This window comes from Peribacillus sp. NPDC097224, from assembly GCF_044761985.1.
In the GTDB taxonomy this organism is placed as follows: domain Bacteria; phylum Bacillota; class Bacilli; order Bacillales; family DSM-1321; genus Peribacillus.
The window spans coordinates 173,015-229,332 of sequence record NZ_JBIWDK010000001.1 but is presented as its reverse complement, the minus strand read 5'-3'; the positions used below and the strand labels follow the sequence as shown (position 1 = coordinate 229,332).

At 40.7% G+C, this 56,318-nt stretch carries 65 protein-coding genes and 2 riboswitches (1 of these 67 cut by a window edge); of the genes, 14 read left to right on the top strand and 51 right to left on the bottom strand.

The features are described from left to right. Positions 1–66: 66 nt before the first annotated feature. The 17 genes from folD to ACIQXR_RS01120 form a co-directional block, all read right to left on the bottom strand. Positions 67–942 (bottom strand): bifunctional methylenetetrahydrofolate dehydrogenase/methenyltetrahydrofolate cyclohydrolase FolD, encoded by an 876-nt coding sequence (folD, locus tag ACIQXR_RS01200; RefSeq protein WP_402869409.1) that lies wholly within the window; start codon positions 940–942, stop codon positions 67–69. Between the two features lie 67 nt (positions 943–1,009). Next, complete coding sequence (gene nusB / locus ACIQXR_RS01195) at positions 1,010–1,402, bottom strand: transcription antitermination factor NusB (protein ID WP_402869411.1); 393 nt, start codon at positions 1,400–1,402, stop codon at positions 1,010–1,012. A 465-nt stretch (positions 1,403–1,867) separates the two neighbouring features. Beyond that, entirely contained in the window at positions 1,868–2,281 is a 414-nt protein-coding gene (locus tag ACIQXR_RS01190; RefSeq protein ID WP_402869413.1) for an Asp23/Gls24 family envelope stress response protein, read from the bottom strand. Between the two features lie 29 nt (positions 2,282–2,310). Then, complete coding sequence (accC, locus tag ACIQXR_RS01185) at positions 2,311–3,663, bottom strand: acetyl-CoA carboxylase biotin carboxylase subunit (RefSeq protein ID WP_402869415.1); 1,353 nt, start codon at positions 3,661–3,663, stop codon at positions 2,311–2,313. A 14-nt stretch (positions 3,664–3,677) separates the two neighbouring features. Next, positions 3,678–4,172, bottom strand: coding sequence for an acetyl-CoA carboxylase biotin carboxyl carrier protein (accB, locus tag ACIQXR_RS01180; protein WP_402869417.1), 495 nt, complete (start codon positions 4,170–4,172; stop codon positions 3,678–3,680). Positions 4,173–4,764: 592 nt separating this feature from the next. Then, on the bottom strand, positions 4,765–5,349 hold the full coding sequence (locus ACIQXR_RS01175; RefSeq protein WP_402869419.1) for a SpoIIIAH-like family protein: 585 nt from the start codon (positions 5,347–5,349) through the stop codon (positions 4,765–4,767). A gap of 14 nt (positions 5,350–5,363) precedes the next feature. After that, positions 5,364–6,035 carry a stage III sporulation protein AG gene (gene spoIIIAG / locus ACIQXR_RS01170; protein WP_402869421.1) on the bottom strand — a complete coding sequence of 224 codons (672 nt, stop codon included), beginning with the start codon at positions 6,033–6,035 and terminating at the stop codon, positions 5,364–5,366. Between the two features lie 3 nt (positions 6,036–6,038). Then, on the bottom strand, positions 6,039–6,653 hold the full coding sequence (gene spoIIIAF / locus ACIQXR_RS01165) for a stage III sporulation protein AF (protein WP_402869423.1): 615 nt from the start codon (positions 6,651–6,653) through the stop codon (positions 6,039–6,041). Positions 6,654–6,669: 16 nt separating this feature from the next. Further along, complete coding sequence (gene spoIIIAE, locus ACIQXR_RS01160) at positions 6,670–7,917, bottom strand: stage III sporulation protein AE (RefSeq protein ID WP_402869427.1); 1,248 nt, start codon at positions 7,915–7,917, stop codon at positions 6,670–6,672. Between the two features lie 34 nt (positions 7,918–7,951). Beyond that, positions 7,952–8,332: a stage III sporulation protein AD gene (spoIIIAD, locus tag ACIQXR_RS01155; protein WP_402869884.1), complete on the bottom strand. Its 381-nt coding sequence runs from the start codon at positions 8,330–8,332 to the stop codon at positions 7,952–7,954. 23 nt (positions 8,333–8,355) lie between these two features. Next, positions 8,356–8,559: a stage III sporulation protein AC gene (spoIIIAC, locus tag ACIQXR_RS01150; RefSeq protein WP_034308319.1), complete on the bottom strand. Its 204-nt coding sequence runs from the start codon at positions 8,557–8,559 to the stop codon at positions 8,356–8,358. 22 nt (positions 8,560–8,581) lie between these two features. Further along, positions 8,582–9,097 (bottom strand): stage III sporulation protein SpoIIIAB, encoded by a 516-nt coding sequence (gene spoIIIAB, locus ACIQXR_RS01145; RefSeq protein ID WP_403079326.1) that lies wholly within the window; start codon positions 9,095–9,097, stop codon positions 8,582–8,584. Beyond that, on the bottom strand, positions 9,090–10,022 hold the full coding sequence (gene spoIIIAA / locus ACIQXR_RS01140; protein ID WP_402869432.1) for a stage III sporulation protein AA: 933 nt from the start codon (positions 10,020–10,022) through the stop codon (positions 9,090–9,092). The genes spoIIIAB and spoIIIAA overlap by 8 nt, the downstream gene beginning before the upstream one ends. A 168-nt stretch (positions 10,023–10,190) precedes the next feature. Then, positions 10,191–10,748, bottom strand: coding sequence for an elongation factor P (gene efp / locus ACIQXR_RS01135; RefSeq protein WP_402869434.1), 558 nt, complete (start codon positions 10,746–10,748; stop codon positions 10,191–10,193). Between the two features lie 26 nt (positions 10,749–10,774). Further along, complete coding sequence (locus tag ACIQXR_RS01130; protein ID WP_402869436.1) at positions 10,775–11,836, bottom strand: M24 family metallopeptidase; 1,062 nt, start codon at positions 11,834–11,836, stop codon at positions 10,775–10,777. Continuing rightward, a complete protein-coding gene (aroQ, locus tag ACIQXR_RS01125) occupies positions 11,833–12,282 on the bottom strand; it encodes a type II 3-dehydroquinate dehydratase (RefSeq protein WP_402869438.1) in 450 nt (149 codons plus the stop codon). The genes ACIQXR_RS01130 and aroQ overlap by 4 nt, the downstream gene beginning before the upstream one ends. Positions 12,283–12,375: 93 nt before the next feature. Beyond that, positions 12,376–12,888: a YqhR family membrane protein gene (locus tag ACIQXR_RS01120; protein WP_403079324.1), complete on the bottom strand. Its 513-nt coding sequence runs from the start codon at positions 12,886–12,888 to the stop codon at positions 12,376–12,378. Positions 12,889–13,235: 347 nt separating this feature from the next. Between ACIQXR_RS01120 and ACIQXR_RS01115 the strand changes: the two genes are divergently transcribed. Next, positions 13,236–14,189 carry a DUF1385 domain-containing protein gene (locus tag ACIQXR_RS01115; RefSeq protein WP_402986208.1) on the top strand — a complete coding sequence of 318 codons (954 nt, stop codon included), beginning with the start codon at positions 13,236–13,238 and terminating at the stop codon, positions 14,187–14,189. Positions 14,190–14,319: 130 nt separating this feature from the next. After that, entirely contained in the window at positions 14,320–14,694 is a 375-nt protein-coding gene (locus ACIQXR_RS01110; protein ID WP_402869444.1) for an SA1362 family protein, read from the top strand. Positions 14,695–14,713: 19 nt separating this feature from the next. Here the strand turns inward: ACIQXR_RS01110 and ACIQXR_RS01105 are convergent, their stop codons facing one another. Both ACIQXR_RS01105 and splB read right to left on the bottom strand, forming a co-directional pair. Next, positions 14,714–15,595, bottom strand: a complete 882-nt coding sequence (locus ACIQXR_RS01105; RefSeq protein WP_402869446.1) for a patatin-like phospholipase family protein — start codon at positions 15,593–15,595, stop codon at positions 14,714–14,716. A gap of 79 nt (positions 15,596–15,674) precedes the next feature. Continuing rightward, positions 15,675–16,700, bottom strand: a complete 1,026-nt coding sequence (gene splB / locus ACIQXR_RS01100; protein WP_403079322.1) for a spore photoproduct lyase — start codon at positions 16,698–16,700, stop codon at positions 15,675–15,677. Positions 16,701–16,840: 140 nt separating this feature from the next. Here splB and ACIQXR_RS01095 point away from each other — a divergent pair, with 140 nt between their 5' ends. Then, positions 16,841–17,023 (top strand): hypothetical protein, encoded by a 183-nt coding sequence (locus ACIQXR_RS01095; RefSeq protein ID WP_403079320.1) that lies wholly within the window; start codon positions 16,841–16,843, stop codon positions 17,021–17,023. A gap of 29 nt (positions 17,024–17,052) precedes the next feature. Here the strand turns inward: ACIQXR_RS01095 and ACIQXR_RS01090 are convergent, their stop codons facing one another. Further along, a complete protein-coding gene (locus ACIQXR_RS01090) occupies positions 17,053–18,297 on the bottom strand; it encodes an MFS transporter (protein WP_403079318.1) in 1,245 nt (414 codons plus the stop codon). 327 nt (positions 18,298–18,624) lie between these two features. Between ACIQXR_RS01090 and ACIQXR_RS01085 the strand changes: the two genes are divergently transcribed. Continuing rightward, on the top strand, positions 18,625–19,467 hold the full coding sequence (locus ACIQXR_RS01085; protein ID WP_403079316.1) for a sialate O-acetylesterase: 843 nt from the start codon (positions 18,625–18,627) through the stop codon (positions 19,465–19,467). Then, on the top strand, positions 19,464–20,003 hold the full coding sequence (locus ACIQXR_RS01080) for a PadR family transcriptional regulator (RefSeq protein ID WP_403079467.1): 540 nt from the start codon (positions 19,464–19,466) through the stop codon (positions 20,001–20,003). Before ACIQXR_RS01085 ends, ACIQXR_RS01080 begins: the two co-directional genes overlap by 4 nt. A gap of 202 nt (positions 20,004–20,205) precedes the next feature. Here the strand turns inward: ACIQXR_RS01080 and ACIQXR_RS01075 are convergent, their stop codons facing one another. Both ACIQXR_RS01075 and ACIQXR_RS01070 read right to left on the bottom strand, forming a co-directional pair. After that, positions 20,206–22,776: a vitamin B12-dependent ribonucleotide reductase gene (locus tag ACIQXR_RS01075; protein ID WP_402869454.1), complete on the bottom strand. Its 2,571-nt coding sequence runs from the start codon at positions 22,774–22,776 to the stop codon at positions 20,206–20,208. 387 nt (positions 22,777–23,163) lie between these two features. Further along, positions 23,164–24,000: a lipoate--protein ligase family protein gene (locus ACIQXR_RS01070; RefSeq protein ID WP_403079315.1), complete on the bottom strand. Its 837-nt coding sequence runs from the start codon at positions 23,998–24,000 to the stop codon at positions 23,164–23,166. A 196-nt stretch (positions 24,001–24,196) separates the two neighbouring features. Here ACIQXR_RS01070 and ACIQXR_RS01065 point away from each other — a divergent pair, with 196 nt between their 5' ends. Continuing rightward, positions 24,197–24,580 carry a rhodanese-like domain-containing protein gene (locus ACIQXR_RS01065; RefSeq protein WP_402869458.1) on the top strand — a complete coding sequence of 128 codons (384 nt, stop codon included), beginning with the start codon at positions 24,197–24,199 and terminating at the stop codon, positions 24,578–24,580. Positions 24,581–24,739: 159 nt separating this feature from the next. Here the strand turns inward: ACIQXR_RS01065 and gcvPB are convergent, their stop codons facing one another. The 3 genes from gcvPB to gcvT are packed head-to-tail and all read right to left on the bottom strand — an operon-like array spanning position 24,740 to position 28,662. Beyond that, positions 24,740–26,197: an aminomethyl-transferring glycine dehydrogenase subunit GcvPB gene (gene gcvPB, locus ACIQXR_RS01060; RefSeq protein ID WP_403079314.1), complete on the bottom strand. Its 1,458-nt coding sequence runs from the start codon at positions 26,195–26,197 to the stop codon at positions 24,740–24,742. Beyond that, positions 26,194–27,537 carry an aminomethyl-transferring glycine dehydrogenase subunit GcvPA gene (gene gcvPA / locus ACIQXR_RS01055; RefSeq protein WP_403079312.1) on the bottom strand — a complete coding sequence of 448 codons (1,344 nt, stop codon included), beginning with the start codon at positions 27,535–27,537 and terminating at the stop codon, positions 26,194–26,196. Before gcvPA ends, gcvPB begins: the two co-directional genes overlap by 4 nt. 18 nt (positions 27,538–27,555) lie before the next feature. Next, positions 27,556–28,662: a glycine cleavage system aminomethyltransferase GcvT gene (gene gcvT, locus ACIQXR_RS01050; protein WP_403079310.1), complete on the bottom strand. Its 1,107-nt coding sequence runs from the start codon at positions 28,660–28,662 to the stop codon at positions 27,556–27,558. 97 nt (positions 28,663–28,759) lie between these two features. Continuing rightward, positions 28,760–28,844, bottom strand: a riboswitch (glycine riboswitch). Positions 28,845–28,847: 3 nt separating this feature from the next. Next, positions 28,848–28,942: riboswitch (glycine riboswitch) on the bottom strand. Positions 28,943–29,262: 320 nt separating this feature from the next. On the opposite strand from gcvT, the gene ACIQXR_RS01045 reads away from it, so the two are divergent. Beyond that, positions 29,263–30,951, top strand: coding sequence for a DEAD/DEAH box helicase (locus ACIQXR_RS01045; protein WP_403079309.1), 1,689 nt, complete (start codon positions 29,263–29,265; stop codon positions 30,949–30,951). Then, positions 30,929–31,726 carry a YqhG family protein gene (locus tag ACIQXR_RS01040; RefSeq protein WP_403079308.1) on the top strand — a complete coding sequence of 266 codons (798 nt, stop codon included), beginning with the start codon at positions 30,929–30,931 and terminating at the stop codon, positions 31,724–31,726. Before ACIQXR_RS01045 ends, ACIQXR_RS01040 begins: the two co-directional genes overlap by 23 nt. Positions 31,727–31,770: 44 nt before the next feature. Here the strand turns inward: ACIQXR_RS01040 and ACIQXR_RS01035 are convergent, their stop codons facing one another. The 9 genes from ACIQXR_RS01035 to ACIQXR_RS00995 all read right to left on the bottom strand — a co-directional run bounded on the left by ACIQXR_RS01035 (position 31,771) and on the right by ACIQXR_RS00995 (position 36,578). Continuing rightward, positions 31,771–31,968 carry a YqzE family protein gene (locus tag ACIQXR_RS01035; RefSeq protein WP_402869469.1) on the bottom strand — a complete coding sequence of 66 codons (198 nt, stop codon included), beginning with the start codon at positions 31,966–31,968 and terminating at the stop codon, positions 31,771–31,773. Between the two features lie 68 nt (positions 31,969–32,036). After that, positions 32,037–32,393, bottom strand: coding sequence for a competence type IV pilus minor pilin ComGG (comGG, locus tag ACIQXR_RS01030; protein WP_403079307.1), 357 nt, complete (start codon positions 32,391–32,393; stop codon positions 32,037–32,039). Between the two features lie 22 nt (positions 32,394–32,415). After that, positions 32,416–32,895, bottom strand: a complete 480-nt coding sequence (gene comGF, locus ACIQXR_RS01025) for a competence type IV pilus minor pilin ComGF (RefSeq protein WP_403079306.1) — start codon at positions 32,893–32,895, stop codon at positions 32,416–32,418. After that, positions 32,843–33,181 carry a hypothetical protein gene (locus ACIQXR_RS01020; RefSeq protein WP_402869475.1) on the bottom strand — a complete coding sequence of 113 codons (339 nt, stop codon included), beginning with the start codon at positions 33,179–33,181 and terminating at the stop codon, positions 32,843–32,845. Before ACIQXR_RS01020 ends, comGF begins: the two co-directional genes overlap by 53 nt. Further along, positions 33,168–33,572 (bottom strand): competence type IV pilus minor pilin ComGD, encoded by a 405-nt coding sequence (gene comGD, locus ACIQXR_RS01015; protein ID WP_402869477.1) that lies wholly within the window; start codon positions 33,570–33,572, stop codon positions 33,168–33,170. The genes ACIQXR_RS01020 and comGD overlap by 14 nt, the downstream gene beginning before the upstream one ends. Positions 33,573–33,612: 40 nt before the next feature. Next, positions 33,613–33,921 carry a competence type IV pilus major pilin ComGC gene (gene comGC, locus ACIQXR_RS01010; protein WP_402869479.1) on the bottom strand — a complete coding sequence of 103 codons (309 nt, stop codon included), beginning with the start codon at positions 33,919–33,921 and terminating at the stop codon, positions 33,613–33,615. An 80-nt stretch (positions 33,922–34,001) separates the two neighbouring features. Beyond that, positions 34,002–35,060 (bottom strand): competence type IV pilus assembly protein ComGB, encoded by a 1,059-nt coding sequence (gene comGB / locus ACIQXR_RS01005; RefSeq protein WP_403079304.1) that lies wholly within the window; start codon positions 35,058–35,060, stop codon positions 34,002–34,004. Continuing rightward, positions 35,020–36,096 (bottom strand): competence type IV pilus ATPase ComGA, encoded by a 1,077-nt coding sequence (comGA, locus tag ACIQXR_RS01000; protein WP_403079302.1) that lies wholly within the window; start codon positions 36,094–36,096, stop codon positions 35,020–35,022. Before comGA ends, comGB begins: the two co-directional genes overlap by 41 nt. A gap of 101 nt (positions 36,097–36,197) precedes the next feature. Beyond that, positions 36,198–36,578, bottom strand: a complete 381-nt coding sequence (locus ACIQXR_RS00995) for a Spx/MgsR family RNA polymerase-binding regulatory protein (RefSeq protein WP_402869485.1) — start codon at positions 36,576–36,578, stop codon at positions 36,198–36,200. Between the two features lie 214 nt (positions 36,579–36,792). On the opposite strand from ACIQXR_RS00995, the gene ACIQXR_RS00990 reads away from it, so the two are divergent. Both ACIQXR_RS00990 and ACIQXR_RS00985 read left to right on the top strand, forming a co-directional pair. Further along, positions 36,793–37,494: a helix-turn-helix transcriptional regulator gene (locus ACIQXR_RS00990; protein WP_402956539.1), complete on the top strand. Its 702-nt coding sequence runs from the start codon at positions 36,793–36,795 to the stop codon at positions 37,492–37,494. A gap of 85 nt (positions 37,495–37,579) precedes the next feature. Beyond that, the gene (locus tag ACIQXR_RS00985) at positions 37,580–37,822 is read left to right on the top strand and encodes a DUF2626 domain-containing protein (RefSeq protein ID WP_402869489.1); all 243 of its coding nucleotides are present in this window, start codon (positions 37,580–37,582) and stop codon (positions 37,820–37,822) included. Positions 37,823–37,872: 50 nt separating this feature from the next. On the opposite strand, the gene ACIQXR_RS00980 is transcribed toward ACIQXR_RS00985, so the two are convergent. Next, positions 37,873–38,970: a class I SAM-dependent methyltransferase gene (locus ACIQXR_RS00980; RefSeq protein WP_402869491.1), complete on the bottom strand. Its 1,098-nt coding sequence runs from the start codon at positions 38,968–38,970 to the stop codon at positions 37,873–37,875. Positions 38,971–39,081: 111 nt separating this feature from the next. Continuing rightward, on the bottom strand, positions 39,082–39,708 hold the full coding sequence (locus tag ACIQXR_RS00975) for an MBL fold metallo-hydrolase (protein WP_402869493.1): 627 nt from the start codon (positions 39,706–39,708) through the stop codon (positions 39,082–39,084). Between the two features lie 233 nt (positions 39,709–39,941). Between ACIQXR_RS00975 and ACIQXR_RS00970 the strand changes: the two genes are divergently transcribed. After that, positions 39,942–40,115 (top strand): DUF2759 domain-containing protein, encoded by a 174-nt coding sequence (locus ACIQXR_RS00970; RefSeq protein ID WP_402869495.1) that lies wholly within the window; start codon positions 39,942–39,944, stop codon positions 40,113–40,115. 49 nt (positions 40,116–40,164) lie between these two features. Here the strand turns inward: ACIQXR_RS00970 and ACIQXR_RS00965 are convergent, their stop codons facing one another. The 4 genes from ACIQXR_RS00965 to ACIQXR_RS00950 all read right to left on the bottom strand — a co-directional run bounded on the left by ACIQXR_RS00965 (position 40,165) and on the right by ACIQXR_RS00950 (position 44,060). Next, a complete protein-coding gene (locus tag ACIQXR_RS00965; RefSeq protein WP_402869497.1) occupies positions 40,165–41,328 on the bottom strand; it encodes a YqgU-like beta propeller domain-containing protein in 1,164 nt (387 codons plus the stop codon). Positions 41,329–41,497: 169 nt separating this feature from the next. After that, positions 41,498–42,661, bottom strand: coding sequence for a M14 family metallopeptidase (locus ACIQXR_RS00960; protein WP_402869499.1), 1,164 nt, complete (start codon positions 42,659–42,661; stop codon positions 41,498–41,500). A 210-nt stretch (positions 42,662–42,871) separates the two neighbouring features. Next, entirely contained in the window at positions 42,872–43,843 is a 972-nt protein-coding gene (locus tag ACIQXR_RS00955; RefSeq protein ID WP_402869886.1) for an ROK family glucokinase, read from the bottom strand. A 4-nt stretch (positions 43,844–43,847) separates the two neighbouring features. Next, the gene (locus tag ACIQXR_RS00950; RefSeq protein ID WP_402869501.1) at positions 43,848–44,060 is read right to left on the bottom strand and encodes a YqgQ family protein; all 213 of its coding nucleotides are present in this window, start codon (positions 44,058–44,060) and stop codon (positions 43,848–43,850) included. A gap of 196 nt (positions 44,061–44,256) precedes the next feature. Between ACIQXR_RS00950 and ACIQXR_RS00945 the strand changes: the two genes are divergently transcribed. Continuing rightward, positions 44,257–45,114, top strand: coding sequence for a hypothetical protein (locus ACIQXR_RS00945; protein ID WP_402869503.1), 858 nt, complete (start codon positions 44,257–44,259; stop codon positions 45,112–45,114). Positions 45,115–45,119: 5 nt separating this feature from the next. Here the strand turns inward: ACIQXR_RS00945 and ACIQXR_RS00940 are convergent, their stop codons facing one another. The 5 genes from ACIQXR_RS00940 to ACIQXR_RS00920 form a co-directional block, all read right to left on the bottom strand. Next, positions 45,120–46,661, bottom strand: a complete 1,542-nt coding sequence (locus ACIQXR_RS00940) for a rhomboid family intramembrane serine protease (protein ID WP_402869505.1) — start codon at positions 46,659–46,661, stop codon at positions 45,120–45,122. Between the two features lie 124 nt (positions 46,662–46,785). After that, positions 46,786–46,974: a hypothetical protein gene (locus ACIQXR_RS00935; RefSeq protein WP_402869507.1), complete on the bottom strand. Its 189-nt coding sequence runs from the start codon at positions 46,972–46,974 to the stop codon at positions 46,786–46,788. A 78-nt stretch (positions 46,975–47,052) separates the two neighbouring features. Next, positions 47,053–47,625, bottom strand: a complete 573-nt coding sequence (locus ACIQXR_RS00930; protein WP_402869509.1) for a 5-formyltetrahydrofolate cyclo-ligase — start codon at positions 47,623–47,625, stop codon at positions 47,053–47,055. 147 nt (positions 47,626–47,772) lie between these two features. Continuing rightward, positions 47,773–47,922 carry a 50S ribosomal protein L33 gene (gene rpmG, locus ACIQXR_RS00925; protein WP_028391797.1) on the bottom strand — a complete coding sequence of 50 codons (150 nt, stop codon included), beginning with the start codon at positions 47,920–47,922 and terminating at the stop codon, positions 47,773–47,775. A 115-nt stretch (positions 47,923–48,037) separates the two neighbouring features. After that, positions 48,038–48,646 carry a hypothetical protein gene (locus tag ACIQXR_RS00920; protein ID WP_402869511.1) on the bottom strand — a complete coding sequence of 203 codons (609 nt, stop codon included), beginning with the start codon at positions 48,644–48,646 and terminating at the stop codon, positions 48,038–48,040. Positions 48,647–49,077: 431 nt separating this feature from the next. On the opposite strand from ACIQXR_RS00920, the gene ACIQXR_RS00915 reads away from it, so the two are divergent. After that, on the top strand, positions 49,078–49,473 hold the full coding sequence (locus ACIQXR_RS00915) for a hypothetical protein (RefSeq protein ID WP_402869513.1): 396 nt from the start codon (positions 49,078–49,080) through the stop codon (positions 49,471–49,473). Next, complete coding sequence (locus tag ACIQXR_RS00910; protein ID WP_402869515.1) at positions 49,466–49,927, top strand: hypothetical protein; 462 nt, start codon at positions 49,466–49,468, stop codon at positions 49,925–49,927. Before ACIQXR_RS00915 ends, ACIQXR_RS00910 begins: the two co-directional genes overlap by 8 nt. A 65-nt stretch (positions 49,928–49,992) precedes the next feature. Here the strand turns inward: ACIQXR_RS00910 and phoU are convergent, their stop codons facing one another. The 6 genes from phoU to ACIQXR_RS00880 all read right to left on the bottom strand — a co-directional run. After that, the gene (gene phoU / locus ACIQXR_RS00905) at positions 49,993–50,646 is read right to left on the bottom strand and encodes a phosphate signaling complex protein PhoU (protein WP_402869517.1); all 654 of its coding nucleotides are present in this window, start codon (positions 50,644–50,646) and stop codon (positions 49,993–49,995) included. A gap of 19 nt (positions 50,647–50,665) precedes the next feature. Next, complete coding sequence (pstB, locus tag ACIQXR_RS00900) at positions 50,666–51,505, bottom strand: phosphate ABC transporter ATP-binding protein PstB (protein WP_402869518.1); 840 nt, start codon at positions 51,503–51,505, stop codon at positions 50,666–50,668. Beyond that, entirely contained in the window at positions 51,505–52,383 is an 879-nt protein-coding gene (pstA, locus tag ACIQXR_RS00895; RefSeq protein WP_402869520.1) for a phosphate ABC transporter permease PstA, read from the bottom strand. The genes pstB and pstA overlap by 1 nt, the downstream gene beginning before the upstream one ends. Position 52,384: 1 nt before the next feature. Next, positions 52,385–53,284 carry a phosphate ABC transporter permease subunit PstC gene (gene pstC, locus ACIQXR_RS00890; RefSeq protein ID WP_402869889.1) on the bottom strand — a complete coding sequence of 300 codons (900 nt, stop codon included), beginning with the start codon at positions 53,282–53,284 and terminating at the stop codon, positions 52,385–52,387. Between the two features lie 139 nt (positions 53,285–53,423). After that, complete coding sequence (locus ACIQXR_RS00885) at positions 53,424–54,395, bottom strand: PstS family phosphate ABC transporter substrate-binding protein (protein WP_402869521.1); 972 nt, start codon at positions 54,393–54,395, stop codon at positions 53,424–53,426. A 216-nt stretch (positions 54,396–54,611) separates the two neighbouring features. Beyond that, a protein-coding gene (locus ACIQXR_RS00880) for a peptidoglycan D,D-transpeptidase FtsI family protein (protein WP_402869523.1) crosses the window boundary here: on the bottom strand, positions 54,612–56,318 show its 3' portion. Its footprint extends 462 nt past the window's final position; the window shows 1,707 of its 2,169 coding nt (coding positions 463–2,169); its start codon lies beyond the right edge, outside the window; the stop codon is at positions 54,612–54,614.

Sequence of the window (56,318 nt, the reverse complement as noted above, 5' to 3'; positions counted from 1 at the left end):
AAAAAAGCGGTCTCTTGTTATTATAAAACAAGAGGTCCGCTTCTTTAAAATAATTTGGCATTTTTTTTAACTTTTCATTGTTTGTTTATCCAAGTTAAGTGTTTTCTGAGCAGATTTAACAGTATTCTTCATGAGCATCGTAATCGTCATCGGACCTACGCCTCTAGGTACAGGGGTAATGTAAGAAGCTTTTTCCTTCACTTCTTCAAACGAAACGTCTCCACAAAGCTTACCTTCATCATTTCTGTTCATGCCAACATCAATCACGACGGCACCCTCTTTAATGTGGGCACTGGTGATTGTATCTCTTTTACCGACGGCAACCACGACCACATCAGCTTGTTTAGTAAAGTAAGCAAGGTCACTCGTCTTAGAGTGGCAATATGTAACCGTTGCATCCGCATTCAAAAACAACTGTCCTGATGGTTTCCCTACGATATTGCTTCTTCCGACAATAACGACGTGCTTGCCTTCAAGGTTATAATCGATATGTTCAAGCATGACCATAATTCCATACGGCGTGCACGGCAAGAAAGCATCCTGTCCCGTCATCATCCTGCCAATGTTGATTGGATGGAACCCGTCAACATCCTTCTCAGGTGAAATCGCTTCAATAATCGCTTTTTCCTGAATATGTCCAGGTAACGGCAGCTGCACCAAAATCCCATGAATGCTGTCATCCTGGTTTAATTCATCGATGTTCTGTATTAATTCCTGCTGTGTTAAATCCGCAGGTTTTTGGATTAACACGGAATGCATGCCTAAATCTTCACAAGCTTTTTGCTTATTTCGCACATAGGTTTGTGAAGCCTGATTGTCACCGACTAATATAACGGCCAATCCGGGCACAACATTTTTTTCACGTAATTGTTGGACTTCCTTGCTAATATCCTGCCTTACCGACTCTGCAATTTCTTTACCATTAATGATTTGAGCTGACATGTGTAGTTCCTCCCAAGTTAACTTTCGCTAAAGAAATTGCGGAGACCCATCAGTACCTAAAATAGCTTTAGTTGCCGACTTTTTCTTTGACTTTGGATAAAACGGCATTCACAAAGCTGCTTGATTGGTCATCACCGAATTTCTTAGCAATTTCAATAGCTTCATTCATCGCAACACTTACCGGGACATCATCACAATGGATCATTTCATAAACTGCGATACGCAGTAGATTCCGATCGATATTTGCGAGTCTTTCCAATGTCCAGTTTTCCAAATTATCTCTGATCATTCCATCAATCTGTTCACGCTTTTCCGCTATCCCTGTAACTAATGTTTCGAAATACTCGTCAGTGGGTGCACCGTTCAGCACACTTTCCATAGCTTCTTCCGGTTCTGACTTGGCGATATCTATTTGGTATAGTGCTTGAAGGGATTTTTCACGGGCTACTCTTCTTTTCATAATCTTACTCCTTTGACATCTACTATTATATATGAAAATGCTAGTACAGACGAACAATAATCAACAATTTATCGAAAATATTAAGTTCTTTATCGTAATTTCTATAGATTCATCTATTTTCCGCTAACAAAAACGTCAAAATACTCTCCATGACATGAACCTCTATGCAATTTCTCATGAGGATTCACGTTAAATGGATGTTTCGCCATTTAACTTTTGTACAACGGATCATGTTATATTTTTTCGAAACTGCCAAAAGTCCCTGCTTAGCTTTCATGATCATATTTCATCTTTTACACTCTAACAGAAAACCCACGTAAATTAAAGGGAAACTTCCATACACCGCCTTATTATGTTCGTATAACAGAATATTATGAGAGCGGGATGGATTCATTGAATAAAGACTCAAAACAAAAACCCGACATATAGTCGGGTTTTTGCAGGTTTTAGTTAGAATGATGCCGATTACACTTCTTGCTCGTAATCCGTTTCATTTTTTGCATTTTCGAAAGCTATTCCAACAACATGAATGTTTACTTCTCCCGCGTCGATAGCAGTCATATTTAGTAACGCTTCACGAATATTGTCTTGAACTTCCTGTGCAATTTTCGGAATAGACACACCAAATTTCATCACACAATATAGATCGACTTTGATCGTTTCACCTGTTAAGTCTACTTTAACACCTTTGCCGTGGTTCTTCTTGCCAAGCTTTTCTACTACGCCTGTCGCAAAATTCCCCCGCATATGTGCTACACCTTCCACTTCCGATGCAGCAATACCCGCGATAACTTCTATAACCTCAGGTGCAATCTCAACTTTACCAAGTCCACTATTGTATTCATCCATTTCGAGTAACTTGCCTTCCAATTCACTCATTCTAAAAGCACCTCCTGTCTTCCTTTACATTATGAGTTCATTACATCATAAATTTCAAGGAATTTGGTATTAAATTCTCCAGAAACAAATTGTTCATGCTGAAGTAACTTAATATGGAAAGGAATTGTAGTCTTAATTCCCTCAATGACAAACTCGCCTAAAGCTCGTTTCATTTTCTCGATTGCTTCTTCTCTTGTCGGTGCATGGACAATTAATTTAGCAATCATGGAATCGTAATATGGCGGTATTGTATATCCTGGGTATGCTGCAGAATCCACACGGACGCCATATCCACCTGGTGGTAAATACATCTGGATTTTCCCTGCGGAAGGCATGAAATTCTTTTCAGGATTTTCCGCATTGATCCTGCATTCGATTGACCAACCGTTAAAGGTCACTTCCTCCTGTGAAAGAGAAAGCTTATCGCCAGAAGCGACTTTGATTTGTTCTTTAATCAAGTCTACACCTGTGACCATTTCCGTAACAGGATGTTCCACTTGGATACGTGTATTCATTTCCATGAAATAGTACTTCCTATTCACATAATCATAAATGAATTCCACCGTACCTGCACCGGAATAATTAACGGCAAGAGCAGCTGTAACGGCAGCTTGTCCCATTTCCGCACGTGTCTCCCCATCAAGGGCCGGAGATGGTGTTTCTTCAACAAGCTTTTGTAAACGTCGTTGAACCGAGCAGTCACGCTCTCCTAAATGAATGGCATTCCCGTGGTTATCAGCCATCACCTGAATTTCAACATGACGGAAGTCCTCTATATACTTTTCAATATATACGCCCGGGTTGCCGAAGGCCGTTGCTGCCTCTTGTTGCGTTATATTAATGCCTTTGACGAGCTCTTCTTCCGTTCTCGCAACACGGATCCCTTTACCGCCGCCACCAGCTGTAGCTTTAATGATGACTGGGTAACCCATTTCCTTGGCAAGTGCCACACCTTCATCCGTGTCCTTAATGATTCCTTTTGAACCTGGTACGATAGGAACACCGGCTTTACGCATGGTCTCCCTTGCCACGTCCTTAGTTCCCATTTTATTGATGGCTTCAGGACTTGGTCCTATGAATATAATATTACATTCACGGCATAGCTCCGCAAAGTTAGCATTTTCTGCAAGGAAACCATATCCAGGATGGATGGCATCCGCACCTGTTTTCTTGGCTGTGCTGATAATGTTCGTTGTATTTAAATAACTATCTTTTGATAGTTTAGGACCAATGCAGTAAGCTTCGTCAGCAATTTGTACATGTAGTGCCTCTTTGTCGGCTTCTGAATAAACCGCTACAGTTTCAATACCAAGCTCCTTGCAAGCCCTAATAATCCGGACTGCAATTTCACCGCGATTTGCAATCAATACCTTCTTAATCATTTAGAAACAGCTCCTCATTCAGGCTTTACTAAAAATAATGGTTGACCATATTCTACAAGTTGGCCTTCTTTTACAAGTACTTCTACAATTTCCCCGTTTACTTCCGCTTCAATTTCATTGAAAAGTTTCATAGCTTCCACGATGCAGACAATTTTGTCCGCCGTTACTTTGGAGCCTACTTTCACGTATGCATCAGCATCAGGAGAAGGAGATTGATAGAACGTTCCCACCATTGGGGATGTGATTTTATGTAAGTTTTCTTGCTCATTTATAGGAGTTGCTGGTGTTGCTGCTTCTGGCGCTTTAGCTACTGGCTGGGCTGCTGGTGTAGGTGTGACTTCAACAGCCGCTTTAGCTTGTACGACTTCTTGAGCAGGTGCTGGATAAGCTACTGTACCCGCTTCCGTTTTCTTCAGCAAAATTTTGGTTCCTTCATTTTCATAAACAAATTCACCGATGTTAGATTGATCGACTAACTTAATAATTTCACGAATTTCTTGGACCTTCATTTTAGGCACCCCTTGTCTGATTTAATGGAAATTTGAGACAATTCAATATGTATATGTAATTTGCCCATCGTCTTTGGCCTCTGCCGTCTCTAGCACCGGAGCCGTTTCTTTTAAAACACCGAAAGACATTTCACATATCCCTTCTGTAATATAACAGAAGTAAATCCCTCAAAAAATATGTCTAGCAGGAAGTTTTGAATTTTTTAATACCTGCTTCTAATATCATACAATATTAGCTTGTATATATTCAATGATAGATTAGTTGGGACTTGCTATTTACAGTTCTATATTACACTTTTATCTTAAGATTGTGAATTTTTTAAATCTATTTTTAAAATATAATTCGGAATTTCCCCCTATTAAAACGGTAAAAACCATGTAAAACCGCCTTTTTTATTACTTTAAAGGGATTACATTGGATAATGCCGAGGGGAGGTATTTTTATTTTTTTGTCTCCTTTTTTTGGAACCACCAAATCGCGACCATCCATTTTTTTCCGAAAAAAAAGGCCTTTTCTACTAAAGAAAAGAACCAGCATGCATATTTCCTTTTTCGAAAAACTGTTGTGTATCAGTTTCCACTCACTTTAAAATTATTTTTCCGGTTGGAAATTCACGACTACATTTTGTGCATTCTCCACTTCTTTACGTACAAGGCGTATGATGTTATTAGCTTCCGTCTTCGTTTGTTTATCAGCTTTTACACTCACTTTTACATCCGTTCCATCAACCCGGACAAGCGCAGCATTATAATCCATCGCTACAATTAAGTTTTCAATGATATTTTCCTTCACTTTCGTTTCACTTAATTGTTCGATTTTAGCATAAGCTTCATCTCTTTCTTCAGCGGATAGATCGGTATCCCCCATTTTAACCGTTAACTCTTCATTCAATTTCGCACGTTCGTCCTCAATTTGCATTCTTAATGCCTCAAATTCGTCACCGGAAGCAATGGTTACAGAAGAACCATTATCCCCTGTGGAAGTCTCCGTTTCCTTTTTGCTTTCTTCTTTACTGTCTCCTTTGCTTTCCGTTTGACTTTCTGTCTGATTTTTTTGTTCTTCCGTTGCCGGCAAATCTGCTGCATTTTCTTCAGGAGCCGTTAAATAGTAGACCGAGAGCACCACTACTAGACTTAACATCGTCAATAACCAAACCGTTTGTTTTTTCAATAACATGTTCGTTTTCCCCCTTATTTTTTAGGCATGACAGAAACCCGGTGACTTGACACATCAAGCGAGCGTGTTACAGCTTCGACAATCCATTTCTTAATTTGTATATTATCTGCCCCTTTAGCGACAACGAGGACCCCTCGTACGCTTGGCTTTTGGGTTTCGGAAATGATTGGTCCCTCTTTTTCCCCGTTTTTAATCAGGACAAGCTGTTCATCTACCGAGGTGTCTTCGACGGTTCTTTTTCCGCCTTCCTGGTCGGTTTCTTGAGTCACTTGTTTTTGAGTGGTTTTATTTCTTTCATAGACTTTTTTCTCGGATGCATCCACATAGATTACGACTTTTACATCCTCCACACCTACAATGGATTCCAGGGCTTCCTTCATTTCGTTCGCCAGGTATACTTCATAATCTTTTGTCGACTTGAAGTCGGTCTGGTTTTTCTGACCGAATGTTTCCACATCCTCTTCTTCCTGCTTATTATTACTGAATACCGCTTTATCGCCCGTTATCTTCCCGGCTTGGTTCGTGGTGGTCAATAGATTCCCGGCCATCATGATTCCCACACCCAAAAGGACAACAATTAAGGCATAGATATACATCGAAGGTTTTTTATCTTGCGGATCTTTTTGGTCCGGATCTTTGTTCAATAGTTTGTTTAGCCAGGATAATGGACCCTTATCTTTATTCATATCTCAGTCACTCCTCTCCCCGGCGATTTCAATGATTTCTTCATCGACAGACCAACTTGCTGCCAGAAACTTCTTGACGGCTTCGAGGTTCAACATAGTAGGTGTGGTCTTTTCCCGGGTGCTGATGTCCACCTTAGCCACCGTCTCTATCGCGGAGGATGAGTCTCTTTTTTCCGCCTCCTCCAATGAAATATTGATATGCTGTAGTTCTTCTAAGCTCGGACTTTCTTCATTCGTGACTCCGACTTCAATCGAACTGATCTTCACTTGGTACTCCTCCACCAACTCCTCTTCCACTTCTGTCTGTAGGTCAACAGCCATTTGTTCTAAAATATATGCACCTTGGGTAGCTTGTATTTCTTTTTTCTTCATTTCTGTTAAATTTCCTAAATCTTTTTTATTTGGGTTTTCAAATTCACTTGTCACAGTGGAAAGAATTTTATCAAAATCCGTATGAAATAGTCCCAAAATTGGAGTAAGAATTATCGCGATCAATAATAGTCCGATGACCATTTTTGCATATTTTTGCAGTGCTGAACTGGGAAGCAGCATATCGATCACGGTTGCCAGCAATACAAATACGATAATATTTGTTATCCAACCAGCTAAAAAGCTCACTCACACTTCATCCTTCCTAGCGGACCATCAGCGTTATATTCCCGGCTGCGATAATTACGGTGATGCATAAAAAGAACATGAGAGATACGATGGCCAGCGCTGCAAAAATATAAATCATACTCTTACTGATAATGTCGAGACAATTGATGACGGGTCCTCCTCCAAGTGGTTGCAAAAGACTGGCAGCCAACTTATAGACAAAAGCGATCATTAAGATCTTTATGGCCGGGAAAGCAATGATGAGCAGAAGGATGACGACACCTGCCAAGCCCACCGTATTTTTAAGAAGGACTGATGCACTAATGACTGTATCCGTCGCATCAGTGAACATACGCCCTATCACCGGAATGAAATTACCGGTAATGAATTTTGCCGTCCTGATCGTCACTCCATCGGCAACGGCGGATGAGGCACCCTGGACGGAAATCACACCGAGAAATATCGTCATGAAGGCACCCAGAATCCCGATAGCAAAATTACGAAGCAATTGCGCGAGTTGGGTCACTTTGTAATGTTCAGACAATGTGCTGACAATACTTAAAATGGCAGCGAAGAATAAGAGAGGCAGGACGACATATTGGATCAAGATCCCACTGGTATTCATCAGGAACATTAAGATTGGATGAAAGAATGCAGCGGATACAAGACCACCTGAAGCCGCTATTAAAGCTAATAACAAAGGTAGGAGCGCCATTAGAAAGGAAATCATTAGATCAATCGTATCTTTTGTATATTCAATGGCCACATGGAAACTATTCAGTGCCAATATGATCAATACCATATAAACGATCGCATAGGCCACCTTACTCACTGAGCTCTGTTCAAAAGCATTCTGTAGTGCTTGCAGAAACATGCTGAACACGGTCAAAAGAATAAGCGATCCCAGTAATTTACCGTTTACAAGGAGTTCATGAAAGACGAATTTCATTATGCCTTTAAACCATTGTTCGAATGAAAATTTCTTCTCACCGCTCACAAAATCCATAAAACTACCCTTTTGGCTTTCCGGTAAGAAACCGCCATATTCCGTTACGATGTCATCCCAATATTGCTTGAGCTCGTCAACGCCTAATCTTTCAATTTGGGCTTGTACCAGTTCTGATTGCATGATTGGTTCCTGGTTATCCCTCCATGTCTGTTCTTCCTCAGATTGCTTAATGGGCTCATTCTTGATTTCACCATTTTCGGCAGCATGTCCAACAGATGTATGCAGGAAAAAGAATAAAACGAATAGGAAGAATAAGAAAGGCATCTGCCGCTTCATACATTCACCTCAATTGACTAGTTGGAATAGTCCATTAACTAGGGAGCATCTGTATTACCGTTTCGATAATGACCGTCAAAATGGGAATGGCCATGGCCAAGATCAAAATCTTCCCGCTCAGTTCTATTTTGGAAGCTAATGACCCTTGACCTGCATCTTTTGTGATTTGAGAAGCAAATTCAGCGATATAAGCAATTCCGATAATTTTCAAGATTGTCTCTAAATAAACTGTATTGACATTCGCATTCACAGCTATCTTTTCAAGCATCAAAATGATTTCGTATATTTTATCCGCCAGAAAGAGAAAGATTGTACAACCTACAAAAACGACTAACAAAAAAGCAAAATTTGGCTTCTGCTCCTTGACTATCAAGGCTAAAAAGGTGGCTACTAGGGCAATTCCGACGATTTTTATGATTTCAATCGCGATTACCCCCTTTACTGGAATAGGAATACGGACTTAATTTTTTGAAATAGATCCTCTACCACGGAAGCTACCATAAACAAAATATAGATAAAGCCAAAAAGTGTCACCCACTGAGCATATTCCTTTTTCCCTACCTGATCGAGAATCGTATGAAGAAACGCCACGACAAGCCCCACACCCGCTATCTTGAATATGATGTCCACATCAATGCCCATGTTTATCCCTCCCGCATATGCCCTACATCAGCAAAATGATTAATAATAATCCTGATAAAAAGCCTAGGCTCTTCATCATCTTTTCATACTTTCCCTGTCGTTCCAGTGCATCGTTCTCTTCCCGTTCCAAGTGTGCCATCGTTAGCATGATTTGTTTTTGCTGATGATATTTATCACTTCTCCCGAGGGTTTCACCGAACTGAGATAGGATTTCAAACTCCCCTTGCTTTAAAGCAAGGGACTGCCATATCTTTTTCAAGCTAGCGTCCCAAGCCTCTTTTACAGTGGTTTCGCCTGATTCAAGTCGATTGGCAAACGTATGGAAAAAGTGGGAAAGTGGTTTTGGCATTTGCTTGGAGAGCTTCTGGGCTGCTTCTTTCAAAGGGGTCTGCCCATACATGATTTCAGCTTCAAGCGATTGCATGGCGACTTTCAGTTGACGTAACTGGCGGGGGCGCATACTCAATTTCTTGGCGGCTTCAAAGCCCGCCCATGTTGTGGCTAAAATAATGATGGCCGCTCCAATCATCTTAAACATGAGGACTCACGGCTCCACCTAAGAATAATTGGCCACCCGCCGCATCGAACACCCTATAACTCCGGTCTCCTGTCTTACTTCTTTGTAATTCAATAAAGCGTTCAAAAATATTCTGTCTTAAGATTTCCGATACAAAAGGACGTTTTTTCACTTCCTCCAGTGTATGGCCATGCGTAGTGATGATCAGTTTAATTCCTGCATTTACGGCTTCGAGTACCGCTTGTGTATCCTCTGCCCGTCCAATTTCATCCACAACCAATACATCCGGGGACATAGAACGAATCATCATCATCATCCCTTCCGCTTTGGGGCAGCCATCAAGGACATCCACCCTTGGGCCGAATTCAAGTTGAGGAACTCCATGAACACAACCAGCTATTTCCGATCGTTCATCCACAATCCCCACTTTTTGAGGAGGGATGCCCTTCCGATCGATTCCACTCGAGATCATTCTGGCAATATCACGCAAAATGGTCGTTTTCCCTGACTGGGGGGCACCGATTAAAAGGGTATGCTGCCATTCCCCATTATATAAATAAGCCGTGAGTGGTTCAGCTGCCCCTATCTTTTCACGTGCTACCCGAATATTAAAGGAAGAGATATCCCTTATCGCCTTGACCATCCCATTTTCCAGTATGACCTTGCCCGCTAGTCCTACACGATGTCCCCCGGCAATGGTGATATAACCGCGCTTTAATTCTTCTTCTAGCGTATATAGCGAAAATTGGCCTATAGAATTCAGTAATTGCTCTGCATCACTCGGGGTCACTTCATAAGGGAAAAAGAAAGGATTTCCCCCTACTATCACTTCTAACGGCCTGCCGACTCGAATCCTCAGCTCTTCTATTTTTTCTATCATCATCGGGGTCATCCCTTGGAGATGTGCGCATAGTTTTTTCGGTAGAAAAGAAAGTACCATTTCCATTTAGGCAATCCTCCTGTATACACCACTTTCAATAAAATGTATGCCGGGAATCATATAATGATGACAAGCTAATCAAAGAAGCATCGCCTGAATTCATCTTTGTGACTAAAAAAACATAAAAAAAAGCCCGGGATGATTAATCCCGGACTTCTTATGACTTAGGTTAACTTAGGCACGTGATACGTATGAACCTTCGTTTGTGTTAATCAATAATTTGTCGCCTTGGTTGATGAAGAATGGCACTTGAACGGAAAGGCCCGTTTCAAGTACAGCAGTTTTTGTTCCACCTGAAGATGTATCGCCTTTAATGCCTGGCTCTGTTTCAGCAACTTCAAGTTCAACTGTATTAGGAAGCTCGACGCCTAGTGTTTCCGCTTGGAAAGTCAAGATATGTACTTCCATGTTTTCCTTTAAGAATTTCAATTCGCGTTCGATACTTGATGCTGGAAGTTCGATTTGGTCGTATGTTTCGTTATCCATGAATACATGGCTGTCTCCACTTGCATAAAGATACTGCATTTTGCGGTTCTCGATATGTGCTTTCGCCACTTTTTCACCGGCGCGGAAAGTTTTTTCTTGGATGGAACCTGTACGAAGATTACGTAATTTAGAACGTACAAATGCCGCTCCCTTACCTGGTTTAACGTGTTGGAATTCAATAACCTGCCAAATTCCATTATCTACTTCAATGGTTACACCTGTGCGAAAATCGTTTACTGAAATCATAAATTTGTCCTCCTACATGTACATGTTTACAGAATGATTAACTCTTTTGATGAATGAGTAAGTGCTTCGTTACCACTTAATGTAACGATTGTATCATCTTCAATGCGTACTCCGCCAATTCCCGGTAGGTAAATCCCCGGTTCAACGGTAACTGCCATGCCTGGTTCTAAAATGATATCAGACCTTACGGATAATGCGGGACCTTCATGGACTTCAAGACCAATTCCATGTCCCGTCGAGTGTCCAAAGTATTGTCCAAACCCTTTTTCTTCAATTAAATTGCGAGTTAGTGCATCCGCTTCCCTACCCGTCATCCCAGGTTTAATCCCAGCCATGCCGCGTAATTGAGCTTCTAAAACAATGTCATAAATATTAATAAGTTCTTCACTTGGCTTACCGACTGCTAATGTGCGGGTGATATCCGATACATATCCATTATAGTACGCACCATAATCCAATGTGATGAAGTCACCTTTTTCGATAGTCTTATCCGTTGCAACACCATGTGGAAGAGCAGATCGAACACCTGATGCGACAATGATATCGAAAGAAGATGAAGTTGCGCCTTGTTTCCTCATGAAGAATTCAAGTTCATTGGACACATCCAGCTCAGTGACGCCTGGACGAATAAAATCAAGAATATGTGTAAAGGCAGCATCAGCGATAGCAGCCGCTTCCTTTAATATCTTAATCTCTGAAGAAGTCTTTATCAAGCGTAAATTCTCAATTACTCCCGACAACGGCAAAAGTTGAGCTTTGATAGCCTTTTCATAAGCCTTATATGTGGCAAATGTCATATGGTCTTGTTCAAAGCCCAATTTGGTAATTTTCATCTCTTCAACTTGTTTCCCGACTTCTTCAAGGAGTGTTCCTTTATGTTGAACGATTTCAAAACCCCTAGCCTGGGTCCCGGCCTGTTCTACATATCGGAAGTCCGTGATGAACTTAGCCTCTTTCTGTGAAACCAGCACGACACCGGTACTTCCCGTGAAGTTAGTCATAAACCGGCGGTTATATGTACTTGTAATTAATAACCCATCAACGTTCACTTTTTCCATTGATTCGCGCAACCGTTCCAGTTTATTCATTTAATTATCCCCCTTGCAATTTTCGTAATGGCCTGTAATGCCAATTCATACCCATGTATTCCCAATCCGACAATCTGTCCAGCTGATACCGGGGCAGTAACCGATTCGTGACGGAAACTCTCACGGGCATGTATATTCGAAATATGCACCTCAATAACCGGAACATCAATACCGGCAATCGCATCACGAATCGCATAGCTGTAATGCGTGAATGCTCCTGGATTAATGATGACCCCATCGAATCCATGATCTTCTGACCAATGTAGTTTATCGATGATCGCACCTTCATGATTAGATTGAAAACAGCTCAAGTCCACATCTAACCCTTCTGCTTGCTCATTCAATTGGGCTTCCACATCTTCTAGGGTAGAGGAGCCATAATGAACCGGTTCCCGTTTACCTAATCGATTAAGGTTCGGACCATTAATTAATAAAATTTTTATCATCTTTCCAACACCTGCTCATGGTTAAATAATGCTTTCCATGAATATTCTATCATAATTACAAATTGTCTTACTACTTTTTTACAAACGGCCCGATCAGCTTCCCGATTGATTTTCAGCGATTTCTTTTTGACGCAGATATTCCTGATGGTCATAGGATATAGAATATCCTACAAAAAGACCGTATAAAATAAAAATGCAAACACTGGTTATGACGGAATTAGATGACATCTTCGAAACAGCGGGCAAATCTGAAAACATTGGCTTGAAAACAAAAACCAGTAATGCCCAGCAAATCACACCATAAATCAGACCAGCAAAAATGCTTTTAATTTTTTTTAAAAGCCCATAATATATGAAAGCAACACCAATGGAGAGGATTCCGAACACTAGCAAAGTCATCATCGTTCCCTGCCAACGGTCAATCCAGGACATATCCGACCAGGAAGTTAAGATGAATTTCGGACTAAACTCCATAAACTTAAAATAATGTGCCGCCACTCCGGCTAAACTAGCAAAGATTCCCCCAAAAATACCAATGGCAAATACATTGGCAAGCAACAAACTTTTATTCTCTTGCTGATGATTACCTGTTTCATTTGTAGACACCTTAAACACCTCCGATATATAGTATGTCCTTTCTTAAATAGGAATATTTTCTTTTTTGGGCCTTCGAGGGTAGATTTACTAGAGGTTTTTGTTATTATTCTGTATGATTAACTCATAAATAATGTACTTTTCTCAAAGGATAATATCCATTCAATGTTGAAGTTTATATGTATAAGAATGTTTCTTCCTGAGATGGTTCATTTATGTTCGTGTTTAGGAATAAGTTCCCCGCTCATCATCAATTGATTGATGAAAGGTCGATTTATAAAAACCTGAACATATTTTAGGCTATACATGTTAGCATCCATGAGAGAGCTACGTGAAAAACTATTTAGGTTGGTGTAGAAATGTCTGAGGTTCAAAAACCCGTTTATGGAGGGCAGGCTGTCGTGGAAGGCGTCATGTTTGGCGGCAAGCATCACACAGTCACCGCTGTCCGTCGCAAGGATTCAACGATCGTGTATTACCATTTACCACGAGAATCAAAGCCTGTGATGAATCGGCTAAAAAAAATCCCATTTGTACGGGGAATCGTTGCCCTTATACAATCAAGTGCAAATGGCTCTAAACATCTTAATTTTTCCACAGAACAGTATGAAGAGGAAGCTGAAGGAACCAAAGTAGAAAAGAAAAAAGAAGTCAAGGAGTCTTCAAGGTTTAGTGTATGGTTAAGTGTGGCTGTTATCGGTGTTCTATCATTCCTATTCGGGAAATTGCTGTTCACCCTCGTTCCCGTTTTCCTTGCAGAATTGACAAGACCCATATTCTCTAGTCACCTGGCACAGATCCTAGTGGAAAGCTTATTTAAATTGATACTACTGCTCGTATATATTTACGTAGTATCCATGACCCCATTAATCAAGCGCGTGTTCCAATATCATGGGGCAGAGCATAAAGTGATTAATTGCTTTGAAAGTGGCAAAGAATTGAATGTGGCCAATGTCCAGGCAAGTTCAAGGCTTCATTACCGTTGCGGCAGTAGCTTTATTCTATTTACTGTCATTGTCGGCATGTTTGTGTACCTTCTCGTCCCGACCGATCCTCTTTGGCTCCGTGTCGTGGATCGCGTTTTACTTATCCCTGTCGTCCTAGGCATAGCTTTTGAGGTATTGCAGTTGACGAATAAAGTGAGAGATATTCCTGTTCTTCGTTACCTTGGATATCCTGGTCTTTGGCTTCAATTGTTAACCACAAAATCCCCTTCAGACGATCAGGTCGAGGTTGCACTCGCTTCCTTCAATGAGCTCTTAAAGATGGAAAAAAGTACGGAGGAAGGTTTAGACTCGGATGTTATTGTGTAAAACACTTATAACTGACTTTCGGAATAATATGATAAGTATTACTCCCTCTTTACTTTTTGGGAATATTTTGAATGGATAATGTTTAAAATAAGCTAAAAATGCTTATGATGCTCTTAAGGAGGTGTCTTTGTTGAAACGTTTCATATCTATTTTGATATACGGAATCATCGCCCTCGGAGTCTTCGGACTGATAAGCAGAATGGTTACTGACCCAATCGGACTCCTAAAGAATATTCTGATTATTGCCGCGGTCGCTGGGATTATTTATATGATCTACACCGGATTAACAAAGAGTAAGCCAGTGAAAAAAGAGCAACAGGCATTTCGTAAGGCTGCACGTCAGTCGAAAAAGCGGCTAAAGAGCAAAACTTCGAAAAAGGATAATGTGGCTAGCTTTTCGGCAGCGAAAACGTCCAAGAAAGGTTTAGCACGTAAGAAAACGGAGAGTCACTTGACGGTCATTGAAGGAAAAAAAAATAAAAAGAAAAATCGGGCCTCATTTTAGGAGCCCGATTTTTTTCTTTTTAATAGGTCCATCGTTTTAAAAACTCCCTTGTGTAAATTCGTCCACGTTCTATTAATTCCCCCTTCATCTCATCATTCATATTGAAATCCATCGCGGAAATCCCCTTCATAGGAATAAAAACGATGTTGTTAACATGTTTTTTGGATATATAACGTGCATCGTGAGCATCCTTCATCGTTTTGAACAGGGCCGAGAATAACTCCACTGCGTTTCCTACCTCATGTGGCTTCCATATTTCATCCGCACTCAATCGCAAACCGATGACGGGCCGTTCCTTTCGTACATGTTCAGAATTGAATAACCACATGGGGAAGTTGCTCAATACTCCTCCATCAACGAATAGAGCCGTACTTTTCCCTACGTTCAGCTTGACTGGTTCAAAAAAATAGGGAATGCTGCAACTCATCCTTACCGCTTTAGCCACTGAAAAAGTATGAGGGTCAATCCCATAGTTCTTCAAATCATCAGGTAGGACGACCAACTTCCCATTTGTGATATCCGAAGCGATTATGCGAAGAGATTGAGGGGGAAGATCTTTGAAGGTAACCACATTTCTGATAGCCAGTTTTTGAGCTACCCATTTTTCTAATGCCTCCCCCTTGTATAATCCCAATTTCCAATAAACTAAAAGCCATTTTGCAAAAGGAATCGGTATAAGACCGTGTCTCCTATCCAATAAACCAGATAGGTTTATATCAATAAAGAGTTTCTCCATTTCTTCCCCTGTATACCCAGCTGCTATGAAGGCAGCTATAATAGAACCCGCACTTGTTCCTGCAGTTCTATGAAATGTAAATCCACGTTCCTCCAACTCTTGGAATCCACCCAATAATCCATAGCCTTTTATCCCGCCTCCGGAAAATACGCCGTCAATAATCATAGCTGCCCTCCCCACCCGGTCTATTCATTTTTAAGCAGGAGCAGGGCTTATTATGACTGTTTTGGCGAAACTTTTCTCTTTAAGTAAAGTACTGAACTACAGCTTTCGGAAAAAATTCCTCTATATACTCTCTTATTGTCGTTTCCAACTCTTTTGCTTCTTCATTTTGATAAACGTATTTACCGATTCCATAACGGCCCCATTTATATTTCCGTTTGGTTTCATCCAGTTCCAACTTTGTTTTGGGATAATTTTTTTGAATCACTCTTTTAGCAGGCCCCGTAAAGCGATGTTGTATTAATTCAAACGTTAAATCCGGTATGTCGACTCCTTTTAAGCCCTCGCTCAATCGTTGGAAGAGTTCATAATACCCTCCCTGCCAATCTTCATGCCTATAAATGGGCGCGACGATGAATCCTAATGGGTAGCCCGCACCCGCCACTTTTCGTGCTGCCTCTATCCTCTCGTCAAAGCTTGAGGTACCAGGTTCAAAATTCTTGATCACATACCTTGAATTGATGCTGAACCTGAATCTTGTCTTACCATTATGCTTTGCATCCAAGAGATGATCGACATGATGAAATTTGGTTACAAACCGAAGCACACCATATTCACTTTTGCCAAAGTATTCGATAGCCCGTTTTAATGAATGTGTCAAATGGTCAATGCCGACGATGTCAGATGTACAAGCGGCCTCGAAACGGGTAATTTCTGGTTTTCTTTCGTTCATGTAGTTTTCTGCAGCCTCAAAAATCTCATTCAGATTAACATAGGTCCTTATATATGGTTTGGTACCAAGCGTTGTCTGTAAATAGCAATAATGACAGTGCCCCATACAGCCTGTGGCCAAAGGAATGGCATACTCGGCCGAAGGTTTAGAGGTATCGAATTTCAATGTCTTTCTGATACCTACAACCAGTGTGGATTTAGCTACACGATACTTTTGAAGATCATTATCTCCGGGTAAGTCCCGAATTTGATTATGAGAGGTCGTTTCACGGATTTCGATACCCATGTCCTCAAACTTCTTTTTCAGTTCTCTTCCTAAGGGGTATTCAAGGGCCCGTGGTTCGATATAAACAAGCTGTGGGATAAAGGGTTTCATATCCATCTCCATTCATTGACCGATCCGGTCATAGTTTTAGTTAAACTAGACAACCTATATATAAGGATAGCTTTTGCCACTTCTAAAATCCTCATGATGGTTTTTATTCTGTAAATAATGGAAAGGAGATGAGATGCAATATGTCAAAGAAGCAAAATGCATTCCGAAAAGTAACCGAAAATAAAGAAATGACTGTCACAGTTAATGAAAATCCAACTTCACAGCGTATCCCTGGAGACTCTGTCGACAAGTACTCCATTTTAAGAAGTGCAAATCTTGAGCTGGCCCAAAAAGAAATCGGCCAACAAATGGAAAACAACTGACAGATACAACAAAGAGAAAGCCGATTCCTTTAGGATTCGGCTTTCTTGTCGTCCGGTTTCAATGTTTTTTTATTAATGATTTTAAAGACGAGGAATAGCAAGATGAGACCAATCACGGCGGAAATAATATAACTCATGTTTAAATGATTTTTCATTAACACAGACATGAGCGGTGGTCCTGCCGCGACACCGATAAACCTGGCCGCGCTATAAAAAGACGAGATGGTTCCTCGTTGTTCCTTTTCGATATTCTCAGTGATGAGCGCATCCAATGTTGGAAGTAGCGCCCCAATGGCAATCCCCAATATACTCACTAGAATGAGCATGATCACGAGTTTGTCCTTTGTATATCCTACAAATGCCACGCTTGCCGACATCAGTATTAAACTGACCAAAATGATCTTTCTCATCAAAGGAATGCTTCCTTTGATTTTCCTTCCCGCTATATAAGAGGAGATACACAGGAATAATAAAGGGATAGCCAATATAAAGCCTTTTTTCACTCCTTTTAGATGATGCAATTTCTCCAGATTATCCGATAAGAAAAATAGCACCGCAAAAAGAATGAGCATGACGAAAACACCCAATATGAAGACTACGGACAGCCATTTTCCTTCTTTCTTAAAGGTAGCCTTCGTTTTTTTTAAGAATTCCTTGAACTTAAGAGGCTCATCTTCATTTTTTGGAACCTTGATGCAAAAGAATACGAAAATGATTGAGATCAGGCTAAAAAAGGAAATGGAAAAGAACGGAAGGAACCAAAGGACAGCTGCAAACAAAGATCCTAAAATCGGACTTAAAACTTTGCCGAACGTATTTGACGTTTCGATGATGCCAAGCGTCGAGCTGGTCTTTTCATCGTCATCCTTATAAAGGTCCCCCACTAACGGAAGAATAATCGGTGACGCCCCAGATGCTCCAATCCCTTGAAGGATCCGCCCAATGATTATCCAGGTATATGGACTGTCCATTTTCCAGGATGCGAACCCTGCAATCAATCCTCCAATTAAAGCTAATATTAGACTTGGTAGTATGACTTTTTTTCTTCCTATGCGATCAGATAAGTAACCCGCCACGGGGATAAGAAAGATGGACGCGACCGAATAACTGGTGATTATCATACTCGATTGAAATGAAGTGATATTCACTTTCTCTTCAAAAACCGGTAGTACGGGTATAAGCATTGAATTCCCCAGGGTCATAACGAGAGGAATCGAAGCCATGCTTACAATACACCACACGCTAACCTTACTATTACCTTTCTGGTTTTCCATTCAAGCACCTCATTAATGTTGATAATGAATAGTCTAACCATAAAACTGAAAATACTTCATAAAGACGTTTTCCAAAAAAAGGGTTAGGACGTGCTAATAGGGAATAACACAAAAAGTCGTCGAGGAAAGCTCCTTAGCTTACCTCAACGACTTTTTGTAGCTTTTTAATAAGTTTAAGTATGACATATAAAGTAATCAGCATGATGGGATTCTATATTTTTCGTTAGTAAAAGTTCCTTGTAGACAAACAAATTGACGATAGTCTAATTAGACTATATAATGATGAAAGTCTAATTAGACTATATTATACAAAGGCGTGAAAATTAAATGACAAAATCTTTTTTAATGTTAGGTCAATCAAATATGGCAGGACGTGGATTCTTGCATGAAGTAGATCCTATCTATAATGAAAAAATAAAAATGCTACGCAATGGTCAATGGCAAATGATGGCCGAACCGATTAATTACGATCGTCCTGTTGCTGGTGTAAGTCTCGCAGCATCTTTTGCAGAGGAATGGTCGAAAGTCAATCCTGATGATGAAATTGGCTTAATTCCTTGTGCGGAAGGCGGCAGTTCTTTAAATGATTGGCATCCAGAAGGTACCCTTTTTAAACATGCTTTATCTGAAGCTCGATTTGCGCTTGAGTCTAGTGAAATCTGCGGTATTCTTTGGCACCAAGGCGAAAGTGATAGCAACCATGCTCTTCATGAAACATATTATGAGAAATTGGTCCTGATTATTGATACTTTAAGAAAAGAATTAGAACTTGAAGATGTCCCTTTAATCATTGGTGGACTTGGTGACTTTTTAGGGAAAATAGGTTTTGGAAAATACGCAACAGAGTCTCAACAAGTTAATGAACAGTTACTCCGATTTGCTCATACTCAGCAAAACTGTTACTTTGTAACGGCAGAAGGCTTAACAGCCAATCCGGACGGTATTCATTTGGACGCTGTTTCGCAACGAAAATTTGGTTATCGCTACTACGAGGCATTTTCGAAAAAGTGCGATGTCCTAACACCTCTTTCGAATGAAGAACAATCATTAAAAACCAATACTGACTATTCAAAAACAGAACAAATTTATATTTATAGTATGAATATGGCTTTAAGCAAAATCACATACGCTGAATTTGAAGCAAAAATGATGAAGGTGATGCAATCATAATCCCCTTGCTTATACTTGGCCTGCTGATCCAAAATCCTGGAGCGCATGGCTACGAACTACTAACTTTAATGGAAAAACGACATTATAAGTATATCGTTAACTTTACGAAGGGTTCATTTTATTACAACTTACAACAACTTGAGGAAAAAGGCTTGATTGAACAAGTTCATCAAACAATTTCAAGCAATGGGCGCGAAATCCATCGTTTTATTATCACAAATTCAGGAATGGAAGAATTCGAAAAATTAATGGTGAAGTTTGGAAATAAATCCGAATATGTCAACTTAAAATGCTATGTGGCGTTACTCTTCGCAGATGATTTCGATAAATATAAATTATTAAAATTAATTCAAGCACAAATTGACCAGACTGAAGCTCGAATTGCTCTCCTCGATGATTATCTAGCCATCACAAAAGAATTTCCTGGTAAAATCGATTATTTTCGCCGCATGAACGAAAATTCTCGTTCTCATCATCAAGTGAACTTAAAATGGTTTAAAGAATTGAAAGAAGAAATAGAAGAGCCCAATGCATAAATATAATATCCCCTATCAATATTACTTAGTAAAATTGATAGGGGATATTTATTTAAGGAATCCATAAAAAGGTTTTCAATAATAGAACATTCCTCTACTTGAAATCACACTGAAATCCTCTAGACATTAAAAAACAGCCCTTTGGACTATCTTAATCCAAAGGGCTGTTTTTTTATGAACGATACATCTTTTCATTACTGGTTTAAAGCCCGCACTTCAATTGGGCACCACAATTCGTACAAGTATTGCATCCGCCCATTTCCTGGACTTCACCCTTACGGCAAACTGGACACGTGTTACCCACTTCCGAACCTATCGTTACATTAGTCGAACGCAGTTCATTGATGGTATCAACCAGAACGACTTTTTTCTTTTCTTCCACATCTGTTAAGCCATCCATTTCAAGCTGCTGTTCCATTTGGTTTTCTTCAGCTTTTAATGTAAGAACCTGGCTGTCACGGCTTCCATCTACATAAACCGTTCCACCTTTTGCGCCGCCTTTATATAAGCGCTCGTACACTTTTTGGACCTGCTCGACGGTATACCCTTTTGGGGCGTTAACCGTTTTACTGATTGAGCTATCAATCCAACGTTGAATGATGCATTGAACATCCGCATGGGCTTCAGGAGCCAATTCCATCGCCGAAATAAACCATTCAGGAAGGTTATCAGGATCGGCTTCAGGATGACGATCCAAGTATTCCTGAACGATGTCCGCTTTGACTTCAATGAATTTCCCTAAACGTCCGCTACGGAAATATGTGAACGAGAAGTATGGTTCAAGACCTGTCGAAACGCCGACCATCGTACCTGTGCTGCCCGTAGGAGCCACGGTCAATAAATGGGAGTTCCGGATACCGTGCTCGGCAATGCTTGTACGAATATCCTCAGGCATCTTCTTCATGAATCCAGTATTCGTGAAGCGCGTTCTAAGCTCATTCGTTTCTTCATCCGACGTTCCCTTCAGGAACGGGAAGCTGCCTTTTTCTTTTGCAAGTTCAACCGAAGCCCTGTAAGCAGACGTAGCAATCGTTTCAAACACTTTGTCCACCAGGATTTTTCCTTCTTCTGATCCATACTCGGTTTCACAATAAATTAGCAAATCATGCAGTCCCATGACACCTAATCCAACCCGTCTCTCGCCGAGTGCTTGTTTTTTGTTTTCCTCTAGGAAATAAGGGGTTGCATCAATGACGTTATCTTGCATCCGCACGCCCACTTCAACTGTTTTCTTAAGTTTTTCGAAGTTAACGGTCTTATTATCTTTATCCGCCATCTCAGCTAAATTGACCGCTGCCAGGTTACACACTGAAAATGGAGCCAATGGCTGTTCACCACATGGATTCGTAGCAACGACTTGCTGTCCATAAGCTTTTGCATTCGTCATCTCATTGGCATTATCAATAAAGAATATTCCCGGTTCTGCTGAGTACGTCGCACAAATGTTAATCAGGTTCCAAAGCTCCTTAGCACGGATCTTACGGTAAACCCGGACTTTATGGCCCATTTTTTCCCACTCGCGTACGTCTCCTACATTGTGCCACTCATCATTATAAATGGCCATTTCTTCCGCGTCGTAGCTTTCGACATCAGGGAAGCGCAACTCATACTCCGTATCTTTTTCGACGGCTTCCATGAACTCTTTGGTTAAGCAGATTGAGATATTGGCACCAGTCAAAAAGTCCGGATTGTGGACGCTATACGTTCCGCCTACGCGAACTTTTTCTTCAGCATCCCTAATGATTTTTTCACTGAATCCACCTAGACCCGGAATCTCTTTATAATTAATGATTCCTTGGTACATCGCCGTTTCTTGTTCGGTATGCGGTGTGAACTTCAATTTATCCGATGCATATTTCTTTATGGTTTCATCTTTTGTGTTCTCCATTAGGTAACGAAGAATCCTCGGATTTTGCATTTTTGAAATAATGAATTCCGCAATGTCTGGATGCCAATCAGTAAGCATGATCATTTGGGCACCGCGTCTACTTCCACCCTGTTCAACCAAATGAGTCAATTTCGCTATATCATCAAGCCATGAAACAGAACCTGAAGACTTGCCATTGACCCCTTTCGCAAGGGTGTTTCTTGGACGGAGAGTAGAGCCATTCGTACCGACTCCACCACCACGGCTCATGATCTCCATGACTTGCTTTCTATGCTCAGAAATCCCTTCGCGTGAATCTGGTACAAATGGCATGACATAACAATTAAAGTACGTTACATCCGTGTTAGAACCAGCGCCATATAATACCCGGCCGGCCGGCACGAAATTAAGGTCCTTTAATTCTTCATAAAATTTATTGAACCATTCCGTTCTTTTTTCTTCAGTCGTTTCCACTGAAGCCAAACCAGTTGCATTACGCTTGGCAATTTGCTCGTAATATATTTCAAGCGGCTTTTCGATGATATCAAGCGGCCGATTAATGATTCCTGTTTCCACTTCTTCCGGATTATCCAGCACTCCGCGGAACTCTTCATCCACTAAAACCTTTGCCTTTTTCGATTCCCAATCTATTTCGACGATATGGCCAAGACCACGTGCAGGAAATTTCGGATCTTCTTTAATTGTCAATACTACAAAATCGCCAGCAGAGAGTGTGATTTTTTCAGTATCCTTAAAAGAATAACGGTCAAGCATAACTAGACGGGACACGCCCTTATGCATCATTTTCATATCAGCCGTTACAGGATGAACTTGGGGAAATAAAGATATATCTTTATTCAACCTTTCTAGATCAACCTTTAAAGCTTCTTTAATTACAACCGACATAATTCCCTCTCCTTTACATGTTTCAGATCCGTTCTTGTTGCAAAAATCAATATGTAACCTACATGTCCGTTTCGCTTAACAAGTTACACTAAATTTATCATAGCGAAACACAAAATTCAACATGTAGTGTTTAAGTATTTATTTTAACCACTATATATTGTGTTGTGGTTGATTGTCTTTTAATTTTGTCAAACGGTGAATCAATTAATTGAGTTAGTAAAAGGGAGGAAAATGTCGATTTATAATAAAAATTAGACAGATTTCAATGAATTTGAACATTGCATTTTGCCCGCCTCTTTCAAAGCACTGACGTTACAAGGAATACATGCTTGTTCACACAAATCTGAAAAAACTTATTTATTCCCGACTCTCGCTTCCCCTCTTTTTCTACCTCAAAAAATTCCAGTCATCACTTTCATATTTATTTTTGGCGATGTCCTTCACTTCCTGTAATTGCTTTTCACTCAGCACATATGGTTTCAAATCAATCGACAGACCCTCAGAAAAACCGTTTTCAAAGGCTACCTTCGCCTCGGAAATAGTTATTTTTCTACCAGCAATGTCATTGATGGCCACTGCTTTGTTTCTCAGATTGTTTTTTATCTTCTCTTTTACTTTATCATCGGAGAACTTGAATACACTAAATAGCTTCTCCTCATCAAGTTCAAGCAGGATGGCTCCATGCTGAAGGATAACACCTTTTTGTCTCGTTTGTGCGCTGCCCGCAACTTTCCTTCCCTCAACCACCAGTTCATACCAGCTTGGCGCATCAAAGCAAACTGAGGACTTTGGAGATTTCAGCATCTCTTTATCCTGTTCAGTTTCAGGCACAGAGAAATAGGCATCCAGTCCGAGGTTTCTGAACCCCTTCAATATTCCTTCAGAAATCACCCGATATGCTTCGGTCACTGTATTCGGCATTCCCGGATAAGACTCTGGGACAATGACGCTATAGGTGAGTTCATGTTCATGCAAAACAGCCCGACCGCCTGTAGGCCTACGGACAAAACCTAAGCCTTGCCTTTCAACTTCCGCCAAATCGATTTCGGTCTCAGCCCTTTGAAAATACCCGATGGATAATGTAGCCGGGTTCCACCCGTAAAACCGGATCATGGGAGGGATTTCCCCATTACTCTGCCAATTCAAAAGTGCTTCGTCCATTGCCATATTATAAGCAGGTGAACAATTGCCTGAATCAATGAATCCCCATTTTTCTTTCGTCACGATTACCCCTCTTTTCACGTAGGCTTATTAAACCCTCTAAAAAAACTCACAAGTAGTAGTTTACCAGAGTTTAGCAACGTAAAAAAGAAAGTAAGCTATTCCACCAAATATTTATAAAATTTTTTTGATTATTGGAGAAACCAATTATATAATAGACATTGTCTGTATTCGTTTAGGTAGAAGGGAGTTTTTATGGTTGGATATCTTATATACACTGATTATCATCATAGTAGCCATCGTTGCATATTCACTATTTAATTGGTTCCGTCAACGTAAAATCGTTAAAACCTTAACACAGGAAGAATTTATCGCTAATTACAGAAAAGTTCAATTAATTGACGTACGGGAACCTAATGATTTTGATAATGGACATATCTTAGGGGCAAGAAATATCCCTATGACACAAATGAAGACCCGCTTAGTGGAGATTAGGCAGGACAAGCCTGTATACTTGTATGCTCAAAGTGAAATCATTAGCGGAAGAGCGGCAGCCATGCTATATAAAAAAGGCTACAGGGAACTTTTTCACTTAAAAGGCGGTTTCAAAATGTGGACAGGGAAGATCAAGGCGAAGAAATAAGGCCAATTGCCCAAACCTTACATCTTATCCGTTTTTGAAACATATCATACTGTTCAATAGGGAACTCATGCTTAACAGGCCAAGCATGTTATTTCCCGAGATACATATGAATTTCACCAACTAAAAAACCCCCGCCATCTGGCAGGGGTTTTTTCAGCATCATGCTTGATAACGAAGAATTGGTTTTCTAGCGGCCAATGTTTCATCCAGGCGTTTAATAACCGTGGTATGGGGTGCCTCCTGAACGATTTCAGGGGTTTCTTCGGCTTCCTTGGCTATTTGTATCATTGCATCTATGAAAGCGTCCAGTGTTTCTTTTGACTCCGTTTCCGTCGGTTCGATCATCATTCCTTCTTCTACATTTAACGGAAAATATATGGTAGGTGGATGATACCCAAAATCAAGTAGTCTTTTCGCAATATCTAATGTACGGACTCCCAACTGCTTTTGCCTCCGACCACTCAATACAAATTCATGCTTACAATGGCGATTATATGGCAAATCGAAAAATGGTTCCAAACGTCGCATCATATAATTTGCATTGATGACGGCATTCTCCGTAACGGCCTTAAGTCCATCCGGTCCCATTGACCTTATGTACGTATAAGCCCTTACATTGATGCCGAAGTTCCCATAATAGGGTTTGACCCTTCCAATGGATTGTGGACGGTCATAATCAAGGACAAACTGATCGCCCTCTTTTGTCACGATCGGTTTAGGCAAATAGGGAATTAAATCCGACTTCACCCCAACCGGACCTGAACCAGGTCCTCCTCCGCCATGGGGTCCAGTGAATGTTTTATGGAGATTTAAATGAACAACGTCAAAACCCATATCTCCTGGACGCACTTTGGAAAGAACAGCATTCAGGTTAGCCCCGTCATAATAAAGCTTTCCACCGGCGTCATGGACAAGCTGTGCCATCTCCAGGATGTCCTCTTCGAATAAGCCTAATGTATTTGGATTCGTAAGCATTAATGCTGCTGTATCTGGTCCTACCACTCGCTTCAAGTCTTCAAGGTCCACGAGCCCGAATTCATTGGATTTTACCGTAATCGTCTCTAGTCCGGCAACTGTTGCCGAAGCCGGGTTCGTTCCATGGGCCGAATCGGGGACGATGACTTTCGTACGGTTTACATCTCCATTCGCTTCATGGAAAGCCCTGATCATCATGAGCCCAGTCCATTCACCATGCGCCCCGGCAGCAGGCTGCAAGGTCACTTGATCCATTCCTGTAATTTCCGTCAAATGTTCCTGAAGGTCAAATAACAACTCTAGGGCACCTTGGACGGTTTCTGGGTCCTGGTATGGATGAATATGGGTAAAACCATTGTACCTGGCGACATTTTCATTAATTTTCGGATTATATTTCATCGTACAGGAGCCGAGTGGATAAAACCCAGAGTCCACTCCATGGTTCCGTTTGGATAAAGCCGTATAATGACGCATGATATCAAGCTCGGAAACTTCCGGAAGCTCGGCTTCCACCGTACGTATATATTCCACAGGCAGGATTTCTTCTAGTGGAGTATCCGCTACATCCATTTCAGGAAGGCTATACCCGATTCGACCGGCTGTACTGATTTCAAAAATGAGTGATTGATCTTGATTATTCATAGTTGATCCCCCAGTTCCTGCGCAAATGCATCGATTTCTTCTTTTGTTCTTAATTCCGTTACAGCCACTAGCATATGATTTTTCAACTCGGGATAAACGGAGCCCAGGTCAAAACCACCAATCATTTCTTTTTCAAAGAGCCTCTTATTGATATCTTTGTAGGGAAGAGGCAACTTAATGACAAATTCATTAAACGAAGGTCCTTCAAAGACCACTTCAATTCCTTGTGCTTGGAGCGTCTTTTTTGCGTAATGGGCTTTTTGAATATTCTGGACGGCCATTTCTCTGACGCCTTTTTTCCCTAGAGCAGTCATGGCTACAGAGGCTGCCAATGCGTTCAATGCCTGATTGGAACAAATATTGGATGTAGCTTTGTCACGGCGTATATGTTGCTCACGTGCTTGGAGCGTCAATACGAAGCCCCGTTTTCCATCCTCATCCACTGTCTGACCGACTAAACGGCCCGGGACTTTCCGTAGCAGTTTTTTCGTGACCGCGAAATATCCGCAATGAGGTCCGCCGAATGCGGCAGGAATGCCGAATGGCTGAGCATCACCTGTCACGATATCGGCACCGAGTTTTCCCGGCGGAGTCAATGCACCAAGTGCAAGCGGATTACTCGATACGATAAACATCGATTTCTCGTTATGTATGATTGCTTCCATTTCCTTCAACGGTTCGATGCGTCCAAAGAAGTTGGGGTACTGTACGATGACACCTGCAATATCATCTGAAGCCAGGTCTTTTAAAGCAGCAATATCTGTGACTCCGTCTTTATGAGGAATCTCGATGACCTCCACCCGTTGACCCTTTGCGTAGGTTTTCACCACTTCCCTTGATTCAGGATGGACAGTAGATGATAATAGAATCTTTTTCCGGCGCGTTTGTCCGGCGGCAAGCATGGCCGCTTCGGCTAAGGCTGTTCCACCGTCATACATCGAGGAATTCGCCACCTCCATACCCGTCAATTCACATATCATCGTTTGATATTCAAAGATGGCCTGAAGCTCTCCTTGAGAAATTTCCGGTTGATAGGGAGTGTAGGCTGTATAAAACTCCGAACGGGATAGGACGTGATCGACGATGACAGGCGAATAATGATCATACACGCCAGCCCCAAGGAAAGATGCATAGTTTTTCAAATCCGCATTTTTGGAAGCCAGTTTCGATAGTTCCTTCATTAAAGCTGGCTCTGATTTTGCTGGTTTTATGTCATATTCACCTTGAAATCGGACATTTTCTGGTATATCGCTGAAGAGATCATCGACGGTTGTGACCCCTATAACTTCCAACATTTCTTTTTTATCCTGCTCTGTCATCGGTAAGTAACGATGTTTCATCTTATGGACCATTCCCTTCTATTTTCGTGTATTTTTATAAAAAGGTGTTTGGATAACAATGGCTTTCAGTCTCTTAGAACGGATTTCCACTTCTACTTCCGTGGATAGACTTGAGTGATTTTTATCGATAAGGACCAATCCTACATTTTTATTCAATGTTGGTGACTGAGTCCCTGTCGTCACTTCGCCAATGAGTTTCTCCCCGTTATATACTTTATAGCCATGCCGAGGTATGCCTCTGTCAATCATTTCGATGCCAACAAGCTTACGTGGTGCCCCTTTTTCCTTTTGTTCGGCAAGCACGGCTTTCCCAAAAAAGTCTGACGCCTTATCCGGTTTAACCGCAAAACCAATCCCCGCTTCGATTGGGGTGATATCCGGCGAAAGCTCTTGACCATAAAGCGGTAGTTTTGCTTCGAACCGAAGGGTATCACGGGCCCCCAGTCCAATCGGTTGTATCCCATCATCTTTACCAGCTTCCAAAATTTCTCTCCAAAGGGCTGGACCATCCTCACTTCGGCAATATATCTCGAAACCATCTTCCCCCGTATACCCTGTACGTGAAACCATCGTGGATATATTATGAATGTGGACGTCTTCTTTAAATTTAAAAAAGCCAATTGTGCTTAAATCAGTTTGGTCGGTAATCTTCTGCAATACTTTCTCCGCTCGAGGACCCTGCAGAGCAAGTTGCGCATAATCGTTTGAAACATTATTGATGCTGACACCTTCCATACCATTCACCTGAAGCCAATTGAAGTCTTTCTCGATGTTGGCTGCATTGACCACAAGCAGATAATCCTCTTCCGCTTTTTGGTAAACGATAAGATCGTCCACGGTCCCCCCATTTTCATAACACATGGCTGTGTATAGCGCTCCGCCCTGTTTCAGCTTGGCTACGTCATTCGTCAGCATCTTTTGTAAAAAAGAAAGGCTCCCGAAACCTTTTACCTCAATCTCTCCCATATGCGACACATCAAATAAGCCACCTCTTGTACGCACAGCTTCGTGTTCATCTTTTATGCCGGTAAACTGCACAGGCAGTTCCCACCCACCAAAATCGATCGTTTTTCCACCGTGCTCACTGTAAACCTCGAATAATGGCGTTCTTTTTAAATTGCTCAAAAAATGACCTCCTTCAATTTTTTTGCTTGTTCTCTTTCAGCTGATATTCCTTAAAAAAAGACACAAAAAAGGACAGAGAAAGCCAAAATGGCTTTTTCTCTGTCCTGAAACCTGAAAGTTTACCTATTATTATAGGTTTTCCCCTTTGGTGGCCGTCATTAAATAATTGGCGCTCTCCAGAGTCGCGTCCGATAAGAGTTCATTTGCCTGAGAGATTCACTGCTAAGTTTGCTCCTTCGGCGCTACATATGTAGATGGTAGTCTCTCCCCTTATCCTCACCCGCATATTGATGGAAAAGACTGAAAATTCTCCACCTGATGGTCATCCATTTGCGTGAAATGGGTACCAATCTGCTCATTGTTGATCTTTGGATAAAGCACTATCCAAATGCTAATACTATAATAACTAAAATTATTATCCAAGAAGAATATTTTCCTTCTAACTTCAGTACTATTGCAATTTTCTAAATATATTTACATCCTACCCTAAGATACTTTACTCTGCAATAACTTTTGTGGAGAAAGATTTTATTACCCTATAAAAAGGTTCATGGTTTAAAGAAACTAAGAAAATTATGTTTTAAGAAGGAGCAAGAATCAATGAAAATCAATATATCCTTCAGTTCTGAATGGAATGATGAATTTCTGCAAAAGATGGAAAACGACGGTCCATGGGGAAATTGGGATCTTTATAAACTGGCCATCCAAATGGAAGAGAACCTAATTATTCCTGATTTTGAAGGCTTACAAGCGCCAAAGCACCTTCAACAACTGACTCCCCTTCCCCATCAATTAGAGGCAGCACGTCAGGTGGTTGAACAGATGAATGGCAAAGCCATATTGGCTGATGAGGTCGGTCTTGGTAAGACTATCGAAGCAGGATTGATTTTAAAAGAATATATGATTCGGGGACTGGTTAAAAAGGTTTTGATCCTTGTACCCGCATCACTTGTCACCCAATGGGCTTTCGAACTGAATACGAAGTTTCATATTCCTGCAGTCGTTCAAAGGAAGAGTTATGTATGGGAATCATGCGATATCGTCATATCCTCCATCGATACGGCTAAGCGAGCCCCCCATCGGGATATCATTTTCAATCAAGAATATGACTTTATCATTATTGATGAAGCTCATAAACTTAAAAATAATAAAACGAAAAATTATGAATTTGTCCAAAATCTTAAAAAGAAATTCTGTTTATTGCTGACTGCTACACCCATTCAGAATAAAATCGAGGAAATCTTTAATCTCGTTTCATTATTAAAGCCTGGACACCTAGGAAATGCCGCACTCTTTTCCGAAAAATACAAAGGGAAAGGCCGGAACATTCTAGAAGATGAGCACTTAAAGGAGCTTGTCAATACGGTCATGATAAGAAACCGACGTGCCGATACTGGAATTGAATGGACGAAACGGCGTGTAGAGACAATCATCATTGAATTTTCACCAACTGAACAAGCCTTGTATGATGCCGTAACGAAGTTTAAACCAATATCAGACGGAACAAAAGGAAGTGCTTTTTCTTCACTCACCCTTCAAAGGGAAGCATGCAGCAGCCGAGAAGCAGTCTACTATACATTGAAGAATATGAAGGAAAAATACAAAGAACCATCGGCTGACTTTGAAGCAAGATTAGATGATCTGTTTGAGAAAGTAAACCTCACCGAACAAAATTCAAAGGCAGAGAAGGCTTTGGAACTTATTAAGAAAATTGATGACAAGGTCATTATTTTCACCGAATATCGCGCTACACAGCTTTATCTACAATGGTACCTGCAACAGCATGGCATTTCATCCGTTCCATTCCGCGGAGGGTTTAAGCGTGGTAAAAAAGATTGGATGAAGGAACTATTCCAGAAGAAAATCCAGGTATTGATTGCCACCGAAGCCGGAGGAGAAGGAATCAACCTACAGTTTTGCCATCACTTGATCAATTTTGATTTGCCTTGGAATCCAATGAGGTTGGAACAAAGGATTGGACGGATTCATCGACTTGGTCAAGAAGAAGACGTCATGATTTATAACTTTGCCACTAAAAATACAGTCGAAGAACATATTTTGAAATTGTTATATGAAAAAATCCACTTATTTGAAAAGGTAATTGGAGAACTGGATGATATTTTAACGAAGTTGGATATTAACAATATCGAGGAATATTTAATTGATGTTGTCGGAGAGTCCAAATCAGAAGGAGAAATGAAAATTAAAATGGATAATTTGTCATCCATGATTCAGTTCGCACAAGCTATGAAGGATGGTGAAATCCATGCAGCAACAGGAAATTCATGATTTTTTAATAACCTACTTTCAATCCAACGCATGTGAGGTGTTGGAAAATACCTCTTCATATCTCACTGTTCAGTTAACGATCGAAATGGATAAGGAACTTATGAACAGACCTTTTTATTGGCACTATCTCGAAAAAACCGGTGGGATACCGAGTCCTGGCATGCTTACGTTCATCACCCAACCCGAACTGGCACCGCCTGACTTGAAAGGGGAAATCATTCATTTTGGTTCGCCACGGCTCCACCAAATTATCCAGTCGACCAAGAGGCTGGCAGGTTTCATCAGGCTTTTTGAGGATAGGCCTCCCTTAAAGACGGGCCAAAGTCCACTTTTTCCTTGGCTCACCCAAAATGTAAAAATCTCTTATCAGTGTGACAGAAAAAAAGATATCTTCATGTCCATAGGACTTAATTTAATTTCCGGTGAATTCATAGAAGGATTTCATGAGCGTCTCCTGTCGGTCAAGGTCACTCCCAAAATACCGGATTATTCTTTTACACTTTCCCCCTTGATCATGCCTAAAAGCGGGCTATCCAGACTGGATACATATATTCGTAAAAGCTTCGAGAATGATGATCATACCTGGGCGGAAGAAGCGATGGAACGGTGGCAGACAGACTTGAATCTATTGGAACATTTTTATAAGGATATGGAAGATAAAAGCGAAAGCTATTTTACTGAGAAACAGGCATTGCAAGCCCAATATGAGCCAAATATCCAAATTACCATCATCAATGGCGGGCTATTCTATTTATCCGACCAATCATTAGCATAATGGTCTCTTTAGCCAATCATTAAGAAAAGCAGATGTCTATGAATTCAAGACATCTGCTTTCTTTTTTTGACTTTTTTAATGAACATGGACACGGCGAAAGGGACAATCCCAAACCAGTGAGAAACTCTAGGCTCCTTATCCTCTTTCCGATGACGGCGCTTTTCTTTTCTTTCTCTCTTGGTTAAATTGAAATACTGTACGATTTGCTGTGTAATATATTTGATATAAGCGTTCGTAGACATACATTATCACCCATGACCAAGTATGCCCCATATTCGTATTCCATATTCGTTCACCATAAATCGACATGTTAGTCCTTCAGTTTTTCTATCCATTCTATCACTCTACCTAGTTTTTTATCATATAGAATGATGATTCGGCCTGTTCGCTTATTTTTGGTGATAGAAGAAAATTCGATATAGGCATATCGCACATCCTGCTTCGTTACCTTATAGTGAACATCACCATTAGGATAGGCGATTTCCCCCTGAATGCTTTTGGGTACCTCATCCTCCCATTCGGCTGTCACTTCATTAACGGCCAGATGCACTAAGTGATCGGAAAGTAAGGTCTCTTCTACTTCTTTATAAAATTTTTTATCAATAACGAATTGATCAATCATCAGTATCGTGAACATGATAAAAACACTAGCTATAATCATAACCATTGGGAATATGACTCCTTTTTGATTATTCATCAGCCACCAACTCACTTTTAATGAAGGGATGGAACCTTCGTATAAAGGTCTGACCTGCTTTATCCGTTATATTAAGTACGATGACGTTGCCATCCTTTTCAACCTTCACATTCGAAATGTTCTGGAGTATGACCTCATGGCCCTCCCCGTTAACCCGTCTTCTAAGCTTGTCATTATATTGCTCGATTAAAGACAAATCCTCTCCTGAAAGTAAATATAATTTATTCCCCACAACATCCTGGCTTTTGGAGCTTCTGACTTCCTGTTGCATTTGCAACGTAAAGAGCTCCCACTCTTTAGGATGTATTCTATTTTTTGTTCCTATCTGGGATTGAATGATTGAGAAAAACTGGAGGATAAAAAGGGAAAGGGTCAGCAGGATCATTAAGGAAAAGAGCATTTCAATCATGGTAAACCCTTCACTTTTTCGCAACATCACAAATCGATTCATACTTCCCCTTTGCATTTTCATATCGGACACATCCTTCAACCATATCCGGAAACTCCTTTTGGACATTCCAGGTCAATTCATACGATTTTTCCTGGTACGTAATTTCTTCGTGGATAGCCTGTATTTCCCCATCCATATATGCCAACAATCTTTCATACAGCAAATGATGGGCATCCGCCCTTAAAACTACGTTCTTACGATTGGACATCGAATCTTCAAGAATAGGAAGCATGGAAATCACTAGGAATACACAAATGGAAAAAGAGGCTATCATTTCTAAGTAGACGTATCCTTTACTGTTTCTCAATCCTGAACCTCCCTTTACCGATATTGACCACCAGCTTGTATTTCCCCTTTGAAGTATCAATGGTCATCGTACCGGCTTTTGAAGCATTTCCATATTGATTGAAATAAAAAGAAGCCCCTAATGTCCCATTCATGAACTGTACGTCCGGCGGTATCTTTCTCTCTAGTATCACTTCTTCCTTATAAGAGTAAATCGTGTAAATATCGTTATCCACATAGAAATAAATCAAGCTTTCGTGACTTATTGCATACTGTTGTGCATAAAAAATATCTTCATTCAATTGATTAAGGAACATCTTATTTTGCATTCCCTTTGAAAAACTTGGATATAGGTTAAGGCCTAGAGTGCTTAATAGAATAAATACCACAAGGACAATCAGGGTCTCGGACATGGTGAATCCTCCGGAGGAAGGGCTATCCTCCCCGAATTTTCTACTCAACGACTGTAACCTTTCCTTTATTGTCAATGCTGATGCTGTCCCCATTCGGACAGGATTTCTGTTTAAGGTATCCTTGAGTTTCCAAATCATTAATACCGGAAGGCAACTTGGAATTGTCTATCTCATAAGCTTGGACTTGGGCCTGAACCATTTTCACAAAAGCCTCACACCCCTTAGAATGGATGGTCGATTGATGCTTCGTGATGTTCGGTATGGTGATAATCAGCAGAATCGAGATGACGAGCAATACAATAAGCATTTCAATTAACGTAAAGCCTTTTTCGTTTAAATATTTCTTCATATTAATCTGCTAATTACGAAAATAACAAGAATGCACTCAATATTTTCTGAGCAGATTCACCTCCCATTTTTTCTTGTACCTTATATTCCATCTAGTAGAGAAAACATCGGCAATAAGACAGCCATATAAATAGAAATAATCACTAGCCCGATTATAGAAAAAAGAAGAGGTTGTATGACTTTCATGATGGTGTTCATCCTCTCTTCAATCTTTTCCAATAAAAAACGGCTGTAATGGAGTAACTCAGAATCAAGCCTGCCATACTTTTGTCCATTCGCTGCGATAATCGACAAGTTCTTATCAAAGTAGGGTTGCTCTTGAAAGATGGTTTCTAGCGACCTGCCCTCCATTAAATCATCTTTAATGATGGAGCAAAGCTTTTGATAAAATGGTTGCTGCTGGTTTACGGAGAATAATTTAATGCTCTCATTAATAGAAAGTCCACCAGCGAGGAGACCGCTGAACTGACTTGCAAAAAAATACGTTTCATACAACTTGATGAAGGGTCCTGCCAACGGAATCTTCATCAATAATCGCCGTTGTCTTAATGGACATAGTTTGTCGAACCAGAATTGTTTGAATAAATAGAAGATAAGGAGCATTCCAAGTAGGATGAAGGGGATCAGCGGGAGGATGACTGAGGATGCAGCCAACACATTCAGGATCATATTCTGTTTAACATTCATCGTCTGAAAAATCGTCTGAAACTTGGGGAGAAGGACACTTTGCAGTACATAAAATACAATGCTCACAAAAAAGAACAGGAAAATCGGATAGATCATGAGTTTTTTCACTTTTTCTGTATCTTCCGTCCGTTTCTTCCAGTAGTCCCCACCTTCCTTCAATGCTCGATCAAGGTCGCCATATTGTTCGCCATAAAATATAAAACTTACAAGCTCTGGATGAAACGTAAGATTCGTCAACACTTGATGCAAAGGGTGCCCACTCCTTAAATCCTGAATGGCCTGATTGAAATCCCCGGCCTTTTTCCTGGATTCCTGAAATTCCAGGAAGTGGATCGCCTCGGCTAAAGGATAACCATGAGCTAATAATTCGCCCAGCTTCGTTATAAAGACAGCTTGTTCTTTCAACGTCCATTTACTTTTTGGTTTCTTCGTAAACCAACCGTTCAAATTCATCGAGATTCACATAGCCCATCGCTACCGCTTTCCCAATTTCGTCTTTCAGCTGACGATAGGTGGCTTTCCCCTTTCCTTTTTCCTCTTTCGTCACCTTCAAGACTTCCGCTAGACTTTTTCCAGTCAGCAACTCATATACGCTGGCCCTTTTATTTCGGTAGGTCATGGAACAATCGGGTGCACACTCGCCCTCACAATGCGGGCATTTCAATTCCACCAGTCTTTGCGCCGTCACACCAATCAAACTCTGTTCAATCTCCAGCCAGCTTACACCGAACTCTAGAAGCCTAGAAATGGCTCCTTGAGCATCCCTTGTATGCATAGTAGTAAGGATTAGATGCCCGGTCAATGCGGCCCGTACTGCAATCTTTGCCGTTTCGGAATCCCTAATTTCCCCGACCATGATAATATCGGGATCATGTCTAAGTACCGCTTTTAAACCGACTGAATACGTAATGCCGGCCTTTTCATTAATTTGGACCTGTAACACTTTATCAGATTCATTTTCTATAGGATCCTCAAGCGTGATGACATTTCGGTTGATCATTTCTTGTGCATGATGAAGCAAGGAGTATAATGTTGTCGTTTTCCCACTTCCAGTAGGACCCGTGAAAATGATCATCCCATGGGAATGTTTCAAAAGCGCTATCAGTTTTTGAGCGGTATTGGGAAATAAGGATAACTGTTCTAGAGGTAGGATATTCTGTTGAGGAATTAAACGGATAACCAAACTCTCGGAGTGAGCTGTGGGTAGGGTGGAAAGGCGAAGTCCAACCACTTTATTGGCGAGATTGACGGTAATGGCTCCGCTTTGGGGCCTTCTTTTCTCGCCAATATCCATTGCGGCAAGAAATTTAAGATGGGAAATAAGCCTCTCGGTTTCAAAAAAGGATAGGGTTTCTTGTGGTACGAGCTTGTTGTCGATTCTAAATTGAATAAGTGGGCCTTCCTTGCGTGGTAAAACGTGGATGTCCGATGCCGAGAGCCTAATGGCACTGGTAAGGATTTTTTCTGCTGTTTTTTCAGTTGATATCAATCATTCATCACCTCCAGATTTTCTTGTAGTAGAATTTCGACGTTATAAGACAAATTCCTTCTAAATAAAAAAAATTCTCGAAAAAAAATTCGAGAATAGACTTATATGCTCATTTTCAATTCTGAGTTATGGGAAACCAAATTTCGTAAAGCATCTTCATTATGACCAATCACTAACTTTTCACCGTCTATGAGAATCGGACGTCTCAATAATTTAGGCTCATTCGTCAATAGATGGAGTACATCGGAAAGCATCATCTCATCAATGTTCACGTTTAATTTTTTGTACGCTTCGCTTCTTGTTGCCAATACCTCATCCATTCCTTCGGTTGTTAATTCAAGGATTCTCTTCAATTCTTCTTCATTCGGTGTATCTTTGAATAAATGACGCTCATCAAAGCTAACATGGTTGGCTTTCAACCACTTCTTTGTTTTACGGCAAGAAGTACAACTTGGATAAGAATAGAAAGTTAATCGATTCATCCTTCATCACTCTCCGTTCACAAATTATTGTTTTTGATTTCCATAATGGAATTGTACAATATTTGTATAATGTTTGTATATATATTTGCACTATAAATCCAATTGAAATGTGAACTTTTTCTTAAATAAGGGAAATTTGTTCTTTCTTTCATTCCAATTTTTTTTGCCTGTATTATAATATAATTAGTTAAACTTGGAATTTTAGGAGGGCACAATGGAACAAACGTTAAGAATTACCAACGTATTAGCCGATCCAACCCGATATTATATCTATCAATATATCGTGAATAATCATCAAGGAGTCTCCGTCCAGCAAATTGCAGACTCCTTTGAAATCCATCCAAATGTTGCCCGTCTTCATTTATCAAAACTTGAAGATGTTGATATGCTTACATCAGAGGCACGGAAAACTGGAAAAGGTGGCCGTCCGAGCAGGATTTACCACTTATCGGATAAAGTCATTCAACTTCATTTTCCTTTCAGGGATTATCAGTTACTTTCAAAAATTGCCATCCAGACTATGATGACACTCGGCGAAGCAGGCATACAGGCGCTCTATGAAACTGGAAAAACATTTGGAGAAGAGTTGATCCACCAACAAATCAAACTTAAATCAACCTCCATCGATGACTTGACCTTTGATGAAAAAGTCAACATGCTTAAAAATGCAGCATCAATTGCAGGGTTCTCTCCTGAAATACAGGCAGATGAGGCGGAAAATAAAATTCACTTCAGAATTTATAACTGTCCCTTTAAAGAAGTTGCCAAAATTGACCCTAGCACTATCTGCACCATGCACAACTCCTTCTTAAAAGGAATGTTTGAGTCGTTGTTTACCAATGTCCACATCGTGGAATTGGATAATATGATGGAAAATTGCGTAACATGTTCTTATAAGGCATCCATCCTCGCCTAGAAACAAAAGGCATCCTTTACATTACCTTACAATTTCATTTATAATTATTTAGTATGAACACGACTAGACACAGGGAGGTATTCAGATGGAACGCATGTTTAGAGTTTGTGGATTTTGGACAGGGGTTATGGCAATTTTCTTTTATCTTGGCGATATGTACCAAACATCTTTACTTTTCTTCGCACAAACCGGATTTTTTGTACTATTGAGTTACCTGAAGTTGTCTGAACGCATGTATATTTACGTTTTCGGTGCCTATCTTACCGTTTTCTTTGCAGGATTTTCCTACTGGAGCGTATTTATGATGACCCCAGGCGCTGCACATTAAGAGCAAAATACATAACCCATGGACTCTTGGTCCATGGGTTTTATCATGTCTCATTCACGAAACAATTTCACCTTTTCGTCTATATTCTTTGTTTGTACTAAAACCCTAAAGTATTCACTTTGGCCTCCAGGCATGATTAAGCTTCGTATCGCACGGTTACGCTTAGCATGTTCGGAGAATGGGTTTGTTCCTTCGTGATCCCTCAGCCCTTCAAGAATTCCCCCTTTCAGTAAAAAGTCCCGTTGCACCAGGAAATCTCTCAAGGATAGACCCCGGTTAGTCCCATGTTTGATTAGGGTATCAAAATGGATATGCGTAGTCAGATCCGCTTCCCCTGGTCGTTGGAGTATGTCATTGACCATGTTATGTTGATAAAAACCTCTTAAGCTACCTTGCTGATGAGCTGGTTCGCCCCATTCCAGTTCCGTATAGCCATAATCAAAGGTAAGGAGGATACCCGCATGGAGGCGATTAACGATTCTCTCAAATTCCTCTACCATCTTTAAAGGGACCTCATAACGCTGATTTTCTTTCAATGCAATATTATGCTCCTCCAGGTAGGAGTGGATTTCCTGATTTTCAAGGGATTCCTTTATTTCCACTAATTTATCTTCTTTCACCGTGATGAATATTTCTACAAGCTCTCCATTTTTCTTTTCGATAACATGGACCGGCAATGCATCAAAAAGTTCATTAGAAAACAAGATTCCCTTCACTATTGGGAAGTCTTCGAGATCAGTGGCAAAAACGACCTGTTCGCATGGAGGTATCCGCATTTGTTGCAGTTTCCTATGATAAGGACTGCTATCCACTAGGATATATGTAAAATCTTCCCACATCATTGGTTCTTCTTCTCTTATATACTTAAGAATGTCATGGGCCAGCTTTCCATTTCCAGCCCCCATTTCAACGACACAAGGCGGCAACCCCCTTTCCTTCATTAAGAAGACAAACCACCTAGCAAGAGTCCTACCAAATGCATCGCCAACATTACCAGATGTATAAAAGTCACCGTTCATACCAATCTTCTCTTTTTCACGCATATAATAGCCTAAAGTAGGTGAATAAAGAACAGCTTCCATATAGTCCTGATAGGATATTTTTTTATGTGGACTATTTCCTATCAGTTCATACAGGAACTTTTCCAAATTCCCACCTCCTTTTTTCGAGTACCTTCAGTATAATTACACGAGTCAAAATATTCAATCAATTATAATTCAAAGAAAAACAGGTACCTGATCCGGCACCTGTAGCATCTCTTATTTCAGAAAGGGATTCGTATTCTTTTCATCTAAAATGGTCGTAATGGGACCGTGCCCTGGAAAGACAATTGTATCATCAGAAAGGGGCAATAATTTCGTATCAATACTTTTTAAAAGCACTGATTCACTGCCACCTATCAAGTCCGTTCTTCCTACACTTCCCTGAAACAAGACGTCCCCGGAAAAGAGAAGCCGCTCTTCCTTTGCATAATAGGAGACGCTGCCCGGCGAGTGCCCCGGTGTTTCAAGCACTTCAAAAGTGAATCCGCCAATAGTAAGCTCCTGTTCGTTGGCAAGGATATGGTCTGCCGGCTTCATGCGCATCGGATTATCGGGGAACCAGTTCTGTGAACCATTCAGGGCAGGGTCAAGCAGCCATTTGGCCTCCCTTTCATGGATATACGCAGGAATTTCATAATGATCGCGGATGGCATCCAGTGCACCGATATGATCAAAATGTGCGTGGGTTAATAAAATGGCTAGCGGTTTAAACTTTTTGGTTTGTATGTACTGAATTATTTTCTGCGGCTCCTCGCCCGGGTCAATAATTAAGCACTTCTGTCCGTCGGAAACGATATAACAATTCGTTTGCAACGGTCCTAGAGGTATTTGAGTCCATTTCATCTTCAACAACTCCCATGTATTTTCATTACCCTTATCTTACACCAAATTGGCTCTTTTGTTGATACAGTTTACCCCTGACATGGAAGTGTCATCTTTTAGCCCTCGACAAATAATTGAAAAAATATTAAAATATTAACAAATGCAATCTTTTCTACATATTTTTGGTAGTTGCTTAAATCTCTGGGTATATTATTAGGGATTGGGTTTTCAATTAGGGAAAAGGGGGTTTTGATATGGTATTAATGGTCATTTTCGGACTTGTGGCGATACTTGGTTTAGCAGCGGTAGTCACCACAATTAAAAAAAGAAACTTCTTGGGATTCATTTTCGCAGCAGGCAGTGCCGCCGTATTTGGCTGGTTTACTGTCATGACTATCATCAACAGCGGTTTTCCAGTTGCACATTAAAAGAAAAAGCTCGCCATGTGGCGAGCTTTTGATTTAGTCATTATATTTCTTAGAATAATTTTTTTATTTGATGGGTTTTCATATCAATGATTTTTTCAAATTGATTCCCATATAAGCATAGACTGCCATCAAGCGAACAGCTCAATGGTTCATTTTCCATGTCCTTCATCAATTCTTCTTGTGTACCCGTTTCCCAATTCAATTTAGTTAAAGTAAACTTACTTTCATATTGGTCAGCGTCTTTTGATTCTACAGGAACGAACGTTAAAAGTTCCTTATTCTTTTCAATCATGTCGTAGGCTGGTATAACCCAATCTGAAAAGCTTTTCAATAGTGGTACGGAAAAAGAATGGATCGGTTTGTTTGTCTCATCATAAAATGCGTATGTACCTCGATCTTGTTTTTCTGTCTCCACTTGAATAGTCATAAGCGCGTGTTTCACTTTTTTAAAATGAATGACATCCAGCATTAAGTTTTCCACTGTCCCATCATTCAACGCTTTTCTTTCTAAAGGAGCCGTCAAAGCGGGTTCTTCCCTATCCCAATCAAGAAACATCAACCCATTTCCACTATCCCATTGAGCGAAAGGCTGTGGAAAATCAAGGGAATGAATCGTTTGCTCTTCTGGGTTTATCACATAACTGCTGTATGTCCAATCTTCATAAAAACTGGTTAGAAACAACATATCCTCTTGGAACGAATTCCACTCAAAAGATAATTCGTAGGCAGGTAACACGAGAGAATATTGTGGGTTACCCGTTCGGTCCAAGATTGTAATCGCCGTTTTACCTGCTGATGTGAAGGAAGAAATCAACACATGTGCCCCTGTTGGACTGATTGACACTTCACTAAAATCCGAAGAAGGCTGATAAAAAACAGCTGAAGTATTCGTTTTCAAATTCCATTCCATCAGCTGTGGTGAATCCATACCATCTTTCTTTTCGGAAAACAAAATGGTGTTGGAATCGAGCCAACCATAAATAGCTTCGATTTTTCCCTTTTCTGAAGCCGGGATTTCTAATGTGCTCAATGAAGATTCCTGATTGTGTTGGGATTTTTCTTTTTCCGTATCAGCTACGGGTTTACTAAGGTCATTGGAAGGCTCACAAGCCGAGAGAAGAAGGGTAGTGGAGATACACAACAAAACGATACTTACCATCTTACAGATAGGCAGCAATTGAGTGAGGGCTGCATTAAACACTTTAATCTCCACACACCTTCCTTTGAAACTAAACGCCTGGCATATGTGTGAGCAAGACATTAGAAAGAGTAAGAGATTACAAATGAACCTCTTATGTTCTTCATTATAAAGTAAAAAAGAAGAAATGTGGCGATTAATCACCTTATATTTATTTGGAAGTATATTCCGACAAAAATCATGGTCACATATATAATGCCGCCATTAAAATATGCACAGATTCTCCATATATAGAAGGAAACTGGGATAAAGGAAGTGGGTTGATCCCCTTGCCCAACTCTATTGTATAGGCCTCTTTCCTGAATTCTTGAATGAACCAATCTTTATAGCCTGCATGACTATCAACATATTGAACGGCACGGTACCCGCTTCTCGCTTCAAACTCTTTAGCGATTTCCTCACTTTGCTTAGGCTCCCATCCTTCATACCCCCAGTAAAACTCTTTACCTTGCGTATGGAGTGCCAAGACTCTGCAAAAGTTCCGCTTCTCTGCCAATTCTTTCATGGCAATTGCTTCCGGCTCCGACAAACACACCTCACCGGGAAAATCCCTCGGTGCAGGTGCCTGTGGTACTTTTCTTTGTTTTTCTATCTCCCACTTGGCAGGGTATTGATTATTCAAATCAACCCCGCGTATATTGGCCTTCCAGGCATAAAAAGCAGGGTTGCCATTATTCATTTCGAGCACATCTACGCACCCCTCCGCCGCTTCCTCCCCCTTAAGTACAAGGTCTACGCCATCAGGGTTGACCATAGGAACGACCGAAATGGTCACTTCCTGAAAAAAAGGCAAACACGCTATGCCGCATATGCAATCATCGTTGCTTAGGGCGAGAAGCAAATCATTAAGCCATTTCATTAAAATGGCCGAGGTGATCCATTCATTTGCATGAAATGAACCATTAAAATGGATGACTTTTTCACCTTGGCCGATTCTTACTTCCAACAGCTCTTTGCCTAACACACTCTTTCCAATCGACTCCACCTTGATAAATGGATAATGTACGGTTAAAGCCTCCAAATCATCCAGAAGTGACTGATAATCATAGAACTTGACCGGATTAAGTAGAGGGCCCATGATTCGAACGGGTACTGAAAAAGGTCCTTGGTTTGACTGATTAACCAGGATCAATGCATCCAGCGGCAAATGATAGTGTTTGGAGATTGTCACCAGATCAAAATCGTTCCTTGACTCCTTCTGAAGAATAAACCCCGGTATGTTCACATAAAGTCCTTCCTGCAGAATGCCTTGGATATCTCTGTTAGCCTCCTCCACCAACACCTGTGGGATTTGAAACAGTTTACTGTAATAGTCCAAACTGTCACCATTCCTACTTATGATTATCATCCACTATCGTCCCCTTTCATTCCTTAATATTTATGAAATGAAAAAGGGAAACATGTAAGAACCTCCTCTTTTAAAGGACCCTTTCTTTTCCATGGACATTGACCGAGCCAAACAATACCTACATTCAGTTCCCGTCACTTCTTTTGCAATATTCCATCTATTCATCATCCACCCATGCCTATATAATCGGTTGAATCATTACAAGTAAGATCATGATGGATTTAACCGATTTTTAATAAGCCAGGCAGCCCCTATGACCCCGGCATCATTTCCAAGGGTTGCTAGATGGATTTTTGTCGATTTGCGAACTCGTTTAAAAGAATAAAGTTCAAATGCCTTACGGACTGGTTCCAGGAGTATATCTCCAGCATTAGAAACCCCTCCGCCGATAACGATTTTTTCAGGATTCATGACATTGCCAACATGAGATAATGCCAGTCCTAAATAATTGCCCACACGGTCCACCACAGATTTAGACAAAGAATCTCCTGCTAGTGCGCATTGAAAAAGCAATTTGGAGGATAGCGGATTTCCCTCTTGTATTCTTTCTTGTAGCAGAGAGGGTTCGCCCGCCATTCCCAATGCTTCTGATGCAAGTCGGACAATTCCAGTTGCCGAAGCAACCGTTTCCAAGCAGCCAACCTTGCCACAGTTACAGGGAGCCCCTCCTTCTGTAACGACGGTCATATGACCAATTTCCCCAGCTGCTCCGCTTATACCATGTACGATTTTGCCATTATGGATGACCCCTCCGCCTACCCCTGTTCCAAGCGTTACACACACAAGGTCTTTAGCTCCTTCTCCAGCGCCTTTCCACATCTCGCCCAATGCCGCCATATTAGCATCATTGTCGATCACGGCCGGAAGAGATGTCTCCACTTCCAATAAATCCTTCAATGGATAGTCTTTCCAACCGAGATTGACCGCTTCATAAATGGATCCGTTGGTAAAGTTGACGGGGCCCGGGGCACCCATTCCGATACCTAGCATTTTACTTTTCGGTTCATTGAGTTCCTCCAGCTTTGCATCAATCGCCTTTGCAATATTCATGGTGATGTTCTTTCCATTTTCGGAAATGTCAGTCGCAATTTCCCACTTATGAATAATCTCTCCGTAAACATTGATTAAGGCAAGCTTGGTTGTGGTTCCGCCCAAGTCAACCCCTAACAGCACCTTTTCCATCGTATCACCTTTTTTTATCATTTTTTTCTCTTTCAATAGCCAATTGCTGCCTAATCAAGAGTATCGCCATCTGGTAATCCTTCGTGTCCATCATTTGCATTTGATGGATTTCCCTGATTTCAGATTCCATCATTTCCAACTCAGCCACACGATCACCGAAATAAATGAATGTCCCAAACTTTTTCAAGTATTGTTGTAAATCATAGTATGTTTTCATATTAAACCTCTTTACTATTTTCTCCATACAGCATAATCAATTTGCCATGTGAATCCTCTAATGTTATTTTTCAGTACTTCTTGTCCCGCACCATTCATATGATGAAACAGTGGGTATTTCCATCTAGCATTCCGTTTATTCATTTTTCTTTTAAATGAACTTGTTTATAGCATACAGCCAAAAACGGAGGCGACAAATGAAACTACAATTGAAGTATACCGTTTTTTTAATGGTAGCTGCCATCTTTATTATCCTATATTTTTCGGACACACACCAGGTAGAGGAAACGATCATTTATTTCCCAATTGACTCTTCCCTCCAATTTGAACATGCTTCTACTCATTTGGTAGCGAAAGAAACAGGAAAGGACGCCTATTCCCTTACATGGAAAGTTCACTCCTCATTGGATCAGACAGCCTATTTGCGTCAGGACGTTTCACTCCTTTACAAGAATGGGAAACTAGAAGGCACGTTAAAAAACTGGAAACAAAATCGACAAGAGCTCTCACAGTCAGACAAATTCAAGGAAAAAGAAAGTGGGCGTTATGATGCGATAACCTTTCATTATGCCGAGTTACACCCTTCTGATACCATTTTCACAAGCGCACAACAATTAAGTAAAGAAAAACTATATGCCATATCTACACCTGATTTTCAATCTTTCCATAATCCCCTTTCCGAGGAACAGAAGGAGTGGAAACATGTCCTGGACAGTGTAACCAAGAATATTACCCAAAATAGTTTACAAAAAGCCGAAGAACACTTTGATATTGACCCAAATCAATATAAAGTGATTTCTCTAACCGATTTACCGGCCAGAAAAAATCAGTGGCTTTCAAGTTTTCCTTCATTCCAGCGGGAAGAAATTGTCGGTAAACTTTGGGAAGGCCTTTATAAAAATTATGTAATAAGCATAAAAAAAGAGGACGGGACCACCTTGAGTCCACAAGGCAGCACCATCCCCCTATTGTTAGTAGCCAAAGATAAAAGGGAAGTCCTCGTCTTATTTTCCGGTAAAGACGGCACCCCATATTTGCTAAGGCAAAAATTATAGACTTCCTATTCCAATTCTTCTAGCAATTCCTTATATGATTTTTCCTTTGGAGCAAGCTCAACGGCCTTTTGAGCCTGCTCTTTAGCTTCATCCATCAGGTTGAGCTTGGCATACGCCAAAGCGAGATTATAATGTGCTTCATGTAACTTAGGGTTTTGTTCAATCGCTTTTTCAAAGTAGTGGCGAGCGTCTTCGAATTCCTCATTATCAAAGGATAGGTTTCCAAGGATGAAATGAGATATCGGTGCATCAGAATTATCCTCCACATAGTCCGCCAACATTTCCTCCGCTTTCGCTTCCTCACCATCTTCAATGTAATCCTGTGCCAACATGGCCATTGTTTCATCATCATTTTTCTGATGAGTATAGCCAAATTGCAGCAAAAAGTAAGTCAGTACGGCAGTTCCAACTAAAAAAGCCATCTGACGTAACACCTTTTGCGTCTTCGGTAGGTGGACCACCCCGGCCGCTAGGAAACCACCGATCAAACCACCGATATGTCCTGCATTATCGATTCCCGATACGGTAAAACCATATACCAGGTTAATGACGATAAGAAGAATGACGGTAGAACCCATCGTACGCATAAATAACTTTGGATACACCATTCCAAAATACAACAGGGCCCCAAAACAACCAAAAATAGCTCCGCTGGCTCCTGCTGAAAGGTTTGGAGTCATAATGAAGCTACCTAGAGTTCCTGCAAAACCTGCAAAGATATAGATGAATAGAAACCTAGCATTCCCATATATCCTTTCAACTTCCGCCCCTATCAAGTACAACGAAAATGTATTCATGAGTAAGTGGATAAAACCAATGTGGACAACCATCGGAGTAAAGAACCTCCACCACTCCCCTTGAAGGATGTAAGGTGAGTATTTAGCTCCAAACTCGATTAAAGTCCTGGAATCGGTGCTCCCTCCACTAAACCCCATCAAGATGAATACAGCAACCTGTATCGCTATCAATATATAGGTAAAGAATGGTTTAGCCTGCTGGAATACTTTTTGTTCAGCCTTAGCCTTTTTGACGGAAGCTGAGATGGCTACCTTCTTTAACTCGAGCACTTGCCCTTCATCAATTTCTTCATCCTCCGGTACAGAAATCGAAAGTGGTGTTTTCAGGGTAGCCTCCAAATTTTGTTTGGAAGTCTGAAAAGACTCGCTTGCAAATATAAAGGTGTTCACTTTCGTTTTTTGAAGCATAGCTGGTTGTGCGCTAAATTCAAAATCATCAACAGGAGCAAATTTACTCACATAGATACTTAAAATGCTCATTGGTTTTTTATATAACTTTTTCCTGACTTGTTCGCCGTTTTTCAAGGTCCGGTCTATATCCCTTTTAAGCCAATTTGCCCAATCAAGATCATGACGAATCAATCTTATCACGGGGAAATCCGTGTTTTTTTCGCTTTCTAGCCATATTTCCTCATGATTTTCCGTGACAGTGATCATGCGGTAATCATATTGAACTGACAATAGCCGGACAATCTCCCAAAATAAATACTCCTCTTTATACCCCAAAACATTCCCCACTTTCCAAATCATTTCCTGATGAAATCCTTATATTATCTAATTCAAACTATAGACGAAATGATCAAAAAAGTAAAAAAAAGAAGTGTACCTCCAATAAAAAAAGGAACCCTCTCATTAGGTTCCTTCTACTCACTCATCATTTGGTTTGTGAAAACATACTTTGCATCATTTTATCCCTCAATATCGGCATGTTTAAGGACTTGGTCACTAGATATTTTCTTATCATGCCATTCGATAGGGCTATATTCATCAAACGATACCGATTTTTGAAACCTGCATAAATCACTAAACCAATCAAAAATATTTGTACAATTACTCGTAACATAAAAATCCCTCCTACCATTAGTGTGATACAGGAAAGGATTTTTATGAGTGAAAAATAATAATGGAACCTCTTCTTGCTCTAATGAGCATATGTACGTAAAACTTTCGTGGGAGTAATCAGTTTACCAACGGCGATATCATGCACCTCTATTGGCAAGTCATCCAGTATTTGAACATCGTAGGCAAGCGCTAACGTCTTTCCACTGTAATGAGAAAGGAAACGATCATAATAACCTCCGCCAAATCCTAGACGATATCCTTCATTTGAAAATGCCAAACCCGGGACAACCAAAAGATCCAATTCACGGACGGATGCTTTTTTCGTATCCTCCATTGGTTCAAGAAGACCATAATAAACGGACTCTAACTGATTGAAAGAAGTGATTTTCTTAAAATCCATTGCCTTCTCTTCTGGGTAGCACTTCGGTACGGCAATCGACTTGCCTTCTCTCCATGCTTGTTCAATGATCCTGACCGTTGAAATTTCAGGGTAGATGGAAATGGTAATGCCGATGGTTTTGGCCTGTTTCCACTCGTCAAGTGAAAATAGATTTTCGGCAATCTTATTTGATAGCTCCTCATGCTCTTCATTGCTCATTTCCATTAAATGAGTTCGAATGCGTTGCCTGATTATCTTTTTATTCTCTCTCATCATTTTATACTCCTTTAAGTCTACTACTATCAGTATCTCATAAAATGAACTCATTTACGAAAGCCGAAATAGAAAGTTGTCGAATTTTAGGATTAATGGCTAAAAGGGAAAAAAGCAAAAAAAAAAACAACAGGAAAATCCTGTTGCTTACTTTGTTTCGCGGTGAGTTGTGCTGCGTTTTTCTCTTGAGCAGTATTTTTTAAGCTCAAGACGGTCTGGATTGTTACGTTTATTTTTTTTAGAAATATAGTTACGGTCTCCACATTCAGTGCAAGCTAATGTAATATTTACGCGCATGTGTATTTCCCTCCAAACATATTGACTTTTTCACATAGGACTTTTCTATAATAGCATTATTTATTGTGAAATGCTAGTATGTTTTTCGGGAAAAATTAATTTAACTTTTTTTTTCCTAGTTCTCGCCGTTTTTCATGGTTTGAAGAAGATTGTGATTCAAGAGTTTTGCTTCTTCTTTTGTTTCAGCATGTATGGCCCATGCCACTACTTCCACACATTCCTTTGGCAGGATTTCCGTTTCCAGGGTGAACATACTGGTGACCTCCCCTTTGGCAAGTGGTGAGTAAGCAAGGATCCCTTCTTTCAACGATTTAAAACATCCTTCTTGATAGAGACTCCCTTTCCCCTGAATACAGTATTGTGAAATACCTTTCCCCTTTACAACTCCTCCTAATAGGGCAATCGACTGCGTCGCAACATGTAGGATTGCCCGCTCACCCGGACTGTAAAAAGCGACCGCTTGCTTTTCGAAAGCGTTTTCATAATGAAAGAACATCTTTGGATATTTAGGCTCAAAGGACGTATTTCTTATCGTGAACTTTGAAAATGTTATTTTTCCTTGGGTAAACGTTTGTAAAAGCGACCTTATTTCCCCGCCGGGATGACTCATCATATCCTCTTCAGGATACCAATCAAAACTCTCGTCCATCCATAGCCCCGCCTTTAACCCCTTTCGAAATACTTCCCGGTTATCCTGTGGCATATATGCGGATAATGAACTCATAAAAATCATCCCTTTCTCTTTTCGAATTTATATCACTCTTAACGATAGGCGCTGACAGTGACACTCAATCTCTCATAATCCTACACACTAATTTTAAGAAAGGCTTTACCTTGTTTAAGAAATAAAACTATTTGATTTTTCAGTTTATTTTATTACATTTATGTTAGCATTGAATTCGCCAATGAACAATAAACACATTTTGTCGAAATTTATTTACTTTAGAAATAAAGGGATTTACATCAAAATTATTATCCATATTTATTTTTTTTTATAAAAACGAGTGCATTTTCGACAAATAGCGAATGAAAATCCGTCAGATTAGGAAAAGAAATGCTATTTTAAAAATATAATAAAAGGAAAATCACCAAATTTTTAATAAATATGTGTAAAATAGATGTAAATGTCGAAAATTTTCTCCCTGAGGTGAAAACATGCAAATCTTAATTATTCTATTATTCTCATTGGCAATCATCCTTCTTATTATTTCTTTTTTCAAACAAGACAAGGTTGCTAAATTAGAAGAAAATCTAGAACAAATGACTATAACCTATATGCAGGATATCTACCAATTGAAGAAAAAGGTGAAGATTCTTGAAGAGGAATTTGTGATCCAGGACGGGCCAGACCACTCTGAGGCAAACCGTCTCAAAGCAACCACTCCTTCAAATGACAGGGAGTCCATTCATAAAATCTTAAAGAGCCAGGTTCTTTCTTTATACAACCAAGGACTTTCACTGGACCAGATCGCCAAACAATCCTCTTTGACGAAAGAACAAACCCTTTCAGTCATTGAAGAATATGGATTGCGGGGAAAAGAAGATGAATAAAGTGACTCTTCAGGCCTTTTCAGCAGGCCTCATTGTTTCCACAACAATCTTTGCTGGTTTTTATTATATGACGGAGCCCAACGAAGAAACTGGACCGACTGTGGAAGAAGCTAAGAAATTGCTGAATGAAAAAGGCTATCTCGTATCCTTGCAGAAAGACGAAAGGCTAAATTCCGAAAAAGAAGAAAAAAGGATCGACAAGGAGGAGAAGAAACAAGAGAAAGAGGTTCCCAAAAAAAATAATCCTGTTGTTTCCTATACCTTAGAAGTGAAAGCCAATATGACTACACTAGAAATAGCAACGAAACTGGAAAAGGAAAAAATCATCGATGACGCTGCACGTTTTGAGTCTTACGTTGAAGATCAGGGCTTCTCCAAGAACATTCAGATTGGCGAATTTGTCGTCACGGATAACATGACCTATCGACAATTGGCCAAGACACTGACACAATAATGATAAAAGAGAGACTTTGAATGGCTGCCGGCCAGGCAAAGTCTCTCTTTTAAAACTGCCTATATTCAATCCCTGCGGCTGATATAACGCCCCCTCACAAGGAAGTATATATTTTCGGCAATATTCGTTGTATGATCAGCCGTTCGTTCTAGATAGCGGGCAATGAAGGAAAGTTGAGTCACCTGTTGTAGGTTTTTTTCATCCGACAATCTTAGGAGACTTCGGATCATATCCCCATAGAAACGATCGACCTCATCGTCCATTTCAATGATTTCTCGCGCTAAAGTAATATCTTCCCTCTCAAAGGCATCAATGGAAAGTTCAATCATCTTCAGTGTGATATCATACATCTCTTTCAATGAAGTTATCGGAAGAATGAAAGGCTGATCACCGATTCGTATGGCCGATTTGGCTATATTAACGCCAAAGTCTGCCATTCTCTCCATATCGGATGCAATTTTGATGGCAGCAATAATCCTCCGTAAATCGATGGCAACCGGTTGTTGTTTAGCAATTAGGAGAATGGCGAAGTCGTTAATTTCCTCTTCCAATAAATCTGCTTTCGTATCATCCTCGATGACTCCAAGCGCTTCTTCAAAATCCCTGTTCTCGAGTGCCATAAATGATTTAGTGATTGCGCCTGATGCCAATTCAGCCAACTCAACGATTTTCCCTTGTAATTCTTTTAACTGAAGTTCGAAATTTTCGCGTACAATCATGCATCTGCCCCCTTTTCTCTCATCCAAACCTACCTGTAATATAATCTTCGGTCCTCTTATCATGCGGGTTCGAGAAGATGGTATCGGTGTCGTCATACTCGATGACTTCTCCATTTAGAAAGAAAGCCGTTTTATCAGAGATTCGGGCCGCTTGCTGCATATTATGGGTAACGATTATAATACTAAAATCTTTTTTTAGCTCTTGGATCAATTCTTCAATTTTTAATGTGGAAATCGGATCGAGCGCTGATGTCGGTTCATCCATTAAAATGACATCAGGTTCAATGGCGAGACACCGAGCGATACAAAGTCGCTGTTGTTGCCCACCTGAGAGTCCATATGCATTTTCTTGAAGACGGTCTTTTACTTCATCCCAGATGGCAGCACCTCTTAAACTTTTTTCCACTATTTCGTCCAAAATCTTTTTATTCTTGATACCATGAAGTTTCGGTCCATATATCACATTCTCATAGATTGATTTAGGGAAAGGGTTCGGTTTTTGAAAAACCATACCCACCTGCGTTCTCAAATCCTCCACTTTATAAGATTGATCCAGGATATTACGGTTCCGGTATTTAATCTGTCCTGTCGTCCTTACGCCTGGAACAAGTTCGATCATCCGGTTCAACGTTTTGATAAAGGTGGATTTCCCACATCCTGACGGACCGATGATTGCGGTCACCTCATTCTCATGCATATCAAGATCAATATTTTTCAATGCATGGTTTTCCCCATACCATAGATTGAGCCCTGCTGTTTTATATACGGGAGCCCTTGAAGAAACAGGCTTTTTTTCATTTTTAATTAGTGGAACCTCTTGATTCGCTAAGGTCATGTTCATATTATCTTCTCCCCCCATCAGTATCTTTTCTGAAATTTATTTCGGATTACCACAGCAATTGAATTCATGAAAATGAGCAGAATGAGCAACACGATGATTCCTGCTGCAGCCACCTGTTGAAATTCTTCCTGAGGACGCGATGTCCAGTTATAGATTTGCATAGGGAGCACCGTAAACGTATCCATGACTGATTGCGGTAAAAAGGCAATGAATAATGGAATGCCGACCACCACCAATGGAGCGGTTTCTCCGATTGCCCGGGATAAAGCAAGGATCCCACCTGTTAAAATCCCTGGTATCGCTGCTGGCAGGACCACTTTCCAGATGGTCTGCCATTTGGTGGCACCCATTCCATAAGAAGCATCTCGTAATTCACGAGGTACAGCCCTAATGGCTTCCTGTGCCGCTACAATGATGACTGGCAGGACGAGTAGGCTCATCGTTAGTCCTGCTGCCAAAATGGAGCGATCCAAGGCCAAAGCCCTGACGAAAACCGTCAAACCAAGCAATCCGAATACAATGGAGGGAACTCCCGCCAGGTTAGATATATTAACTTTGATGAATGTGGTGATCCAATTCCTTTTCGCATATTCCTCCAAATAGATGGCCGTCCCAACCCCCAACATAAGAGCAACCGGTGCAACGACGGCCATCAGCCATAATGAACCAATGAGAGCAGCCTTTACCCCAGCTTCTTCAGGTTTTCGGGAAGCGAAGTTCTGGAGGAAATCCCCATTCAAGGGACCAATCCCTTGAGTAAATATCCGATAGAATAAGATGGCTAAGATCAGGAGCCCAAATAAGGTTGCCAAGAAGAATAACCCTTTACAGATTGAGTTAATCGCCAGTCGGACAGGCATTTTCTTTGCTACAAGACCTTTATTTATCAGTTTCATGTCAATATTCCTCCCTGTACCTGCGGGAGATGAACTGCGCCAGCAGATTCATGATTAGCGTAAAAGCGAACAGTGTCATTCCGACCGCATAGATGCTGTAGTATATCGTTGTTCCATACCCAGCATCCCCACTACTGACCTGCACGATATAGGCTGTCATCGTTTGAATCGATGAGGTGACGTCCATGCTCACGCTAGGAGTCGAACCACCTGCCACACTCACGATCATCGTCTCTCCTATTGCTCTCGAGATAGCCAGGACGATGGAAGCCACAATGCCGGATACAGCAGCTGGCAGGACCACCTTTATCGTCGTTTCAAGCTTTGTGGCACCTAGAGCATATGCACCCTCACGGATCGATTTCGGTACCGAGATAAGTGCATCTTCCGATAAAGAGGCTATCATCGGCATGATCATGATTCCTACGACGATCCCAGGGCTTAGCGCATTGAACATTTCCAGGAAGGGGAAGAGATCACGCAAAACCGGTGTAACGAAGGTCAAGGCAAAGAATCCGTAAACGATAGTGGGAATCCCCGCTAACACTTCTAGAATCGGCTTTATCACTCTCCGCGTTTTCTCCGATGCATATTCACTCAAGAAAATGGCAGTGGCAAGTCCTACGGGGACCGCAACTAGCGAGGCTATTACCGCTATCTTCAGTGTACCTACAACAAGTGGCATAATTCCATAAGAAGGAGTGGCGGCAAAAGGTAACCACTTACCATTTGTAAAAAATTCAACGATCGATACCTTCTCAAAAAATATAAACGTCTCAAAAATAAGGGTAAAGACAATTCCAATGGTCGTGAAGACCGATATGGCCGCTGTTAGGAACAGCATGACCGGAATCAGCTTTTCCAGATTGAACCTTTTTTTATTTTTTCTCTCCAGGATCATTCGCTGTACAGAATAGGCTTCTGCTTGTTTCAGTTCCAAAATGCATCCTCCATTTCAAACACGCAATATTTGAATGACCATCCGTTCCCCGCTCTGAATTCAGATGAGGAGACGGAAAGGAGTGACATGATTAAACCGTCTATTCCTTTAGTTCTTTCAATTTATCAAGATCCTTTTTATACTCCTCTTCCGGAAGGCTGATGTACCCTACTTCTTCAGATAGTTCTCCCGCATTTTCAATCATGAATTCCGTATAATCCGCTACTTGTTCCTTCTCTGCTACTGATTTGTTTGCTACATAGGTAAATAAGGGACGGGACAAAGGAGCATAGTCCCCACTTTTAATCGTTTCATGGGTTGGCTCAACGGCCCCATTTCCATTATCGATCGAGATGACCTTTAATTTCTCCTTATTCTCTGCATAGTACGCGAATCCAAAGAACCCTATGGCATTCTTATCCCCCTCTACTCCTTGAACCAAGACATTATCATCTTCGGAAAGTGTCGCGTTCTCCACCATCGGTTTTTCCTCGAGTATGACTTCATTGAAATAATCGTATGTGCCTGAGTCTGTACCCGGGGAATAAAACTTAATCTCTTCCTTTGGCCATTCCGGACGTATATCAGACCATTTCTTCACGGTTCCATTATCAACCCATAGTTCTTTTAGTTCCTCGACTGTCATGTGTTCAATAAAATCATTATCTTTGTTGACCACTATCGAGATGCCATCAAACGCTAATTTCAATTCTGTATATTCAATACCTTTTTCATCGATCAATTTACTTTCTTCCTCTTTGACAGGTCGGGACGCATTCGTTAAATCCGTTTCACCGGCAATGAATTTTTTAAATCCCCCGCCCGTTCCTGAAGATCCTACAGAAACTTTCACATCCGGTTGTTCAGCCATATATTCTTCCGCAACTGCCTCTACTATGGGAAATACAGTAGAAGAACCATCCATGATGACTTCCCCTGCCAATGAAGATGAGCTAGAGCCTTCCCCTTTTGCACCGCTTGTTTTAGTCGAATCATCCGCACCACAACCAGCCGCAATGGCTATCACTCCACCCATTACTACAGTCATCGCCATCCCCTTGAAATATCTCATGCGTAAGTCCCCCTAATATTTTTTTATGATTAATTTGTCCTACATACAAATCATACGATTACTCTGTAAACCTCGTATAAAGGAATTGTAAATATTCAGTAAATGATTGTTCACCTAGTGTAAAGATGCTAAGAGAAAAGTGGTTGCACCCTGAACATCCCCATTTGAACATAAAAAACACGCTTTGGGTTGATCCCAAAAGCGTGTATCTTTTCTTTATTCGTCTTGACTATCTCTTATTTCAGCTTGCTCTTTTTGAATCTCTTTACCGTTCTCAACTTTCAAATCGGTTGATGCATTCGTATCTTTTTTCTCGGTCCGCTCTTTTTTCAGCTTGAAATAAGTATCCATGATTTCCGCACCAATTTCTTTACTCATGGAATGACCTGAATGTCCCTGATATGCCCAAGGAACGACAACAGCAAATGCAACTTCCGGGTTTTCGGCTGGAGCATAACCCACAAGCGTGATATTCATCGTGGCTTGAGGCTCGCTATAATCCAATCTACTCGGACCATCATAGAATGCTTCCGCCGTACCTGTTTTGGCCGCTACTGTATAAGACTTATTTCCAAAGTAAGAATAAGCGGTTCCGCCTACTTCCATCGTTACCTTTTCAAAGCCCTTTTGTACACGGGTAATCCATTCATCCTTCATATCAAGACGATTCAGGACAGTTGGTGAAACTTCTTCGGAAATGGGACCCAATTCATCATTTTCATCAACCGGATCACGTATTTCCTTAACAATGTGGGGTTCCATACGGTTCCCGCCATTGGCAATCGTGGACACATACTGCGCAAGTTGCATAGGAGTGTATGTATCATACTGACCGATAGCAAAATCCAGTAATTTACCCGGAGTTGTTTCGGAACCCTTGAAACCATTCATTTCCATCGGGAGATCGATTCCCGTACGAACCCCTAAACCAAACTGGGCAAACGAATTTCGCATCGTTGAAAATGCACTGGATTTAATGTTTAAAGGCTCATTCGGCACATAATGTGCACCTGCAATATTAATGGCGGTCCTGAACATATAAACGTTGGAAGAGACTTTTAAAGCCGTTAAATCGTTTATGTTCCCGAAATTGCTATAAGATCCTTTTTCCTTTGTACCTTTGATCTTCAACTTTGTATCATAGAAGAATGTTCCGGGCTGAATGGCTCCTTGTTGATAACCAGTCAAAACAGTCGCACCCTTCACAGCAGAACCCATCGTATAAGAAGTCGTGATGTTTCCTAATGCGAAATCATTAATGGACCTTTTTCCCGTCTTTTCATCCTTGTCATATTTTTTACCTGCCATCGTTAAAACTTCTCCCGTTTTCGGATCCATCATCACGACAAACGCTCTATCCAAGAATTTTGTGTTCCCCATCTTTTTCTTGCTGATTAAATGCTTTTCAATGATTTCCTCTGTTGCCAACTGTAAATCCATATCAACCGTCAACACCAGGTCTTTCCCACGCTGTCCTTCAGTAATGACTTCTGAATCCACAACGTTTCCTGATTTATCGGTTACATTCTTCACTTTTGCCTTTTGGCCTTGGAGGACATCTTCATATTGCAACTCAATATAACTTTTACCCACACGGTCATTCCGGCTGTAATCACGTGCTAAATAATAATCAAGGCTTTCGCTAGGCAATCCTTCTTCTGAAGAAGAAACCTTTCCTAGCACAGACTTAAGCGTTTTATTATAGGTATAGAACCTGTCCCAATCGGTTGAAATATCCACACCTGGAAGCGAATCGAGATTTTCACTCACCCTTGCAAACTCTTCCTTGGTTACTTTCTTGTTTTTCACGATTTGTGGAGTCAGTGCATAACCACTGGCGAACTCCCTATAAATCGCCAGGACTTCCATTTCCTTTTTGGAAAGCTTCATTTCTTCTTCTGTAATACGTTCGAGCTGTAGCTT

What these genes read in the sequence shown, in the direction of transcription:
- folD (WP_402869409.1), bottom strand. Translation starts at nt 942, where the DNA reads ATGTCAGCTCAAATCATTAATGGTAAAGAAATTGCAGAGTCGGTAAGG.
- nusB (WP_402869411.1), bottom strand. Translation starts at nt 1,402, where the DNA reads ATGAAAAGAAGAGTAGCCCGTGAAAAATCCCTTCAAGCACTATACCAA.
- ACIQXR_RS01190 (WP_402869413.1), bottom strand. Translation starts at nt 2,281, where the DNA reads ATGAGTGAATTGGAAGGCAAGTTACTCGAAATGGATGAATACAATAGT.
- accC (WP_402869415.1), bottom strand. Translation starts at nt 3,663, where the DNA reads ATGATTAAGAAGGTATTGATTGCAAATCGCGGTGAAATTGCAGTCCGG.
- accB (WP_402869417.1), bottom strand. Translation starts at nt 4,172, where the DNA reads ATGAAGGTCCAAGAAATTCGTGAAATTATTAAGTTAGTCGATCAATCT.
- ACIQXR_RS01175 (WP_402869419.1), bottom strand. Translation starts at nt 5,349, where the DNA reads ATGTTATTGAAAAAACAAACGGTTTGGTTATTGACGATGTTAAGTCTA.
- spoIIIAG (WP_402869421.1), bottom strand. Translation starts at nt 6,035, where the DNA reads ATGAATAAAGATAAGGGTCCATTATCCTGGCTAAACAAACTATTGAAC.
- spoIIIAE (WP_402869427.1), bottom strand. Translation starts at nt 7,917, where the DNA reads ATGAAGCGGCAGATGCCTTTCTTATTCTTCCTATTCGTTTTATTCTTT.
- spoIIIAC (WP_034308319.1), bottom strand. Translation starts at nt 8,559, where the DNA reads ATGGGCATTGATGTGGACATCATATTCAAGATAGCGGGTGTGGGGCTT.
- spoIIIAB (WP_403079326.1), bottom strand. Translation starts at nt 9,097, where the DNA reads ATGTTTAAGATGATTGGAGCGGCCATCATTATTTTAGCCACAACATGG.
- spoIIIAA (WP_402869432.1), bottom strand. Translation starts at nt 10,022, where the DNA reads ATGGAAATGGTACTTTCTTTTCTACCGAAAAAACTATGCGCACATCTC.
- efp (WP_402869434.1), bottom strand. Translation starts at nt 10,748, where the DNA reads ATGATTTCAGTAAACGATTTTCGCACAGGTGTAACCATTGAAGTAGAT.
- ACIQXR_RS01130 (WP_402869436.1), bottom strand. Translation starts at nt 11,836, where the DNA reads ATGAATAAACTGGAACGGTTGCGCGAATCAATGGAAAAAGTGAACGTT.
- aroQ (WP_402869438.1), bottom strand. Translation starts at nt 12,282, where the DNA reads ATGATAAAAATTTTATTAATTAATGGTCCGAACCTTAATCGATTAGGT.
- ACIQXR_RS01115 (WP_402986208.1), top strand. Translation starts at nt 13,236, where the DNA reads ATGTCTGAGGTTCAAAAACCCGTTTATGGAGGGCAGGCTGTCGTGGAA.
- ACIQXR_RS01105 (WP_402869446.1), bottom strand. Translation starts at nt 15,595, where the DNA reads ATGATTATTGACGGCGTATTTTCCGGAGGCGGGATAAAAGGCTATGGA.
- splB (WP_403079322.1), bottom strand. Translation starts at nt 16,700, where the DNA reads ATGAAACCCTTTATCCCACAGCTTGTTTATATCGAACCACGGGCCCTT.
- ACIQXR_RS01095 (WP_403079320.1), top strand. Translation starts at nt 16,841, where the DNA reads ATGTCAAAGAAGCAAAATGCATTCCGAAAAGTAACCGAAAATAAAGAA.
- ACIQXR_RS01090 (WP_403079318.1), bottom strand. Translation starts at nt 18,297, where the DNA reads ATGGAAAACCAGAAAGGTAATAGTAAGGTTAGCGTGTGGTGTATTGTA.
- ACIQXR_RS01085 (WP_403079316.1), top strand. Translation starts at nt 18,625, where the DNA reads ATGACAAAATCTTTTTTAATGTTAGGTCAATCAAATATGGCAGGACGT.
- ACIQXR_RS01075 (WP_402869454.1), bottom strand. Translation starts at nt 22,776, where the DNA reads ATGTCGGTTGTAATTAAAGAAGCTTTAAAGGTTGATCTAGAAAGGTTG.
- gcvPB (WP_403079314.1), bottom strand. Translation starts at nt 26,197, where the DNA reads ATGAATAATCAAGATCAATCACTCATTTTTGAAATCAGTACAGCCGGT.
- gcvPA (WP_403079312.1), bottom strand. Translation starts at nt 27,537, where the DNA reads ATGAAACATCGTTACTTACCGATGACAGAGCAGGATAAAAAAGAAATG.
- ACIQXR_RS01045 (WP_403079309.1), top strand. Translation starts at nt 29,263, where the DNA reads ATGAAAATCAATATATCCTTCAGTTCTGAATGGAATGATGAATTTCTG.
- ACIQXR_RS01040 (WP_403079308.1), top strand. Translation starts at nt 30,929, where the DNA reads ATGCAGCAACAGGAAATTCATGATTTTTTAATAACCTACTTTCAATCC.
- ACIQXR_RS01035 (WP_402869469.1), bottom strand. Translation starts at nt 31,968, where the DNA reads ATGTCTACGAACGCTTATATCAAATATATTACACAGCAAATCGTACAG.
- comGG (WP_403079307.1), bottom strand. Translation starts at nt 32,393, where the DNA reads ATGGTTATGATTATAGCTAGTGTTTTTATCATGTTCACGATACTGATG.
- comGF (WP_403079306.1), bottom strand. Translation starts at nt 32,895, where the DNA reads ATGAAAATGCAAAGGGGAAGTATGAATCGATTTGTGATGTTGCGAAAA.
- comGD (WP_402869477.1), bottom strand. Translation starts at nt 33,572, where the DNA reads ATGTCCGAGACCCTGATTGTCCTTGTGGTATTTATTCTATTAAGCACT.
- comGC (WP_402869479.1), bottom strand. Translation starts at nt 33,921, where the DNA reads ATGAAGAAATATTTAAACGAAAAAGGCTTTACGTTAATTGAAATGCTT.
- comGB (WP_403079304.1), bottom strand. Translation starts at nt 35,060, where the DNA reads ATGAATTTGAACGGTTGGTTTACGAAGAAACCAAAAAGTAAATGGACG.
- ACIQXR_RS00995 (WP_402869485.1), bottom strand. Translation starts at nt 36,578, where the DNA reads ATGAATCGATTAACTTTCTATTCTTATCCAAGTTGTACTTCTTGCCGT.
- ACIQXR_RS00990 (WP_402956539.1), top strand. Translation starts at nt 36,793, where the DNA reads ATGGAACAAACGTTAAGAATTACCAACGTATTAGCCGATCCAACCCGA.
- ACIQXR_RS00985 (WP_402869489.1), top strand. Translation starts at nt 37,580, where the DNA reads ATGGAACGCATGTTTAGAGTTTGTGGATTTTGGACAGGGGTTATGGCA.
- ACIQXR_RS00975 (WP_402869493.1), bottom strand. Translation starts at nt 39,708, where the DNA reads ATGAAATGGACTCAAATACCTCTAGGACCGTTGCAAACGAATTGTTAT.
- ACIQXR_RS00970 (WP_402869495.1), top strand. Translation starts at nt 39,942, where the DNA reads ATGGTATTAATGGTCATTTTCGGACTTGTGGCGATACTTGGTTTAGCA.
- ACIQXR_RS00960 (WP_402869499.1), bottom strand. Translation starts at nt 42,661, where the DNA reads ATGATAATCATAAGTAGGAATGGTGACAGTTTGGACTATTACAGTAAA.
- ACIQXR_RS00955 (WP_402869886.1), bottom strand. Translation starts at nt 43,843, where the DNA reads ATGGAAAAGGTGCTGTTAGGGGTTGACTTGGGCGGAACCACAACCAAG.
- ACIQXR_RS00950 (WP_402869501.1), bottom strand. Translation starts at nt 44,060, where the DNA reads ATGAAAACATACTATGATTTACAACAATACTTGAAAAAGTTTGGGACA.
- ACIQXR_RS00945 (WP_402869503.1), top strand. Translation starts at nt 44,257, where the DNA reads ATGAAACTACAATTGAAGTATACCGTTTTTTTAATGGTAGCTGCCATC.
- ACIQXR_RS00940 (WP_402869505.1), bottom strand. Translation starts at nt 46,661, where the DNA reads ATGATTTGGAAAGTGGGGAATGTTTTGGGGTATAAAGAGGAGTATTTA.
- ACIQXR_RS00935 (WP_402869507.1), bottom strand. Translation starts at nt 46,974, where the DNA reads ATGTTACGAGTAATTGTACAAATATTTTTGATTGGTTTAGTGATTTAT.
- ACIQXR_RS00930 (WP_402869509.1), bottom strand. Translation starts at nt 47,625, where the DNA reads ATGAGAGAGAATAAAAAGATAATCAGGCAACGCATTCGAACTCATTTA.
- rpmG (WP_028391797.1), bottom strand. Translation starts at nt 47,922, where the DNA reads ATGCGCGTAAATATTACATTAGCTTGCACTGAATGTGGAGACCGTAAC.
- ACIQXR_RS00920 (WP_402869511.1), bottom strand. Translation starts at nt 48,646, where the DNA reads ATGAGTTCATTATCCGCATATATGCCACAGGATAACCGGGAAGTATTT.
- ACIQXR_RS00915 (WP_402869513.1), top strand. Translation starts at nt 49,078, where the DNA reads ATGCAAATCTTAATTATTCTATTATTCTCATTGGCAATCATCCTTCTT.
- ACIQXR_RS00910 (WP_402869515.1), top strand. Translation starts at nt 49,466, where the DNA reads ATGAATAAAGTGACTCTTCAGGCCTTTTCAGCAGGCCTCATTGTTTCC.
- phoU (WP_402869517.1), bottom strand. Translation starts at nt 50,646, where the DNA reads ATGATTGTACGCGAAAATTTCGAACTTCAGTTAAAAGAATTACAAGGG.
- pstB (WP_402869518.1), bottom strand. Translation starts at nt 51,505, where the DNA reads ATGGGGGGAGAAGATAATATGAACATGACCTTAGCGAATCAAGAGGTT.
- pstA (WP_402869520.1), bottom strand. Translation starts at nt 52,383, where the DNA reads ATGAAACTGATAAATAAAGGTCTTGTAGCAAAGAAAATGCCTGTCCGA.
- pstC (WP_402869889.1), bottom strand. Translation starts at nt 53,284, where the DNA reads ATGATCCTGGAGAGAAAAAATAAAAAAAGGTTCAATCTGGAAAAGCTG.
- ACIQXR_RS00885 (WP_402869521.1), bottom strand. Translation starts at nt 54,395, where the DNA reads ATGAGATATTTCAAGGGGATGGCGATGACTGTAGTAATGGGTGGAGTG.